The sequence below is a fragment of the Alteribacter keqinensis genome (genome assembly GCF_003710255.1).
Classification (GTDB): domain Bacteria; phylum Bacillota; class Bacilli; order Bacillales; family Salisediminibacteriaceae; genus Alteribacter; species Alteribacter keqinensis.
Genome location: NZ_RHIB01000002.1, coordinates 1 through 57,671, shown reverse-complemented (window position 1 = coordinate 57,671; position 57,671 = coordinate 1). Strand labels below are relative to the sequence as shown.

Genomic DNA, 57,671 nt, shown 5'->3' with positions numbered 1-57,671 from the left:
GCAGGCGCTTCATGACTACAAAGCAGGTCTCGGGCATTTTACAGAGCAGATGCCTGATATTGCACGAAAATACAATGCCTTTACAGAAGCGTGCTTTGAAGCAGGGGAGCTGACCCAGAAGGAAAAGCAGTTGATTGCCCTTGGTATTGCTCTTTATTCGCAGGATGAATACTGCATTATTTATCATACAAAAGGGTGTCTTGATCAAGGTTGCTCACAGCAGGAAATTCTTGAGGCGGTAGCTGTCACCGGAGCCTTTGGCGGTGGCGGAGCGATGAGTCAGGCAGTGACTCTTGTGGAGCAGTGTATGACTGAGCTGGATATACAGCCCCATTAATTTTATGGAAAGCACCTGGAGGAATCGGGTGCTTTTCGGTGAAAAATGGGGTTATTTTAGAAGATCATGTGATCAGTGCTCACTGAATAGAATTTTCAGTCAATTTGGTCCTGGATCCATGCTCAGGGAAATTGGAGTAACTCAACCCACGTGGTAAAATGACACTATGTTAAAAAGATCACATAAAAACAAGTTTACATTATATCCATAAAAGGTACATGTATCTTGTCAGATCTTTTGACCAAAAAATTTGAAAGGGTTGATTTATTATCCATCAGATTCAATTGAATCACACAAGCGAGATGGAAAAAGGAATGCAGCAGTCACACGGAATGAGCTATGCGGAGTACAGTAACAATCTGGATAACCGCATGAAAGTGGAAAGAGCAAGAGATCTGGACCATCAGGCTAGCATAAAGCTGGTGTCTGATCATCAACGACAATTGCACACCTAGAGATAGGGTGATCATAAATATCCATGAACCTGCCTTGAAGATCAGTATGTCCCCGCATACTGGTCTTTTCTTAATGAAACGCTGAAAGGGCAATGAAAGGAAATACACTTGAGTTTAAGAGAGCTTTACAGTCCACGCCAATGCTTAACAACGCTAATAATTAAAAGGAGAATGAAGACATGGAGAAAAAACAAAGGACCACACGGGAGAAGAAAGTGTTCTGGTATTCGTTGATCACGATTTTTATTGCCGTTGTCATTGCAAATACGTTTTTTCAATATGAATACAGCTTATCTGCCATGCTCATGAGAGCCTTAATTATGGGGATGATCGGAGTCGCTATTTTTGGTTTCTGGAGCACCGTATTGAAGGATAAAGAAATGGACCAAGAATGATGTTCATTCTCAATTAGTCAGGATTTAGTGAGAATTAACCATCGAAAGTCCCCAGACTGTTTCTATAATGCGAAAACGTTGATATATCGAGCCTGGCAGAGTTTGAATGAACTTTCATATCCTCGGAATAATACATAGAGTTGGAAATGGGTTTGAAGAATGGTTACAAAATATGTTTGAATAGGTAACAGGGTGTCGTTTTCCCTTGAACTCACCTTTCATATGATATAATATTGTAATGAGAATAAAGTGAGAATGGGTAACGTGCATCATTCTTATTAAGCAAGCCAAATTGTTCGCGGCTTCTGTGCCGTGAAAAAAATAAATGGAGGTTAGAACAAATGACAGCACCAAATTTAAAAGTTGAAGATCTTCATGTTTCCATTGAAGAAAAAGAAATTCTTAAAGGCTTCGGAATCGAAGTGAACGGCGGCGAAATCCATGCCATCATGGGACCAAACGGTACTGGTAAATCAACGCTTGCATCTGCTTTAATGGGACATCCTAAATATGAAGTAACAAGCGGTAAAGCAACATTCAACGGCGAAGACCTGCTTGACATGGAAGTAGATGAGCGTGCTCGTGCCGGCTTGTTCCTTGCTATGCAATACCCTTCAGAAATCAGCGGCGTGACAAACGCAGACTTCATCCGTTCCGCTATTAATGCGAAACGTGAAGAAGGCGACGAAATCTCTCTAATGAAGTTCATCCGTAAAATGGATGACAAAATGAATACACTTGATATGGACCAGGCTTTTCAGCACCGTTACCTGAACGAAGGTTTCTCCGGCGGTGAGAAAAAGCGTAACGAAATTCTTCAGTTATTGATGCTTGAGCCTAAGATTGCGATCCTTGACGAGATTGACTCAGGTCTTGATATCGATGCCCTTAAAGTTGTAGCCGAAGGGATTAACGATATGCGCAATGAAGACTTTGGCTGCTTAATCATCACTCACTATCAGCGTCTTCTTAACTACATTACGCCTGACAAAGTACACGTAATGATGCAGGGACGCATTGTAAAATCCGGTGGCCCTGAGCTTGCTGAGCGCCTTGAAGCTGAAGGTTATGACTGGATTAAAGAAGAACTTGGTATCGAAGACGAGACAGTAGGCGAATAATAAGAGCGGTTTTTTAAGGAGGAGGAAACAAAATGTCAGTGGATACAAAGCTACCATTTGATCAGGAATACGTGACGAACTTCTCTAAAGACCGCCAAGAGCCGGAATGGCTGACTAACTTGCGTGTATCGTCTTTAGAGCGAGCAGAGGCAATCGACCTGCCAAAACCTGATAAAACAAACATTACGAAGTGGAATTTCTCATCATTTGAGCATGAGAAAGCAGCTTCTGCAGATACAAACTACGACGCCCTTTCTGAAAAGGTTAGAGAACTTGTAGGTAAAGAAGAAAATGCCAACACAATTCTCGTACAGGAAAACGGTGGAACGGTTTTTGCCCGTACCCAGGATGATCTTGAAAAGCAGGGTGTTATCTTTACCGATATCCACACTGCAGTTCAGGAGCACAGTGATCTTGTAGAGAAGTACTTCATGAGTGAAGCTGTAACAGCGGATGAAAACCGTCTGACTGCTCTTCACGCTGCTCTTCTTAACGGCGGAACATTCATTTATGTTCCGAAAAACGTAGAAGTAAAAGTCCCTCTTCAGGCGATTTACGTGCAAAAGGGGGCTGCAGGTCTCTTTAATCACGTACTGATCGTAGCTGAAGCCAACAGCTCTGTTACGTACATTGAAAACTACGCTTCCGAAAACTCTTCAGAAACAGTAGCAAACATCGTGGCAGAGGTTTATGCTGCGGACGGCGCTACAGTGAACTTCGGTGCTGTTGATAACTTCGGTGAAGAGGTAACAACGTACGTTAACCGCCGTGCCCAGGTAACCGGCCGTGACGCTAAAGTATACTGGTCCCTTGGACAAATGAACGATGGGAACACAGTTTCCGACAACACAACATTCCTCGTTGGTGAAGGTTCTTATGCAGATACGAAGACCGTTTCCATCGGCCGCGGAAAGCAGTCCCAGAACTTCACAACATTGATCAAGCACTATGGTAAAAATTCCGATGGTCAGATTCTTAAGCACGCAGTAATGAAAGATTCTGCAAGCTCGATCTTCAATGGAATTTCCAAGATCGAAAAAGGTGCGACGAAATCAAACGGAGAACAGACTGAGCGTGTTCTTATGCTTAGTGATAAAGCACGTGGTGACGCAAACCCGATCCTTCTTATCGATGAGGATGACGTAACAGCAGGCCACGCAGCTTCTGTAGGTAAGATCGATCCTCTGCAGATGTTCTATCTGATGAGCCGCGGAATTTCCCGTAAGGAAGCAGAGCGCTTAATCATCCACGGTTTCCTTGGACCGGTTGTTAATGAGATTCCAATTGAATCTGTAAAAGAACAGCTGATCGAGGTAATCGAAAGGAAAGTATACTAATGAACGTTTTAGACGTCCGTAAACAGTTCCCGATTCTCGACCAGGAAGTCAATGGTCAGCCACTCGTTTACCTTGACAGTGCCGCTACTTCACAAAAGCCTGTTCAGGTAATAGAAAAGCTTGATGACTACTACCGCCGTTATAATTCCAACGTACACCGCGGTGTACACACACTTGGAACGTTAGCGACGGACGGATACGAAGGAGCACGTGATAAAGTACGTAACTTTATCGGTGCTTCCTCAACTGAAGAGATTGTGTTCACACGGGGAACAACGACAGCGATTAACCTCGTTGCATCAAGTTACGGACGTGCCAACGTCGGTCCCGATGATGAAATTGTCATTACACCGATGGAGCACCACAGTAACATAATCCCGTGGCAGCAGCTTGCCAAGGCGACAGGGGCTACGCTTAAGTATCTTGAACTTAATGACGACGGTACCATAGCGATGGATAAGCTCGGGAACACGATTACCGACCGGACGAAAATCGTTGCGGTTATGCAGGTCTCAAACGTGCTTGGTGCGATTAATCCTGTTAAGAAAATTGCCCAGGCTGCCCACAAGCACGGCGCCGTTATGCTTGTGGACGGAGCCCAGAGCACGCCTCATATGAAAGTGGATGTGCAGGATCTTGACTGTGATTTCTTTGCATTTTCCGCTCATAAAATGTGCGGACCGACCGGAATCGGTGTTCTTTACGGAAAGAAAGCTCTTTTGGAGAACATGGAACCGGTGGAATTCGGCGGTGAAATGATCGACTTCGTCGGTCTTCAGGAGTCAACGTGGAAAGAGCTTCCCTGGAAGTTTGAAGGAGGCACACCGATTATTGCCGGAGCAATTGGCTTAGGTGCAGCGATCGACTTTCTGGAAGACATCGGACTTGAAAATATAGAGAAGCATGAACACGATCTCGCCCAGTATGCATTGGGCCGCCTTGAGGAGATGGACGGGGTGACGGTTTACGGACCGAAGCACCGTGCAGGACTTGTAACATTTAACTGTGATGATGTTCACCCTCACGATGTAGCCACTGTCCTTGACGCGGACGGCATTGCCGTCCGTGCCGGTCACCACTGCGCCCAGCCTCTTATGAAATGGCTTGATGTTACTGCAACGGCTCGTGCCAGCTTTTATTTATATAACACGAAAGACGATGTTGACGTGTTTATTAAAGGATTAACAAAAACAAAGGAGTACTTCGGAAATGTCTTTGGGTAATCAGCTAGATACGTTGTATCGACAAGTGATCATGGATCATTATAAAAACCCGAGAAACCGAGGCGAATTGGACGGAGATTCTCTTACCGTAAACATGAACAACCCGACTTGCGGTGACCGTATCCAGCTTCAGATGAAAGTGGAAGACGGTAAAATCTCCGATGCAAAATTCACCGGTGAAGGGTGCTCCATCAGTCTGTCTTCCGCATCAATGATGACGCAGGCAGTTAAAGGTCTTCCTGTCGAGGACGCCTTAAAGTTATCTGAAATCTTTTCTGACATCATGCTCGGTAAAGATGCAGATTACGGTGATTTCGACCTTGGTGACATTGAAGCACTGCAGGGGGTTGCCAAGTTCCCTGCGAGAATCAAGTGTGCAACACTCGCGTGGAAGGCGATGGAAAAAGGAATTAAAGAAGACGGTCAGGTGTGATCCGGCATCTCCCATTAAGCACAATAGGTGGAGAAGATACGCATTATCGTGTAAAATAGAGGGAACATCTCCTAAAGTCTAAAGAAAGCTTCCCTTTATGACTGAAGGAAACAGTGTCGGATGAAGGAAGCGCGGTTTGGTTTTACCAGAATCACAAGGGAGGTTTTTCACATGGCAAAGAAAATGCCAGAAATCAGTGAATATCAATACGGTTTTTCCGATAAGGACGTATCGATTTTTCGGTCTAAACGCGGACTGACAAAAGAAATCGTCGAGGAAATTTCCCGTATGAAAGAAGAGCCACAATGGATGCTCGATTTCCGTTTGAAATCACTGGAGCAGTTTTATAAAATGCCAATGCCTCAGTGGGGCGGCGACTTGAGCGAATTGAACTTCGATGAAATTACGTACTACGTAAAGCCGTCTGAGAAGTCTGAGCGCTCCTGGGATGAAGTACCGGAAGAAATCAAGAACACATTTGATAAACTCGGTATTCCTGAAGCAGAGCAAAAGTATCTTGCTGGGGTATCTGCCCAGTATGAATCTGAAGTTGTTTACCACAACATGAAAGAAGAGCTTACTGAGCAGGGAATCGTGTTTAAAGACACCGATACAGCGCTAAAAGAGAACGAAGATATTTTCCGTGAGCATTTCGGAAAAACGATTCCTCCATCTGATAACAAATTCGCGGCATTAAACTCTGCGGTATGGTCCGGTGGATCGTTCATCTATGTACCAAAAGGAATTAAAACGGATACACCGCTTCAGGCATACTTCCGTATTAACTCTGAAAACATGGGTCAGTTTGAGCGTACGCTTATCATTGCCGATGAAGACAGCTCTGTACACTATGTAGAAGGTTGTACAGCTCCTGTTTACACAACCAACTCTCTACACAGTGCGGTTGTTGAGATCATCGTTAAGAAAAACGCTTACTGCCGTTACACGACAATCCAGAACTGGGCGCCAAACGTCTTCAACCTCGTTACAAAACGTGCCGTTGCTGAAGAAGGTGCCAACATGGAATGGGTTGACGGTAACATTGGTTCCAAGCTGACGATGAAATACCCTGCAGTCGTGATGAAAGGCCGCGGTGCCCGTGGTAACATCCTTTCCATTGCTATCGCAGGTAAAGGTCAGCACCAGGATGCCGGTGCGAAAGTACACCATTTAGCACCTGACTGCTCATCTACGATCGTTTCCAAGTCCATCTCCAAGCAGGGTGGTAAGGTAACGTACCGTGGAATCTGTCACTTCGGACGAAAATCTGAAGGATCTAAATCCAAAATCGAGTGTGACACGCTTATCATGGATAACGAGTCCACTTCCGATACGATCCCATACAATGAAATCTTAAACAACGACATTACTTTGGAGCACGAAGCAACAGTTTCCAAAGTGTCTGAAGAGCAGTTGTTCTACTTGATGAGCCGTGGTGTTTCCGAGCAGGAAGCAACAGAAATGATCGTAATGGGCTTCATCGAGCCATTCACAAAAGAACTTCCAATGGAATATGCCGTAGAAATGAACCGCCTGATCAAGTTCGAGATGGAAGGTTCTATCGGGTAATCCGCTTGAATATAGAAAGAGCCTGGAGATTTTGGTCTCCAGGTTCTTTTTTAGCGGGAAATGGGTGGGGGATGCGGGGCAGGCAGGACTAACCTGTTTAAAGGGTGTGCTAACCTGTTTAAAGCGGCTGATAACGTGTTTAAACCGAGCAAGAACCTGTTTAAACCGAGCAAGAACCTGTTTAACCGCCACCTCCCTAGTAATAATAAGGATAAGCATACGCATAGTACGGATAACCGAAAGGCTGAGGATAATAATAGCTTGGACCCGCCAATGAGCTGCCTAATGCTCCTCCTAACAAACCGCCCAAGAATGGTGCGCCGAATCCGATTGCACCATAGCCGCCCCAGCCTGGCCGCGGCCGGCCGCCCCAGCCACCGCCACCCCATCCGCCCGGTCTAGGACGACGGGTATCATATCCTCCATGAATTATTCGTGTTTCTGAAGTATAAAAAGGTTGTTGCTCCAATATGTTCATTCTCCCCTCAATTTCATAACTCTCGTTTTCAAAGTGACGCAAACAGGGTATTCACACATCAGCATATGTACTAAAATAAAAATGCGTATAGTTAACAGCCTACTGAAAAGATAAAACACAAGAAGAGGCTGGGTAAAGAAAGAGGTGTATGGAATACATGATCAAAATAGGCCTTACCGGTTGGGGAGATCATGACTCTTTATATGGAGGTATAACAAAAAGCTCGGAAAAGCTCAGTGTCTATGCAGGTCACTTCCCAACTGTGGAAATTGATTCTACCTTTTACGCTGTCCAGCCACTAAGAAACATGGAGAAGTGGGCTTATGATACACCGGATTCGTTTTCGTTTGTTGTAAAGGCTTACCAGGGGATGACAGGTCACCAGCGTGGGGACGGCAATCCCTTTTCCACACGCGAGGAAATGTTCGATGCTTTTTTAACTTCTCTTGATCCTCTTCAAAAGAGCGGGAAATTAGCAATGGTACTTTGTCAGTTTCCACCGTGGTTTGAATGTAAAAAAGAGAATGTCCAGTACTTACGCTATTGTAAGGAATACTTAAATGACGTACCCTGCGCTCTTGAGTTTCGCCATCAATCCTGGTTTGCACCGGAATTCAAAGAACAAACTCTTTCTTTTATGGAAAAAGAAAAGTGGATTCACAGCATTTGTGATGAACCTCAGGCAGGGGCAAGGTCGATTCCTTTCGTTCTGGATACTGCAGGGAATGATGATGTTCTCTTTCGGTTTCATGGGCGTAATGTAGCAGGGTGGAATAAACCGGCCAATGGACAAGAGTGGCGGGACGTCCGCTATTTATATGAATACAACCAACAGGAACTGGAGGATCTCGCAGGTAAAGTTAAGAAAGCATATCAGTCTGCAAAGAATGTTTATGTTCTTTTTAATAACAATTCCGGCGGCCATGCGGCAGGAAATGCAAAGACAATGATTGATATACTTGGCCTTGATTACAAGGGCCTAGCACCTCGACAACTTGACCTTTTTGATTGATAATAGAAGGTATACATCAAGCGCTGCAGGCTGGCAGCAGAAAGTGAAGATATACGATTATGGAATGGATTCTTTTATTATTTTTAGGCTTGGTCGCTGCGATCCTGGGAAGTATTATGGGTCTTGGCGGAGGGATTATTATTGTCCCGGCTCTTATGGTTTTGAGCGGCTATACAACGATTCTGGAAGGGATTACTCCACAGGTGGCTGTCGGAACGTCTCTTCTTGTGATGATATTTACAGGACTTTCCTCCACACTTGCTTATGTAAAACAGAAAAAAGTAGATATTAAGAGCGGACTCATCTTTTTTATCGGAAGCGGACCGGGGGCACTTTTCGGTGTCTGGTTAAATAAAGATATCAATGTGAACATGTTCCTTATCTTTTTTGGGGTCTTTATTATCCTCGTATCGTTTATTCTAATGGTCAGAAAATATGTGAAGCCGATCCAGCTTGCGAAAAAGGGCGGCGTGCGCAGAACGTACCAAAATGATCTCGGTGATACGGTTGAATACGGGTATCATCCTGCGTTAGGCATTGCTATCGCCTTTGTTGTGGGGATGTGTTCCGGTCTCTTTGGAATTGGCGGAGGATCATTAATGGTTCCGGCCATGATCCTGCTATTTGCATTTCCGGCTCACATGGCTGTAGCTACTTCGATGTTCCTCGTCTTTTTATCTGCGATTGTAAGTTCCATTTCGCACATTTCATTAGGAAACGTAGATTGGCTGTATGCAGCAGCCTTAATTCCCGGTGCATGGGCAGGCGGTATGATCGGAGCTGCGATTAACCGTCGTCTGGCAAGTGATACGGTTGTCAATTTACTGCGTATTATGTTGGTTATTATCGGTATCCGCCTTATTTATCAAGGTATAACAGGGGCGTGACGCATAGGTGGTGAACATCTTGAAGAAAAAAACACTTAGGATTCTACATACAAATGACTTACACAGCCAGCTGAGTCAGTGGCCTGCTGTTGTTTCAAAAATCAATGAACTGAGAGATGAAGCTGAGGAGGAGGGTGAAGAAGTACTGCTTTTCGACATCGGTGATCATGCCGACCGGGTTCATCCGATAACGGAGGGGCTAGAAGGGAAAGGGAATGTGGAACTCCTCAACCGTCTCCGTTATGACGCAGTCACCATTGGCAATAATGAAGGAATGACTTTTTCAAAAAAACAGCTGGATGCTCTTTATGCCGATGCAGGATTTGATGTGCTCGTTGCAAACCTGAAAGATGCAAACGGGCAAAAGCCCGGATGGGCAAAATCCCATCGGATCTTTACAACAAAGCAGGGTGTCACGGTTGGTGTTTTCGGTGTGACGGTTGCCTACAAACTGTTCTACAGTGCTCTTGGATGGTCGATTGAAGATCCGTTTGAGGCAATTGAAGAAGAAGTCAATTTGCTGAAGGACCAGGTAGATGTGCTGGTTTGTCTTTCCCATCTGGGATTGCACGATGATGAGCGGATGGCAAAGCAGTATCCGGAGATTGACCTGATTCTCGGGTCCCACACCCACCACCTTCTTTTGGACGGAGAAAAAATTAATGAGACCTGGATTCATCAGTGCGGACGTTCCGGCTCTCACTTTGGGGACATTACGATCTCATTTGATGAAACGAGTCATTCGGTTTCCCTGGTAGATATCCACACAGTTGAAGTGGATCACGCACATGGAGGCAGAGATAAGGATACAGAAGATGCTCTTACTGAGCTTCAAAAGCGTGCAGATGATGTTTTAGGTGAAGTTGTTACGACACTGCCGGAAGACTGGGAACTGAGCTGGGAAAAGGAAACACCTCTGTCCAAGCTCCTTGTAACCGGGCTCAGACGCTGGTGCGAGGCGGATGTAGCGATGATGAATGCCGGGATTCTTCTTGAAGGACTGAAGAAGGGACCCGTCACAAAGGGGACCCTTCACAGTATTTGTCCACACCCGATTAATCCGGCGAAAGTGAAGCTCTCGGGTGAGAGACTCCTTGAGTTCATCCGGGAGGCCCATAAAGAGGAGAAGATTTATAAAAAAGTCAAAGGATTTGGTTTCCGCGGAAAGATTCTTGGTATGATGGTGTATGATGGGATTGACGTTTTGGAATCACCGGAGGGACCCCTGCAGCCGAAAGACATCCGTATCCTTGGAAAACCTCTTGACCGGTCAGCTAATTACAATGTAGCAACGGTAGATATGTTTACCTTCGGATACCTGTACCCTTCCATAAGCACAGTAAATGAGAAAACCTATTATATGCCGGAGTTCCTCAGGGACGTACTGGCATGGAGCCTTAGGAACATACACCTCGATTAAAGGCCCGGAGCCATTGAACAAGCACTTTTTTCTTTTTCACTCATAAGCTGTTACTAGCCTGTGACTTGTTTGAGTCAGAAGGAATAGCCGGAAGTGGAAGAGGTGAGTGACGTGATTGATGTGCAACCGATGTTTATAGATGGTAAGCCTTTTACTGCAATTACTGTGAAGTTACCGAAAACGAACTTCATGGCTGTTACTAATGACGTTGGCTACATTATGTGCGGTGCTTTGGACGTGGCACTGTTGAACGAAAAGCTTGCAGCACGAAAGATTGTAGCGGGAAGAGCAGTAGGTGTAAGAACGATCGATGACCTGCTGAACGCGCCCCTTGAATCTGTTACTTATGAAGCGGAGTATCTAGGCATTCATGCAGGCATGTCAGGAAAAGAGGCATTGCTTCGCATGGTGGAGAAAGTATAATAAAGGATTAATGTGAATCCTTTTCTTTTAGTAACCGAAGGATGTTGAAGGTGTCCCTCCAGGTTGTCTTATCGTTTGGGACACCTTTTAAAGCAAGGGCTAAGCCGCTGGAAAGCCGGTATGTAAAGGTTTCGTTTGCCGGGATAGCAGCGGATAAAGCTATTGCTGACCTATTGAGACATCATAAATCAGAGCGTATTTCTCAGCAAAGGCAGGTCAATTATGCGTCTACGATCAGTTTACTCTATAAAACAAAATGATCGTCTTGCAAAGGCGATTTACAATGAAAATGGACAAGTCCTCGTGCAGGCAGGCATACCACTGTCCAATGCCATGATCAGCCGGTTAAAGGCAAAGGGGATTACGTTTGCCTACGTTGATGATGACGTTACAAGTGATATATACTTTGAAGAAGTCATTACCGAGCAGACGAGGCATTCGTCCATTAATACGATTAAGAAATCCTTTCAGGCCGTTACAGCTCCTGAAGTTTTGAAAAAATCTTTTGAGGTCGACAAAGTCAGCCGTTCGTTTGGCGGCATTGTCTCAAACATTCTGCATGATGTGAGGAAGCATAAAGAAGCGATTTCCCTTTTATCGAGTGCGTATTGCTATGATTCCTATATTTTTCACCATTCATTGAATGTCACTGTCTATGCTCTTGCCCTGGGGGAACGACTCGGGCTTAATGAGGGTCAGCTTAAGGATCTCGGACTTGGCTCTCTACTCCACGATATCGGGAAGATGGCCGTACCTACCGAAGTGTTACATAAAAAGAATGCCCTCACGGATGAAGAGTTTGCGGTCATCAAAGAGCATACAACAGCAGGCTATGAAATGCTGAGAAAAACCCATACAATTCCTTTGTTATCAGCCCACTGTGCATACCAGCATCACGAGCGCCTGAATGGTTCGGGATATCCGCGGGGAATCGGTGGAGATGAGATTCATCTTTACGGAAAAATCATCGGAATCGCCGACGTATTTGATGCCGTTACCTCTAACCGTATATACAGAAAAGCGAGGCTTCCACACGAAGGTCTTGAGCTTCTTTATGCGGGAGCGGACAACCTGTTTGATAAAAAAATGGTTGAGGTTTTTGCAAAAACTGTGGCTATCTACCCGGTCGGTCTTGAAGTGATGTTGAATGACGGCAGGCAAGGTGTTGTATCCAAGCAGAATAAAAACATGAATGCCAGGCCGGTCATCCGAATTTTACAAGAGGCAGGAAGGGTTATTTCCCCTTATGAGGTGGATCTGACGAAAGAATTAAACATTACAATTGTGAAGTGTGAAGCCAGGCTTTCTAAAGAAGAAGCATCGTAGAATGTACTGAAAAAGTTCGGTCTTTAACTTTTCCAGTGCATTCTGAGCAATGTGCGGAACGGTTGCATTTTTAAAAGCCTGTTATGAATGGGTTTCTCGTAACAGGCGCGCAACCGAGTGGAGCCATTGCCACTGAAATAATAGGCACTGAAAAAGTTGGTTTGTACTTTTTCAGGGGCCTCAATTAAGAATAGGAGGCTGCGGATATGAAACAATATCTTGACTTATGTGAACATGTGCTGGAAAACGGCACAAAGAAAGATGACCGTACAGGAACGGGAACAGTGAGCACGTTCGGATACCAGATGCGTTTTAATCTCGCTGAAGGGTTCCCGCTTCTTACTACGAAGAAACTTTCATTGAGGGCAATCATTCATGAACTGCTCTGGTTTATTAAAGGTGACACAAACATCGCCTATCTTAAAGAAAATAATGTACGGATCTGGAATGAATGGGCTGATGAAAATGGCGACCTTGGCCCGGTTTACGGAAAACAGTGGCGCAGCTGGCCGACACCTGAAGGGGAGTCGATTGACCAGTTGAGAAACGTCATCGAAGAAATTAAGAAGAACCCTGATTCAAGACGGCTTGTTGTCAACGCGTGGAATGTAGGTGATCTGGATAAAATGGCCTTGAGCCCATGCCACTGCCTGTTTCAGTTCTATGTAGCGGACGGTAAACTGTCCTGTCAGCTGTACCAGCGAAGTGCGGACCTGTTTCTCGGGGTGCCTTTCAACATTGCATCTTACGCCCTCCTTACAATGATGATTGCTCAGGAATGCGGCCTGGAGTATGGGGAGTTTGTTCATACCTTCGGAGATGTACACATATACAGCAATCATATCGAGCAGGTGAAATTGCAGATGAGCCGTGAACCGAGAAGCCTTCCGAAGATGAAACTGAACCCGGACATTACGAAGATCGAGGACTTTACGTTTGATGACTTTGAATTAGTGGAATACGACCCTCACCCACACATTAAAGGAGAGGTGAGTGTATGATTTCATTGATTGCTGCGATGGACGAGAACAATGTGATCGGTCATGAGAATAAACTGCCCTGGAGTCTTCCAAACGATCTGGCTCACTTTAAAAGAATTACATCGGGTCACACCGTCGTTATGGGCAGAAACACGTTTGTTTCCATCGGAAGACCGCTGCCGGACCGACGAAACATCGTCGTTACAAGCAACCCTGACTTTTACCATGACGGGATTGAAGTGGTGGACAGCCTCGCTGTTGTTGACGACCTGGCTCAAAAAGAAGAGGTCATGGTCCTGGGCGGTCAGAAGGTATTCGAACAGCTCATGGATAAAGCGGACCGTCTTTATGTGACGCGCATTCACCATACGTTCCAAGGCGATACGTATTTCCCGCCATTTTCAGAACAGAACTGGGATATCACTGAGAAGCTTGAAGGAAAAATGGACAGTGAGAACAAATACGCCCATACATTTTTCGTTTATGACCGGAAGAGATAATAGTATCCCCCCCCCGTCCATTTGTGTGACGGGGGGATTTTTGTGTCGGAGGGCGGCAGGGAGGGAATGTCGTTTCCGGGCATCCTCTTTCGATCGCTGGAAGTTCTGCATAAATACTGCTGAAGTCTGTCTATATCCGGCGGAAGCTCTGTATAAAAGTGGACATGTATAAATGAGGGGAAGTTCTTCATAAAAATGCAAAAGGTATTTAAATGGAGAGCGGATTAGTGGAGGCGGTTTTGCTGTGCGGAAGAAAGCGGTGTGTGTCGAATGGCCGATATATTTCTGTTAGAGGTCGATAAATCAGAATTAGTGGCCGATACACCTATAAAAAAACCAGCAGCCTTGAAAAGAGAATCCGATTCTCCTCAGGTCCGGTTTTCTTAAATGTCGAAATATGATGAATTCTCTTTAAATGTACATAAGTTCTCCATAAAACTCCGGAAAGTCTGCATAAACCGTGAAAAGTTCTCCATAAATCATCCCGAACCTAAATCACTCCTCCTCCTATTCCTATAAAGCTGTCCAGCTGCCAAACAAAGAAATGTCATGAAGTGGTTTGACGAAATTGGCTTTAAATTAAATTGATTGCGCATACATTCCCTTTTACTATAAAAGTATAAGAAAACGAAATCCTTAATCAAAGAGGAGGAATCATAAATGGCTGAAGAAAAGAAAAAAAGTTCAGTTAAGGCCAGAGTACAGAAGTTTGGCAGTTTCCTTAGCGGAATGATCATGCCAAACATCGGGGCATTTATTGCATGGGGATTAATCACAGCTTTGTTTATTCCGACAGGGTGGCTGCCAAATGAGACGTTTGAGCAGCTTGTAGGACCGATGATTACTTACCTGCTGCCATTATTGATCGCGTATACAGGTGGTAAGATCATTTATGATGTTCGTGGTGGTGTGGTCGGTGCCATTGCTACAATGGGGGTTATCATAGGCGCGGACATTCCAATGTTCCTGGGCGCTATGATCATGGGACCACTTGCAGGTTTTATTATTAAGAAAATTGACAATGTGTTCTTACCAAAAGTAAGACAAGGCTTTGAAATGCTTTACAATAACTTCTCGGCAGGGATACTCGGTGCGCTTCTTGCCATGCTCGGAGTCATCGGGATCGGACCGGTCATTGTAGCCTTTACAACGGTTCTGGCAGGCGGAGTACAAGTGATTGTCAATGCTGGACTGCTGCCTTTGGTCAGTATCTTTATTGAGCCGGGGAAGGTACTTTTCTTAAATAATGCTATTAACCACGGCATTTTATCTCCTCTTGGAGCCGAGCAGGCGCTTCAGGAAGGAAAGTCAATCTTATTCATGCTTGAAACCAACCCGGGACCGGGACTGGGTATACTGTTAGCTTATATGGTATTCGGTAAAGGAATGGCAAGACAGTCAGCTTCAGGAGCGAGTGTCATTCACTTCTTCGGGGGCATTCACGAAATTTACTTCCCTTATATCTTAATGAAACCATTGCTGATTCTGGCGGCAATCGGCGGGGGAATGAGCGGTATTTTCGTCTTCACACTCTTTAATGCAGGTCTTTCATCTTCACCTTCACCAGGAAGTATCATTGCTTATACGCTGTTAACACCTCAAGGTAATTTCCTTGGTGTTTATGCAGGGGTTATTGTGGCAACGGTCGTTTCATTCCTGATTGCTTCTGTGATCCTGAAGCGCGGGGCACCTGACGATGAAGGAGATCTTCAAGGTGCTGCGGCGAAAATGCAGGATATGAAAGGGAAGAAAAGCGCTGCTGTTGGAAGTCAGGCAGACAGTGAGAAAGAAGAAAAAGAAACTGTAGAACATTCGAAAGCAGATGCTGAGGTAAATAAAGTCGTATTTGCCTGTGATGCGGGCATGGGTTCCAGTGCCATGGGAGCATCCATTCTGAGAAATAAATTCAAGAAAGAGTCAATTGATATTGAGGTTACAAACACTTCAATCAGTAATCTGCCGGCTGATGCGGATATTGTCATTACTCATAAAGATCTGACTGAGCGGGCAAAGGACAAATTGCCGGATGCGGACCACATTTCCGTTGACAACTTTCTCGGCTCACCGAAATACGACGAGCTGGTAAAGCGGTTAAAATAATGTGAAAAAGAACTGCGGGAGACGATAACATGTATATCTCTGCTCGTGAACGAAAAATCATTGAACAATTGCTGAGGGCCAAACAGGACATTACCATTAAGGAAATTGCGAAATCCATTCAGGTCAGCGACCGGACCGTCCACCGCGACTTGAAGGGCGTAGAGGATATCTTAGATTCCTTTGGTGTGACTCTGGTTAAGCAATCCGGCAGGGGGCTTGAGCTTCAAGCTTCTCAGCCCCGGCTGGATGAGTTACACGAGTATATCTCCCAGCTGAACCATGAAGAGTATACACCTGAAGAACGGAAAGTACTGCTGATCAGCAAACTTCTTCATTTACGTGAACCTGTAAAACTGTTTACTCTTGCAACCGAATTGAATGTCACCGCTGCCACGATCAGTACTGATCTGTCGAGAGCTGATGACTGGCTTGGGGACTTTCAGCTGAGTGTTGTAAGAAAAAGAGGATCAGGAATTGACTTGTCCGGTACAGAAACGAATAAGCGAAGGGCTATGAGCCGGCTTTTGGTAGAGTTTGTGAATGAAGAAGACTTCTATTCCTTAATACACCGTCAGCCTGATGAAGAGGGCAGCATGAATACAGTTTCAGCCCGCCTTCTGCATCTGGTGGATAAGGACATGCTCTCGGCTGTGGAAGAAGCCGTCCAGGATGTAAGGGGAGACCTTCCATATGAGATTGCCGACTCTGCTTATATCGGATTAGTCATCCACCTTACTTTATCCATCGAACGAATTAAGCTGGGTGAAGAAATCACCATGAAGCAGGGCGGACTGGAAGAGATGATGGAGACGGCAGAATGGAAGCTTGCTGGAGAGCTTGCCCGGCGCCTGGAAGGGAAACTCGCTATTCAGATCCCGCAAGCTGAAACCGGCTATATTACCATGCACCTCAGGGGAGCGAAGCTCAGTGCTGAACAGTATGTGCAGCTCGATCAGGCGAACATGGACACTGTCCTTTATGCTAAGAAACTCATTCGTTATGTTGATAAAAAAATAGCAGGGGACCTTGAAAAAGATTCTTCCCTTCTTCAGGGGCTTGTTACACACCTGTATCCTGCTCTCTACCGAATCAAGGAAGGGATGAAGATTCATAACCCTATGACCGGACAAATTAAAGAAGAATACCCAGTACTTTTTCAAACACTTGAAGAAGGTGTAAAGGCCGTTTTTCCCGGTCTTGATATTCCCGATGAAGAAGTGGCCTATCTAGTGATGCATTTTGGATCGGTGATGAATCAGAGGCGGCGTAATACAGGTTATACGGCACTTGTGATTTGTTCGAGCGGCGTCGGGTCTGCAAAAATGCTTGCCTCGAGAATTCAAAAGGAAATTTCGTTAATCGATCGTGTGCAGACCATTTCTGTTCAGGAAATGATGGATATGAACCTTGATGACTATGATCTGGTTCTTTCTACGATTAAATTGACCAGCGTGAACCGGGATTATTTTGTTGTGAGTCCGTTTTTGCCCCAAAGTGAAAGCGTGGCTATTCATCAACACCTTCAGCAGTTAAAACCGAAAGCGAAGGAAACAAAACAAGAATCCAATGCCGGTTTACACATTGATCATTTTGAAGGCTATTCAAAATCGGTAAATGCCATCGTCAGTCTGCTCAATCAGTTTGAAGTGTACCGTTTTGACTCAGCTGACATCCCGGGGCTTTTGGACAGCCTCTGCACGGAAATGGAAAAGGAAAAGAAGATTGAGTCTGCCGAGGAGGTGTCCAAGGCACTGATTGAGCGGGAAAAGCTGGGGGGACTTGGCATACCCAATACGGGAATGGCTCTTTTCCACGCCCGGACCCAGGCGGTAAAACAGCCTGTTTTTACAATCGCACGGATCAGCGGAGCTCTTATGACAAAGGGGATGGACGGCGGGGAACAGGAAATAACAACGGTTCTATGTATGGTCACAGGAGAAGATTCGAGCCAAGAAGAGCTGCAGGTTCTAAGTTCGATCAGCGCTGCGATTGTGCATGATGAGAAAAGTCTTCATGTATTCGAATACGGGGAAAAAGACGATGTTCTTCATCAATTATCAAAAGTATTTAACGATTATTTAAAATCTTTATGAGGAGTGTTTTATATGAGTATTTTAACGAAAGAAAATATTGTACTTGGAGCGGAACCGGCAACGAAGGAAGAAGCCATTGAACAAACAGGCAGTATTTTGGTTGAAAAAGGGTATGTGTCTCCGGGTTATATTGAAAAGATGAAAGAAAGAGAAGCTCTGACGTCAACCTATATGGGGAATTTTGTAGCGATTCCTCATGGAACAGAAGATTCCAAGAAAGAAGTAAAGCACTCTGGGATTTCCATCGTACAAGTGCCGGGCGGGGTGGATTTTGACGGAAACGAAGTGAAAGTATTGATTGGTATTGCCGGAAAAGATAATGAGCATCTGGAAATCCTTTCGCAAATCGCCATCGTCTGTTCTGAAGAAGAAAACATTGAAAAAATGGTATCCGCATCGTCTCCGGAAGAACTGCTCAGTCTTTTTGAGGAGGTCGTATAGATGAAAGCCGTCCACTTTGGTGCGGGAAACATCGGGAGAGGCTTTATCGGCCAGCTGCTATACGATGCGGGAGCAGCGATTACATTTGTAGATGTGAATGATGAGGTTATTAACGCCATGAACAGTGAAAGGCATTATGACATTGTTTACGCCCAGGAGGAAGAACTGCGTTATTCCGTGCATGGTGTAAAAGGCCTGAACAGCCGTACTGAAACAGATAAAGTTGTCTCAGAAATTGCAGAAGCGGATATCGTGACAACGGCTGTGGGGCCGAACGTTCTTAAGTTCCTTGCTCCTGTAATAAAAGAAGGACTGGTAAAAAGAAGCGGTAAAGCTGTAGATGTGATCGCCTGCGAGAACATGGTAGGGGGCAGTGAACAACTGAAACAGTATGTGCTGGATCAAGCAGATGATGAGGAACGCAGGATTGTTGAAGAGTCGGCCGGCTTTCCAAATGCTGCAGTAGACCGGATTGTTCCCGAACAAGTCGTTGGAAACGGGTTGGATGTAACAGTTGAGCCATTCTATGAATGGATTGTTGAAACAGAAGGAATGAAGAATCCGGACGTAAGGATTCCAGGTATCCTATATGTGGAAGCTCTTTCCCCTTATATTGAGCGTAAGCTTTTCACCGTCAACACGGGGCACGCAGCGGCAGCGTATCTCGGCTCTTTGGAAGGGTACAAAACAATTGCTGAGGCGATGGCAGATGAAGGTGTATTTACGTCTGTAAGTGGAGCGCTGGAGGAAACGGGGAAGTTGCTTACAGCAAAGTATGACACCTTTTCTAAAGATGAGCAAAAAGCCTATATCGAGAAGGTACTGGCACGCTTTGTAAATCCCAAACTGGTGGATGACGTGAAGCGGGTAGGGCGCACCCCTCTACGGAAACTGGGACGTAAGGAAAGGTTGATCTCTCCCGCAGAGCAGTTAATGAAGCGAAATGGGCAGCCTGCTTTTCTCGTTGATGTGATTGTGGCGGCTCTCTCTTTCCGGAACGAAGACGATCCGGAAGCGGTGAAACTCGCTGAGGAGATACAGGAAAAAGGTGTGGGTTATGTTTTGAGACACTATTCACAGCTGGAAGAAAACTCACCTTTATACGAATCGATTTCTGAGAAATACAATGAGGCAGAAAAATAAAGGAAAAACGAAGGCTGCCAGCCTTCGTTTTTTTGCCGGCATGGTTATATTTCATTGAAGAATGTTATGGGCGTAAAGAGTTTCATGGTGCTCGCCTAACCTCGCTGAAAAAGTGGAGGTATTTTAATAGGAATTTTAAAATTAAAACCGAAACCTTCTTTTTCTCTGAATTGTGCGGGGTCTGTCCCCCGACAATTTTGCATAGGTATGTAAGAGAGGAAGGGGTGCTTGGCTGATGAAGCGGAGGTTTCGGGCGTTCAAGCCGGTCAAATCAAGGAGACGGAAAGGACCTTTGCCTTTTCGTTATGTATTTTTAATTTCATTTTTAATTTTTTCTCTGATGACTGCCCAGGGTCTTGTGATTGTTGAAAAGGGTATTCGTCCGACGCTTATATCCATTGCAAAGACTGAGACACAGAGGATCGGGACACTTGCTATCAATGATGCGATTTCCAAACAGATTCTTGAGAATACGAACCTGGAAGAGGTCATTGAAACAGAGATGGGTCCTGATGGCAGTATTACGTATATGAACTTCAACCCGGTTATATTTAATAAAGTTTTGCAGCAGACAACCCAGCGCGTACAATCGTATTTAAATGATATTGAACACGGCAGGGTGAGGGATGTGGGTCTTCCCACAGATGTGAACGTGGAAAGAGAGGGAGCAACGTTTTCCGAGGATGGCATCATTCACATGATTCCACTCGGTCAGGCTACTAACAATGCTCTGCTGGCACACCTTGGTCCAAGGGTGCCTGTCCGTTTATCCGCCATCGGTGACGTGAAATCCCAGCTGAGGTGGGAAGCGGTACCTCTGGGGATCAATAACACATGGATCAGTATCAGCGTTGAAATAGAGGCGGATGTGAAAATCGTAATCCCGTTTGCAACGGATACGGCTGCTGTAACCACTTCGATTGCGGTGGCCAATGTGTATATCCCTGGAGAAGTGCCTGAGTTTTACGGAACGGGTGTAACCCCTGTGCTTTCCAGGGACTTGGAAACCGGAGAGGTGAATGTATCTGAGACTGAAACCATTTCAACGCAGGAAAATTTGCCAGGTGATTAATGGTTGCATTCCCTTACACCCTCTGATACAATCATTTACGGTTTGACAATTGAATCGGTTATGGTACCTCATCACGATGTGTGTGAGGTAGAGGCGCGAAGTCAAAGAGTATGTATCATGAGATTCGGACATCTGTGAGTGATACAAAAAGGGGACTTTGCCGAAGCGGGTATGCGTGTCCAGCGCTGCCTGGCTGGGGGTGCATTTAAAAAATGCATCACTGTCACTCGGGAAACCGCAGTGGAGAACTACTGACTCTTTCTTGTTGGGGATCATGTGTTAGCTTACAAAGGCAGCATTGGAATCCAATGATGTCTTTTTTTTTGTGAGAAAAGACAGTGTTCCTTGAATTGAACGGCCTCATCTCACAGCAGTATTGTCAAGCTTTTTGCGCGCTCTTGAAGGTTATTTCAGGAACGGGTCGAATATCATACATTATTTTAATTAGGGGGAATTATTATGGATCACGGAGCATTATCATTACTGCCTCCGATACTGGCACTTATTATGGTTATCCTTACCCGCCGTGTTCTTCTTTCACTGGGGATCGGAATTATTGTCGGTGCGCTCATGGTCAATCAGAATGAAGAGCTCTTCGTCAACGAAGCGCTGTCTCAGGTTATCTCTATAGTGACAGGTATCTTTTATGTACCGGGTGAAGGAGTAAACACCTGGGAGTTTTATATTCTGCTGTTCCTTGTTATTTTAGGAATAATTGCTTCACTTATTACAATGACAGGAGGAAGCAGAGCCTTTGGTGAGTGGGCACTGAGCCGTGTGAAAACACGAATCGGCGCACAGATTGTCACTGCCTTCCTTGGGATTATTATTTTTATTGATGACTACTTCAACAGCCTGACTGTAGGTAACGTGAGCCGTCCGCTGACTGACCGTCACCGGATTTCACGGGCGAAGCTTGCCTATGTCGTCGATTCAACAGCAGCATCCATGTGTGTGCTCATTCCGCTTTCAAGCTGGGGAGCCTACATTATTACGATTATCGGTAACGATGTACTAATGGAGCATGGAGTCACTGAATTTGGTGCTCTTCAGGCGTTTATTATGATGGCACCGATGAACTTTTACGCTGTATTTGCCATTCTTATGGTCTTTGCGGTTGCTTGGTTCCGTCTGGATTTCGGTCCGATGCGTACACATGAGCTTCGTGCGCTTACGACAGGCGAGCTTGTGGATAAAGAAAAAGGAGCTGTTCCCGGGGACAGTGAAGATGCTCAGCCGGTTGTTTCAGGTCGTGTAGGCGACTTGGTATGGCCGATCGTCACGTTAATTGCAGCCACAGTTCTATTCATGATCGTAACAGGCGTTCAAGGTACTGAAGGGGAAGCGGGCCTTCTTGCTACGTTTGAAAATACAGATGTAGCGGCTTCACTTCTTTATGGCGGTCTCATCAGTATGTCAGTAACCATCGCCATTGCCTTTATGCGCAAAGTGCCGGTTAAAGATTTCGGCGTAGGCTTATGGGCTGGAGTTAAGTCGATGCTTCCGGCCATTTACATTTTGATCTTTGCCTGGACAATCATCGAAATTATCGGCGAACTCGGCACAGGTGCATACCTAGCTGAAGTGGTAAATGACAACATGAACCTTGCTTATCTGCCGGTTGTATTGTTCCTCATTGCAGGATTTATGGCATTTACAACTGGGACAAGCTGGGGAACATTCGGAATCATGCTGCCGATAGCAGGAGAAATTGCAGCTCAGACGGATGTTACGCTGCTTCTGCCGGTATTGGCCGCCGTCCTTGCAGGAGCAATCTTCGGAGATCACTGTTCTCCAATTTCAGATACGACAATTTTGTCTTCTACAGGTGCGGGAAGCCATCACATCGATCACGTGCTTACGCAACTGCCGTATGCGGTTCTCGTTGCAGTGATTGCGTCTGCAGGTTTCCTTGTAATCGGCTTTACAGGAAGCTTCCTTGCAGCCATTGCCGCGTCGCTTGTGATATTTGCACTGTCAATCTTTATTCTGAAAACAGTTATAAAGCCGGTTGATGCTTAAAATTAAATCTGAGGGTGATTCATAAGGTGAAAAAAATCACCTTATGATCACCCTCTTTTTTATTTTCGCTTAATAATGAATCTATTTTATGAAGATGCTTCTTTAGAGCTATCTTAAGAGATTTTTCTTGCCAGATACCGGATAAAATTGGTATATTCAGATTACATTAATTTTCTGAAAATACCTTTACAAATACTACTGGGCTACTTATAATAAGACAATGTAACCACGTCGAAATTTGTCAAAAAAAGCGAATGACCTGATTATGTTTGCTTCTTTTTTTAGGTAATAGCAGTCAGAAAATATTGATAATTTCCGGGGTGGAAAATTCCGTAGAAAGAGAGAGGGGTTTTATTATGAGTAATGGCCGTGAAAGGTTTTCCAAGCTTGGATTTATCCTCGCTGCCGTAGGTTCGGCTGTAGGACTCGGAAATGTGTGGCGTTTTTCGTACGTAGCGGGAGACAGTGGAGGAGCTGCTTTTTTACTTATTTATATCTTATGTATTTTCCTCGTTGGTCTGCCGGTATTGCTTGCTGAATTTTCGATTGGCCGGAAAGGGCAGCAGGACGTAGTAGGATCTTTTAACGCAATTTCCCCTCAAAAACCATGGGCAATCGGTGGATTTCTGGGCGTTGCGTCTGCATTCTTGATTTTGTCATTTTACGGTGTTATCGCCGGATGGGTCGTATACTTCCTCTACAGCTATGTAACCGGTGCTACGGGGAATGTAGGTACAGGTGAATATGGGGACTTCTTCGGTGCCTTTATCGGTGGAGCTGCAGGGCCTGTTTTCTGGCAAGTACTCTTCATGATATTTGTTGTGGCTATTGTTTTCAGTGGTGTAAAAAAAGGTATCGAACTTTCAAACAAAATTTTCATGCCTTTACTGGCTGTAATTCTGATTTTCCTTGCAGGCTACAGCCTGACGCTTGACGGTGCAGGAGAAGGTCTGACATTCCTGTTCACACCGGACTGGAGTGCATTTGCCCAGCCGGGTGTGTATGCAGCTGCCATCGGACAAGCTTTCTTTACCCTGTCCCTGGGTATGGGAGCTATGATTACGTATGCAAGTTATCTGCCTAAAGATACAAACCTGCCAAGTGCAGCAGGAACAGTTGTCACGTTTGATACATTGTTTGCCATTGTGGCAGGTCTTGTGATCTTCCCAGCAGTGTTTACGTTTGGTCTTGAGCCGGGAGCCGGCCCTGGGCTGATCTTCATCACCCTTCCAGAAGTATTTAACCAAATGGGCGGTGCTGGAACGCTGTTCGGCATTCTGTTCTTCTTCCTTGTAGCCATTGCGGCATTATCTTCTGCAATCTCATTGCTTGAAGTAAGTGTTGCATATGCGATGCGCAAGTTTAACTGGACGAGACGCTTCTCTGCAGTAGTGGTCGGGGCGGTTGTGACCCTGTTTGGTATTCCTTCTGCTTTGAGTCAGGGAGGTCCGCTATCAGAATTTACGATTTTCGGACTGCCGTTCCTTGATGCAGTTGATACACTGACAGATAAGTACTTTCTGCCTCTGGGCGGTCTTGTGATTGCACTGTTTGTGGGGTGGGGCTGGAATAAAGTCGATGCCCTTAAGGAAACAGGTCTTACAAATTCAGCATTAGGAACGGCCTGGATCTGGTTCCTGCGAATTGTAGCACCATTGGGAATTGCCGTGATTCTTCTTCTCAACATTCTTGGATAAAAAAAGACAAAAAGGCTTCTCCGGAAATGGAATTCCGGAGAGGCCTTTTTATTTGATTTTCAGGACCATACAAAAGGCTCCTGTCAACCCTTCCCCGCAAATTGTGCGGGGACAGACCCCCGAACTTTTCTTGAACTTTTATTTGCGGCGGGACTGGCGTTCGATTTTTTCCCATGCCCGGAGTGAGGGATAGGGGTCGAATGACCATTCGAAGTAGCCGTTGTCTTTGTACATTCCGTAGTGGAGGTGGGGCGGGAACTTCCCTTGGGTCCCGGGTTTTCCGTAACCTGAGCTTCCTACGTAGCCCACAACTGTCCCCGGTTCAACGATTGTCCCACGTTCCACTCCTTTTTCAAATCCGGTCAGGTGGGCGTAGTAGTGGTAGACGTTATTTGTGTCACGTATCCCGATTCGCCAGCCACCAAACTTATTCCATCCTTTAAGTTCCACAATTCCGTATGTGGTAGACCTGACGGGGGTGCCGTATCCAGCAAAAAGATCGGTTCCCTCATGAATTCTGCGTCCGCCCCAGCCGCGGGAATGTCCCCACGTTCCTCTGTAACTGTAGTTATAATTGAGCGGCAGAGGAAACACTCTCTTACGGAGATCAAGCGTATTGAAGGTACGGTACACTTCCGCATGTCCGTTGATGAGCTCTATGGCTTTATCGCGCTGATAATAATCCCATAATCCAATTCGCATGTTCTCCTCATCAGTGCCGAAAGCAGCAAGCCTCTGGGCAAAAGTGAAGAGGACATCCTCATCGTTCGTCTGTTCGGCGAGGCCGTCTCCGTTACCATCAAGGCCAATTCCATTGAAAAGCGAAATTGAAACAGGGTTTGAATCGTCAGGATCGGGGTTTTCCATACCGGCCCACCTTTCAGCCGGAATTAAGATACCTACATATCCCTCTTCATCAGCCAAGTCCCGACGTGCCCTTCTGAGCCCGCGTTCATAGCTGTCCACACCTGCTATGTAGTACCAGGGAACACCGGTAAGTGTTTCAGTTTTTTTATAAAGTGCCATCCGCTCTGCAAAGATTTCTTCAGATGAACGTTCTTGAAGAACCGACGCATAGCTTTCTACAGGGATGAAAAGGGCTAGAAATAGAAAAACACACAGCCAGCAAGCGACACGTTTCATATAAGGCATCTCCTTTCAGCATGAGTAAAAAATACTCATATAAATCACCTGTCTATAGTGTTGGAAAAAATGAAGGAAAACCCTCCCGACAAATCCTTCCAATAAGCGGACCCCTTTGAGATTTCTGAGTTTTCATGTTAAAGTTACTAATGATTCTATCGTTCATTGGCATACTGAAACAGACGTGTTTACTGTCAGAAAAAGAGCTGGCTCTCTTTTTTTGGAAACAAGGAAATTTGATCAGGAGAGTGAACCTTATGGCGAAAAAAGAAGAATACATTCGTAAGCCCGACTGGCTGAAAATAAAACTTAATACAAACGAGTCCTATACAGGACTGAAAAAGATGATGCGTGAAAAGAAATTACATACTGTCTGTGAAGAAGCGCGTTGTCCGAATATTCACGAGTGCTGGGCTGAACGAAAAACAGCAACATTTATGATTCTGGGAGATGTATGTACCCGTGCATGCCGTTTCTGTGCAGTTAAGACAGGTCTGCCCACAGAGCTTGATCTGCAGGAACCGGAACGTGTAGCGGAGTCGGTTCACCTGATGGGTCTTAAACACGCTGTCATTACAGCGGTTGCCCGGGACGATCTGAAAGACGGCGGTGCCGAAGTGTTTGCAGAAACCGTTCGTGCTATTCGACGCAAAAGTCCGTTTACAACGGTGGAAGTGCTCCCTTCAGATATGATGGGACGCTATGAGAACCTTGAGACTCTCATGGATGCAAAACCAGATATCCTCAACCACAACATTGAGACGGTTCGCAGCCTGACTCCACGTGTCCGTGCCCGTGCTACATACGACCGCTCTCTTGAATTTCTGGCACGCGCCAAGGAAATGCAGCCAAAAATCCCAACAAAATCAAGCATTATGATCGGACTTGGGGAAACAAAAGAAGAAATTATCGAAACGATGGATGACCTGCGTGCTGCCAATGTTGACATCATGACAATCGGCCAGTATCTGCAGCCAACCAAGAAACACCTTAAAATCAAAAAGTACTGGACTCCGGAAGAGTTCAACGAGCTTAAAGAAATTGCACTCTCCAAAGGCTTCAAGCACTGTGAATCAGGCCCGCTGGTACGTTCTTCCTACCACGCTGATGAGCAGGTAAACGCAGCACAAAGCTAATGATTAAAGATGACCTCCACTACAGGGGGTCATTTTTTCATTTAAACCAAGCCTGTAAAAAAAAGAAAAGACCCCTGTTCAACGAAGGGGCCTCGTGCCATTAATTCATATAATCGTCATTGTCATCATGCATTTCGTCACTGCTGATCGGCTCACCCTGGGGATAATCTTTAAACTGATCTGCTGTCTGCTCCAGAGTGTTGTTATATTCCTCAGAGTCAGGATACAGACTGCCGAAGCGCTCAATTTCATCCATCATGTCCATATCATCAGACACGTACACCTCGTAGTAAGAAGGAACAACGGATAATGCTGTTTTTCTTACCTGGTCCGCCACTTCATTGCGGTCCATGTCTTCGTGGCCGCTGTTACGGCTGTAAACCATAAAGATTTTATCGTCTGTCACGAGCGTGCCGCATTCATCAACGGAAGGAATAACGGCTGCCATCTCACTGATACTGTTTGCAAGAAGCTCCCTGTCATAAACGGCATAACCCGGATACTTCTTCTGCTTGGCTGTCTCTTTTGATTCACGGACAAACCCGTATTTATTGTATTCATCATGGTCGGCACTCTGACGGTTAATGACGTTATAGCCATCAGTCGTGTTACCTGTGCTGAGTGAATTCCACTGGGCATTGCCGCCGTCCTGTCGCGCAGTATCATTCATTTGCCCGCAGGCTGTAAGTGCCAAAGTACACACAAGGGATGCTGTGAGTAATCGTTTCATTTTTTCCACCTCCTGACTATAGGTTCTCCATTTCGGGATACCTTAGGAGCGGTAATTTGTACCGGTTTTAAGAGGTGGAGAACCGTAAAAGGTGGTAGATTAATCGTAAAATTTGGCAGATATGTATGCGAAGAAAGGACAGTCCATTGGAGGTGGACAAATCCGCCATTTAACAGAGGACAGAAGGTAAATATGGTAGATAAAACTGAAAAAATAGTTGATATGTCCGTGAGGGGAGGACAATCCACACGAGATGAACTGAGATATGTGGGATTTGGATTAAATACGCAAACTGATGAAGACCTGCAAGAATACCGGGGATCTGCCAGCGTATGTGGAAACTCGATGAACAACCGGCCAAACTCGATGAACAAACAGCTGAAGGCGATGAATAACTAGGCAGATGAATTTCCAAAACACCATGCAACCCGCTGAACGAGACTCCCGCGGCTTACACCTCATAAAACTTTAGGAAAACATTGAATTTTTTAGTGAGATAAGGCAAGATAAAGAGAGTAGAGAGAGGTGTTTGCCATGATTCGTATACAGGGAAATGAATACGAGCTGATCGAGAACATAAAAGACGGCTGGGTTGAAGAAGATTTCAAAGCGCGGTACAGCGATGTGCTGAATAAGTATGACTACATCGTCGGCGACTGGGGATATAATCAATTAAGGCTGAAAGGCTTTTTTGAAGATCAGAACCGAAAATCTCCTTTTGAATCCAAAATCAGTTCTTTGCCGGAATACTTATATGAATACTGCAACTTTGGCTGCCCTTACTTTGTGATAAAGAAAGTAAAGGAAAAAGAGAAGAAAAAGTCGTCTTAATCCAAAAAATAAATTGCACTGTGAACCCATATAGTACAACACCGGGCTCTCCAATCTCACAAGCCAGATAAATAAAGGGTGTTCCTGCAGTGCCCTGCAGGAACACTTTTTTTCTTTGTGAAAACTACTGCCGTCCGCCGCCATTGTAGCGTTTGTCATCGTGGGTCGGATGGGAGCCGGGATCTTTTCGGTCCAGACCTTCGTGAAGGTTTTTGTATTCATAGTTAAAGGCGCTGTAAGAGCGCTGTCCTTCATGCCATGGACTGCTTTTTCCCAATGGGCGCTCAATGGGAGAGCCGTAGGGGCCTTCCGGGGTAATTTCCGGAAGAACAAAGTTTTTGTTTTTTTCCACAACAATAAAGTCTGTATACTTGCGTTCATCTTTATCGGGCAAGAAAAAACACCTCCTGCACATAGTATGTGTAAAGGAGGTGCTCACTATGAACGTTAAACAACTTCAAAGAGGAATTCACGGAGCTCTTTTGCTTCTTCTTCGCTCAGGTTATAAGCGTGTTCGATGTAGCCTGGCTCGTCCAGGTCATCACTGCCGATAATAGCGAAGCGATTGGAGAGCATATTCATAACGAGTTTTTTTCCGTAGTAGCGGTTCGTTGTTGTAATAGCCAGGTCAAACCGTTGCTCTTCGCCCATAAAGCTGACAAAGCGGGTCTTTGTTTCTTCTTGGTCATTGTACAGATAAAAACGCTCAGACATGGGACTCACCCTTCCTTATCGTCTTACTCCTGCTCTTGCAAATGAGGCTTCTGGTTAAGACGGTGATGAGCTTTAATATATCGTACTGTGCCTGTTTTTGCACGCATAACAATCGAGTCTGTTTCAACGAGGTCGCCGCCGAGGAAACGGACACCTTCAAGCAGTTCACCGGTGGACACCCCCGTTGCTGCAAAAATAGCGTCGTCACCTTTTACAAGGTCGTTGAGCTGCAATATGCGGGACGTATCTTCGACGCCCATTTTTTTACAGCGTGCTTCTTCTTCATCGTTCATCGGTACAAGACGGGCCTGCATGTCGCCCCCTAGGGACTTGATTGCTGCGGCGGAAATGACACCTTCAGGAGCACCGCCTGTTCCAACAAACAAGTCAATACCCGTTCGAGGCATGGCAACTGCGATAGATGCGCCTACGTCTCCATCCCCAAAGAGGTTAACCCGGGCACCTTTTGCACGGATGCGTTCGATGAGTTCAGCGTGCCGTTCCCGTTCCTGAATGATCACCGTTACGTCTCGGACACGTTTGTTGTTCATTTTTGCAATAATATCAATCGTTTTTTCAATTGGATCATCAAGGCGTACGAGGCCGGCTGCTTCCGGACCTACAACGAGTTTCTCCATATACATGTCAGGAGCGTGAAGAAGGGTACCACGGTCTGCGATGGCGATGACGGCCATGGCATTCGGGTGTCCTTTCGCTACGATGCTTGTTCCTTCCAGCGGATCCACGGCGATGTCAACTTCCGGACCATTACCTGAACCCAGTTCTTCACCGATATAAAGCATTGGTGCTTCGTCCAGTTCACCTTCACCGATGACAACCGTTCCCTGCATGTTAACGGAGTCGAACATTGAGCGCATAGCAGTGGTTGCTGCGTCGTCCGCTTCTATTTTTCGGCCGCGACCCATCCATTGGGAAGAGGCCAGAGCTGCTGCTTCGGTTACACGTACAATTTCTAATGCTAATTCTCGATCCACGTTGATTCCTCCAGTTGTAAAATAACGATATAATAAAAGAATAGTTTTCCATGATTAATCCTTCATCATAATAACAAACATTTCACACTAAATAAATCGATTTTACGATATTTGATGAAAGATTTATCTGGAAAAAGGCCAATGTGTTATACTAATTCGAGATTAAAGAAGACAGGTGATGATTATGTATTTTGTTGACCGTGAACTAATTGAAAAACGATTGAACTACTTAGAGACGCTGCTCACTGAGCTGGCAGGTCAGTATGATAATGAATCGGATATGCCTTTCATTCTTGAACGCGCCGGTCATATGATTATTGAAACGATGATGGACGTGGGCAACCAGATGATCGACGGCTTCATTATGAGAGATCCCGGAAGCTTTGAGGACATTGTGGATATTCTACTCGATGAACGGGTGATTACGAAAGAAGAAGAGGAAGGAATTAAAGCGCTGCTTCCATGGCGGAAAACCCTGCTTCAGGAGTACACGGATATTGACCACGGCAAATTAAAAGAGGATTACAAAAAGCAAATGCCGGTTCTTCTTCGTTTTCCAGGGCGGGTACGTATGTATTTAGAAAATGAACTGGGGCCGGTATCGGCATTTTTACCTAACAAAACAGACTGACTTAGACATACTGGAGGCAGAACATAGATGAAAGCATACAAAGGATACTTAATTGATCTTGACGGAACAATGTACAGAGGCAAGGAGGAAATTTCGGAAGCAGTAACGTTTGTTAACCAGCTGGTGGAAAAAAAGATTCCTTATTTATTTGTCACGAACAATTCTGCAAGAACTCCCGAACAAGTATCAGACAAGCTCGTGAGCATGGGGATTCCTTCAACACCGGATCACGTGTTCACGACAAGTATGGCAACAGCCAACTATGTTTCGGAAAAAAAGCCCGGTGCAACCGTTTTTACCATAGGGGAAGAGGGAATTAAGCAGGCACTGAAAGAAAAAGGGATGAAGCCTGGTGATGAAACCGCCGATGTGGTGGTAGTGGGAATTGACCGTGCCATTTCATATGAGAAATTAAGCACAGCCTGTCTTGCTGTCCGAAACGGAGCGACATTTATTTCTACAAATGGTGACGTGGCTATTCCGACAGAACGGGGACTTCTCCCGGGGAATGGCTCTCTTACATCTGTTGTGACTGTATCTACCGGAGTGAAACCAACCTTTATCGGCAAACCGGAATCGATTATAGTGAATCAGGCTCTTGAGGTTCTTGGGACAGCAAAAGAAGAAACAGTGATGGTCGGAGATAATTATCATACAGATATTCTTGCAGGAATTCGTGCAGGTTTGGACACCATTATTGTTCATACAGGGGTCACATCGAAAGAACAGCTCACTGACTACGATGAACAGCCGACTCATTCCATAGGCGGCCTGGATGAGTGGCGGTTCGAATAGGCACTTAAAACATAAAAATTGTGTATCATGAGTCCTAAAGCAGATTGGCTCCGACCAAAACGAAAAAAACACTTGTCAATGCAGGGGTTTCAAAATAGGCTTTAAAGAGTGGTTATGGCGGATTGGCAATGGATCCACACGCTGCTCGCCCGGCAGGAGGAAACCCATTCCTGCCGGGCTCTTTAAAGAGGGCATCGGCTCCACACATTGCTTCGAGGTTGACTCAAAAGGTAAAAAACCACCTTTTGGATCAACCTTCTTATTCCACCGATTCGGCTCCGTGAGCCAGTCTGCTGGAAGCAGCTGCTGCGATCGCTCCAACAATATCATCGAGGAACGTATGACAGCCGTTTGATTTGTCGTTGAGGAATTTTAAAATGCCAGGTTTTTCTTTATCGATGTAACCGTAATTAGTAAAGCCGATGGAGCCGTATACATTTACGATGGAAAGGGCGACGATTTCATCAACCCCGTATAAGCCCTCGTCCCGGTCAATGATACCTTGGATCGGCTCCTCAAGCAGGCCCTTCTCTGCCAATTTATCAAGCTGGATGCCTGTTAATATAGCGTTTTGTACTTCCCTTTTTGCGAGGACCCGGTTAATGTTGTGTTTACAAATATCCATAGTCAGGTCGGGATAATATCTCACCTGAAGAAAATAGACGAGGTCAGCTATGTCGTCAATTTTAACTCCTCGGTCGGAAAGCCAGCCGCGTGCTGTTTTTTCGACAATGTCCATTTCTTTTTCTTTACTCATTGCACTCATCACCTTCTGTTATCCTTTGGGTATTTATATGAATTTGATGCTTATTTGGTGTTCTTCAATACAGTGTTGTCGATATGAGTAAATCTTAGACACTCAGCCAGGCTTTTATCACGTGACAACCTGTTTTTTCATAAGCTGGGTTTAGAGTAGCTGTGAAATTGGGAGGAAGCAGGATGCTTGAACGTTCACTGTTTGATCACTATCGACTATATCCGGAAAACATACTACAGGCCTACCAGGTTACGATTATCGAAGCAAACGGGGAAAGGTATATGCTTACCCCGGTTCATTCGGAACAGAGCCAGGTTCAGCAGCAGGCAGAGATGGCTAACTGGCTGTTGTCCCAGGGTGAGGACGGCATTCCCGAACTTGTGCCTACTGATACGGGTAAAGCAACGTTGGACCTTGATGGGACTGTGATGGCTCTTTACCGCCTGCCTTCAGAAGCCAAGATGATGAGAAGTTATGATCCTGTAGGAAAAAGGCTGGCTACTTTTCATCAGCGAGGTCAGTTCTATGCTCATCAAGGGAAAAGAAAAGCGCCGTCTGGAGCCCAGAGCTGGAAGGGCCGCTGGGAAAAAAGACTCGATCAGATGGAATCGTGGTATGTGCACATAAGAAATGAACAAATCAAAACCCCGTTTGATGAGGATTTTCTTCTCACGTATCCGTACTATATGGGATTAAGTGAGAATGCCATTCAGCTGTTAAATGACATTGCGATTGATGATGGGGCGGCATCTATGGAGCAGGGAAATACGATTTGCCACAGGCGTTTCCAGGATTCAACCTGGCTGACTGTAGATGAACGGTTCCCGTCTGCTGTAAAAGTACCGGGCCAGCTTGTGTATGATCACTTTTCAAGAGACTTATCGGAGTGGCTCCGTGATGATTTCAAACAATCTTCCGGTAACGAAAGAAACAGGCCGCTGCAGTTTCCGGAGATGCTTACAACCTATGATCAGGAGAGGCCATTGACGGTGGTGGATCGTAAACTTGTAGCTGCCAGGCTTCTTTTTCCCCTTCATTACTTTGATACTGTAGAAGAATATTACCAAAGTGTAGACGAACGGAAAAAAGGAGAGCTTGCCAGTGAATTTCGTACTGCAATTTACGATTCCGGCAGTTACGAGAAAAATGTAAACAACGTTCTTCACTATATGATTGATGAACGAACCCGTATGCGTCTGCCAGGATGGCTGGGGTAAAAAGAGATGGCTTGGAAGGGAATATTGAAACCTTGCAGGTCATCTTTTTTATTGGGGCGGCTTAACTCTTTCTAAAAGTGTTTTCGTTTAAAGCCGGGTCAATTATAATGTAGAGAGGAGGCGATTGCAGTGAGGAGTAAACCTTATATCTTTATTACCCGTACCCTGCCGGAAAAGACAATTGAGCCGCTGCTGGAAATGGCAAACGTAGTGATGTGGGAAAAAGACGATGAACCCGTCCCCCGGGCACGTCTTGAAGAAGAAGCTGAAAAAGCGGATGGTCTGCTGACAATGGTGAGTGACTCCATTGACCGGGATCTTCTGGAATCTGCTTCAAAGCTCCGGGTGGTTTCGAACATGGCCGTAGGTTTCGACAACATCGATATTGAGGCAGCTGATGAGCTGGGCATACTCGTTTGCAACACGCCGGACATCCTTACAGATACTACAGCAGACTTAACATTTGCACTGTTATTAAGTGCGGCAAGACGTCTGCCCGAAGCAGCTGCATACCTGGCCGAAGGAAACTGGAAAGAGTGGGCTCCCATGCTTTTGGCAGGAACAGACGTTCACCATAAAACAATCGGCATTGTAGGGATGGGGCGGATCGGCTCGGCAGTGGCAAAACGTGCGGCCGGCTTTGATATGAACATTCTTTATCACAACCGATCGAGAAACCGTGAAGCTGAAAACATAACGGGGGCACGGTATGCAGGCTTTGAAGAGCTTGTAAAAGAAGCGGATTTTGTTGTTTGTCTTGCTCCCCTGACTAAAGAAACCAAACAGATGTTTACATACAGCGTGTTTAAACAAATGAAGAACACTGCGTTCTTTATTAATGCTTCAAGAGGCGGACTTGTGGACGAAAGAGGACTTGTTCATGCATTACAGGAGAGACTGATCGCAGGTGCAGGGCTCGATGTATTTGCAGAAGAGCCGGTTAAGCCGGACCATCCATTGCTTTCTTTTCCAAATGTAGTTGCACTTCCGCATATCGGCAGTGCTTCTGTGGAAACAAGACATGCCATGGGTGAGCTTGCGAGCCGGAACATCGCTCACATTTTGAAAGGATACCGGCCAAAAGCACTTGTAAACAAGAAAACTGTATAACTGCAAAAAAAAATCCCTCTGCTTATGCAGAGGGATTCAAATTAAAATACTTGTTCAAGTTCTGTTACACCAGGTACTTCTTCAAGCAATGCACGCTCGATACCTGCTTTAAGAGTGATTGTTGAACTTGGGCATGAACCGCAAGCTCCCATCAAACGTACTTTTACAACACCGTCTTCGTCGATGTCTACAAGCTCAACGTCTCCGCCATCACGCAGCAGGAACGGACGCAGTTTATCTAATACTTCCTGTACTTGTTGTTCCATAGTTGTTTCAGTTGCCATTGAATAAACACTCCTTTCTTTATCTTTCATTATAATATCCATACGCTAAAAAATCCATGAACGTGCTTAAATCTTTCTTTTTCATTCACCCATTTTTCTGTAAATGGGATTCCCCATGAGTATAACATATATCTATGATAAAATAAGGGTGTAAACGTTTTTATCCTCGACTTTTCAGGGAGGTTCTTTTATGACACCGATTAAAATCACTATATACGGCGCAGAAGTTAAGTGTGCCAGCTGTATTCATTTACCGACCGCTTTTGAAACAAAAGAGTGGCTCGAAGCAGCAATTACCCGTAAGTTTCCAGAACAGAAATTCAGGTTCGTCTACTGTGATATCGATTCGCCGGTCGGGGAAGAGCAGGCTTCATTTGCAGAGCGAATTCTGGATGATGAATTCTTTTATCCTCTTGTTGTGTTGAACGGTGAAGTGGTGGCTGAAGGAAATCCGAAGCTTTCAAGTATTTATGAAAAAATTAAGCAGCATCAGTCTGCTGCTGAAAATACGTCTCAAGCCTCAGGGTGATGGAAGAAGCATGTGCCGGGAGGTTTTTTTCCATGGTTTTTGTGTTCCGGGGAGATCCCATAATTGCAATACGCTCAGTATCGAGCGGTCCTTGGAAAGTGCCATGAGTGTAAATTGGCATCTACCTTTAACAGAGACAAATAAAAAGCCTCCGCTGTTGGAGGCTTTTTTTAGTGAGGAAATGTCTCTTCCTGACAATCGTTATATTGTTTTTACGATCCTGAGTGATATTTATACATCCAAAGTACACCGGATTTGAGTACTCGCGGTACACGGCCTGTTAATGATTTTTCTCCCATTAAACCGAAACCGTGTTTTTTTCCAAGTGAGCCGAGAACGCCTTTCAGCTTAATACGCGGCAATTCCTTCGGCCACTCTTCGCCGTTCCACTTCTTTTGAAGAAGCATGGCAATTTGCTCGGCTTGAGCTTCCGCAAGCTGAGCTGATGGTGCCTGTTTTAACCGTGCAGAGTCACCGACAACAAAAGCGTTTTCATATCCCGGGATTAAGTGGTGCTCGGTTACGTTTACACGGCCCTGGTTATCTTTATCCACATCAAGCTCTCTCACAAGCTTGTTGGCCTGAATTCCTGCAGTCCAGATAATGGCATCAGTCGAGATAGCTTCATCATGGTTATACAAAACATTCTCTTCTACTTTTGTAATGTTGGCTTTATTAATGATTTCAACGTCGTTTTTGATGAGCCAGTCCGTTACATAATTATAGAGTTTCGCCGGGAACATGGAGAGAATGTTTTCCCCGCGGTCAAAGAGCTTGATTTTAAGGTCAGGGCGGCTTTCACGAAGTTCACTGGCAAGCTCAACCCCGCTCAGGCCCCCACCGACAATGGCGACTGTTCCTCCATTATGGATGGCTTGAATAACCTGGTTGGTTTTTCTGGAGCGTCTCATTGTCTGAATACTGAGGGTATACTTATCTGCTCCTGGAACACCGTGATACTTATCTTCACAGCCAAGACCAATCACAAGGTCATCGTATGAAAGTTCCTCGCGGCTTGCCAGTTCAACCTTATTGTCGTCAAGGTGAATACCTGTAACGGTTTCATATTTAAGTTCAAGGCGGACATCGTTTGGAAAGGCTACACGAAGGTGCTTATCGGCAACAGTACCGGCAGCCAGTGCGTAAAACTCCGTCTTCAGACTATGATAAGCCTCTTTTTCCACTAACGTAATGTTTACATCCTTTAAGTCTTTCTGTGCAAGCAGCCGTTGAATGACCCGTAAACCGCCATACCCGCCGCCTAAAATAAGTAAATCTCTCACACGATCAGCCTCCTCTTGGATGTGCGTATCTCCCTATATACAAGGGGCAGACCCCTTGATTATAAACACGTTGAAATATATGTAAACGTTTTACTACGTTTAAAGTTTATCAACTTTTTGTCGAAATAACAATATTTTTACGAATTTTTTACACGATCATAAGCGTGAATGTTGACACGGTATATGTGAGACGATAGGATTATGGTTGACCATCGAAGAGGTGATGCAGGAATGAAACCAATAATCGAGTTTTGCGTTAGTAACTTGGCAAGCGGAACGCAGGAAGTTCGCGAACGTCTTGAAAAAGATCCGAACCTCGATGTGATTGAATATGGATGTCTTAGCTTTTGCGGTCAGTGTGCCAGAAAGCGTTTTGCCCTTGTAAATGGAGACGTAGTGACTGGTGACACGAACGACGAGCTTTACGATAATATTTATAAACATCTGGAAGAAAATCCAATGTTTTAATGAAGAGAGGGTGTCTCATAAGGCGGATCGATGCCTTGGTGAGGCACTTTTTTTATTTGCCTCTGTTAAACACAGGTATCATGGCGCTTCAGTCAACGTTTTTTAATAAAGCTTCAATGGTATTAGAGAAGCTGTTTTCCTCATCTATACATGCTAAAATCAACGCAAGGGAGTGAGACTGCATATGAAAGTGATTCCTTTTAGTCATACATGGCCTTATGATAAGCAAATGGGCGACATTTACCTTTCTGAATGCCCGTTCTGCGGAGAAGAGAATGTTCTTACAAATATGAAAAACCGCGATCTGGAAAGAGCGAAAGAGCATGTAAAGCAAAGGCTCAACATGCCATGCTGTTTAAAAACGATGATCATCCTTGAAGCAGACGACGACTATTTCTGGACGTCTGAACCATTAAGGTAATATAAAGAAGTATGGAGTGATGAACATGAAAGTGCCTTTCACAAAAATGCATGGACTTGGAAATAATTACATTTATATCAACGAGTTTGAGGTAACACTCCAAGAGGAGCAGCTGCCTTCCCTGGCAGTCGAAGTGGCTGATCAGTTTCAGGGAATCGGTTCTGACGGAATGATCCTGATTGGGCCGTCTGAAACCTCTGATGTCAGGATGAGGGTTTTTAATAATGACGGATCAGAAGCAAAAAACTGCGGAAACGGTCTTCGGTGTGTAGCCAGATTTTCCTTTGAGAGAGGACTTGTGAACAGTACGGAAATGACAATTGAAACGAAAAGTGGAAATGTTACGGCCGAAGTTCAATTGGCCGATGAGAAAGTTAAAGCAGTGACTGTCAATATGGGGCAGCCTGTTATGGAACGGAAGGCCATCCCAATGATCGGGGAAAATGCAGAAATAGTAGTAGCGGAACCTTTTGAGGCAGGAGGGGAAGAACTTTCCCTTACAGCAATCTCCATGGGTAATCCCCACGCGGTGTTTTTTGTTGATGATATTAACCAGGCCCCATTGACAACACTCGGACCGGTAATCGAAAAAGATATACGTTTTCCAGACTGGGTGAACGTTGAATTCGTTGAAATCGTATCTTCCAATGAGATGCACTTCCGTGTTTGGGAGCGCGGCTCGGGAATTACCCAGGCTTGCGGTACAGGCGCCTGTGCGGCAGCTGTAGCTTCTGTATTAAACGGGTATTCAAAGCGTGACGAGGAAATTACGGTTCACCTTGCTGGAGGGGACTTAACCATCCGCTGGGACCTTGAAGGGGAAGTTTGGATGACAGGCCCCGCAGAAGTAATTTGTGACGGAGTTTACATTCCGAGACAAGTCCGGTCTTAAGCGTGTTAAAGCAGGGTACTCTATCAGAGACTGCTGTGGGCGTGGGGGCACCGCCGCAGAAAGCGAAGGGCATGCAGGCTTCATCTTCAATTTCTGCGATTAGCAACAATTGATTTACACAAAAACAGAAAACGTAATATTTCAAAGAAAAACCCTGATGCATAAACGCATCAGGGTTTTGTGTATCTTAATATTCTTTAATGACGTTATAGAATGTATCACGCTCGACTGGTTTCTTGTCTGCCCCTTTAATGAGATGGATCAGTTCTTTTCGCGTCAGGCCTTGTGATGTTAAAGCGCCCGCAGCGTGAGAAATACGTTCTTCGATAAGTGTACCGTGAATGTCCGATGATCCGAATGAAAGAGCCATTTGAGTCAGCTGAGGACCGATGTTGATCCAGTAAGCTTTAATATGATCAAAGTTATCAAGCATGAGACGGCTGATGGCAATCGTACGCAGGTCATCATAAGCAGATGTACGGCGTGTAAGATTTGCGTTCACACTTCTTGGCTGCATCGCTAATGGAATAAACACCATAAAGCCGTTCGTTTTATCCTGAAGCTGACGAAGACGGTCCATGTGAATCAAACGCTCTTCTTTTGTTTCAATAGAACCGTAAAGCATCGTGGCATGTGTTTTAAGACCAAGCTCATGAGCAAGCTCGTGAGCTTCCAGCCACTCATCAGTTGATGCTTTTTCAGGGCTCATTTTCGCACGGTAACGCTCTGTCAGGATTTCAGCGCCACCGCCGGGAAGAGTGTCAAGACCGGCTTTAACAAGTTCCTGAAGCACTTCTTTCATACTGAGACCGGAGATACGAGAGAAGAACTCAATTTCTGCTCCTGTATAAGCCTTGACCGTACATTGTGGGTAGTGCTTTTTCAATGTGCGGATCGTGTCAAGGTAGTAATCAAACGGCACCTGATGATTGTGTCCGCCTACGATATGAAATTCACGGATGTTGTCATTCCAGCGGTCTTCCACATATTTAAGCAGTTCTTCTTCGTGCATGGTGTAGGCCCCTTCTTCACCGGGCTTACGCTTAAATCCGCAAAACGCACAGCTGGCTTCACAGACGTTTGTAGGATTGATGTACATGTTTTCGATAAAGTAGACGTTCTTGCCGTTTTTACGCTCGTTTACCATATTGGCTAACTGCGCTACTCCAAGAAAGTCTTCTGTTTCGTAAAGTTTAAGGCCGTCTTCAATTGTAAGTCTCTCACCATTTACTACTTTGTCCTGAATCTTTTTTAACTCTTGATCCATTAACAAAATTGACATGGAATTTCCCCCATTCTGTTATATGACCATCGATCGTTTTGCGACCGGTTAACGGTATATGCTGCAGCACCTGAAAACAGTGTTTTGTCAAAACTCTCCGTCTATCTTATCATCAATTTTACAATCATGTAAAACAGTAATGACCAAATACACTTGTGTGACCTGGAAGTGAATAACTTTCTAAAGATTGAGCGACTTACTGTTCCGTTTTCAGGTGAGTGGTGTAAAATAGGGGGTAAGTATGCAAGCATGTATATAAAAGGAGGGGATGGTTGTGATTGAAGAAACGGATCAGGGACGTGAACGAAAGTTAACTGAACTTATGCGGGAGATTGAGAAGCTGCGAATAGAAATGGTGAGAGCAGCTGAAGCCCATGGCCGTGACCATCCTACTGTTTTGGAATATAGTAAAGAGATTGACCGTTATCATAATCTGCTCATGCAGTTCAGAGAAGAGCTGGGCAGGACCTGAAATTTTTAAGAAACCAATCAGCTTTACGGTACCGGCTTTAGACGATATAATGGAAAGATATGAAAGGAGGGGCAAAAATGCTGAATATTACCGAAGCAGCAGCAACCCAGATCAAAGAGATGATGAAAGCAGAAGAGAATCATAACAGCTTCCTTCGCGTCGGGGTTAAAGGCGGCGGATGCAGCGGTTTGTCCTATGGAATGGGCTTTGATACAGAAGTGAATGCCGACGACGAAACGTTCGAGTTACACGGCATAAAAGTGGTCATGGACAAAGAGAGCATCCCGGTTATGGATGGTGTTAAAATTGATTACAAGCAGAACATGATGGGCGGAGGATTTACATTAGACAATCCCAATGCCATTGCCTCATGCGGCTGTGGTGCCTCATTCAGAACAGCTACCAATAAAGGAACACCTGAAGATTGCTAAACATACAAACCAACTCCAGCAGGGGTTGGTTTTCATTTGGACTCAATGAGGAGGTGGGTTGAGAACAAGCGGCAGAGGACTTTATTGACTTTCTATGAAGATTTGCCGGGTTAAGATATGAAGGGTTTGTGTTTGTTGTGAATTCATTCCCAATCCGCTTCCGTGGGCGGAGCGAAACTTAAAAGAAGTCAAGACAAATGCCGGTTCCCCGTTGACAGGAACCGGCATATCCTATAAGTAAAGACTCTGCTACCTTATGTGAATTTATGAACAAACCTGATCTGTCTGCCTTCGAGGATAGACAATAAAACCCTTATTGCGGGAACATGCTGGAACTGTGTCCTGGGAAAACCCTCGCTTTTGGGTCAATCGAAGCTTTTGCATTGTTGACGGCAATTGGTGCTTCGCCAAATCCGCAGGCAATCAGCTTCACTTTACCATCATAGGTAGCCACGTCACCCGCAGCATAAATACCCTTAATGTTTGTTTCCATTTTAGAGTTAACAACAATGGAGTTTTTTTCAATTTCCAGACCCCACTCTTTAATCGGACCGAGGGCGGAGACAAAGCCGTAGTTGACAATGACTGCGTCCACTTCTACGGTTTCAACTTCATCACTGTCTTTCATCTTGATGTCGACAGCCGTTATCTTTTCACCGTCACCATGAAGTTTTTCAACGGTATACGGGGTACGGACATTGATTTTATCCGAGTCCATCAGCTGATTCACACTGTGTTCATGGGCACGGAATTTGTTTCGGCGGTGAACGATCGTCACTTTTTCGGCAATATCTTCAAGCATGAGTGTCCAGTCTACAGCAGAATCACCGCCCCCTGCTAATAAGACGCGGTCACCGGCAAACTTATTTAAATCATTAACGAAATAATGAAGGTTCTTTCCTTCATACTGTTCGGCACCATCAATTTCAAGCTTTCGGGGCTTAAATGCACCTACCCCGGCTGTAATGACGATTGTTTTGGAATAGTGCACTTCCTTATCTGTAGTCAGGATAAAAATGTCGTCTTCCCCTTTTTCGACCTTCTCTACAGCTTGTTCCAAAGCGACCGTCTGCTCGAACTGTCCGGCCTGTTCAACAAGGCTGTCTACAAGCTCCTGAGCACGTACTTTAGGAAAGCCGGCTATATCATATATGAACTTTTCCGGATACAAGGCGGATAACTGCCCGCCTAATTGAGGCATTGCTTCAATAATTTTCACTTTGGCCTGGCGCATGCCACCGTAAAAAGCAGTGAAAATCCCAACGGGCCCTCCACCAATAATGGTAATATCGTAAATCTCTCTTTCTTTTGACAAAACTGACACCTCCAGAAAAAAATTTACACATCTACTCTATTCAGTATAAACGTAACAGGGATAGAAGAAAAGGAAATACGCAAGGAACATACGTTCAAATCAGAATATTATAATAACTCAATGTAAACAGGGTTTACTGGTTAAAAAAAGAAAGTAAACGGAAACATATATATGAGATTCTATGGAAATATTATTATTAGATGAAAATGTTCGGAAAAAGTTCACAAAACGGTTGAAATGTAAACAGGAAATGAATATGATTGTAGATGGAGTTTACAGCAACAAAAACAACCACGTTTCATTGAACTTATTTTTCTTGTTTTTTTGTACCCTATTACGTGAATTACATCACAAACTTATAACTCTCCTTTTCATATATCCATTTGCGTGGATGAAATATAAATGCTTTATTCAATGTGAAACCGGGAAAATGGAGAGTAATTTAGAAATGGAGTGAGAACTGTGAAGAGAAAACCAAGAATTGTCATTTTAGGTGCGGGATACGCTGGAATTATGACAGCTTCACGTCTAACTAAAGCCGGGATGCATCAGGAAGCGGAAATTACACTGGTAAACAAGCATAATTACCACTATCAGACTACATGGCTGCACGAGCCTGCAGCAGGTACACTGCACCATGATAAAACACGTATGAAAATTGACAGTGTTATCGATACAAACAAAGTAAACTTCATTAAAGACGCAGTAAAAGAAGTCAAGCGTGAAGAGAAAAAAGTAATCCTTGAAAATGGAGAGCTAGAGTACGACTACCTCGTTGTCGGACTTGGTTCTGAGCCTGAAACCTTCGGAATTCCTGGTGTACATGAACACGCCTTTGCGATCCGAAGTGTAAACTCCGTAAGATTAATTCGGGAGCACATTGAATATAAATTCGCGAGCTATAACAACGATGATGTAAAGCACGACGAGTACCTTACTTTTGTAGTAGCAGGTGCCGGTTTCACGGGTATCGAGTTCGTTGGGGAACTGTCTGAGCGTGTTCCTGAACTATGTGAAGAGTATGATATTGATCGTGAAAAAGTGAAGATTATTTCTGTTGAAGCAGCGCCAACAGCATTGCCGGGATTTGATGAAGAGCTTGTAGAGTACGCTATGAACCTTCTTGAAAGCCGCGGTGTTGAATTTAAAATCAACACACCAATCAAAGAAGTAACAGAAAACGGCGTCCTCCTTGCTGATGGTGAAGAGATTAAATCCCACACAGTAGTATGGACAACAGGGGTGCGCGGAAACGCAATCGTTGAAGACAGCGGATTTGAAGCGATGCGCGGTCGAGTTAAGGTGGAAAAAGACCTTCGTGCTCCTCATCATGATGATGTCTTTATCATCGGGGACTGTGCTCTTATCATTAATGAAGAGATTAACCGTCCATACCCGCCGACTGCACAAATTGCGATTCAGCAGGCTTACACTTGTGCCAACAACCTGAAGCACCTTATTACAGGTAAAGGTGAAATGGATGAGTTCAAACCGGAAATTAAAGGTACAGTTGCGTCCCTTGGAGGAAAAGAAGCAATCGGTCTCGTGGGATCCCGTAAAGTATACGGATCTTCAGCATCAGCTGTGAAAAAAATGATCGACAACCGCTACCTGTTCCTTCTTGGCGGGATGCCTCTTGTTCTTAAAAAAGGAAAACTTAATATTCTTTAGTAAAAATTGCATTACTAAAATGTTCAGGGGCTTCCCTGAACATTTTTTTGCTTTGATTGAGAGAGAAAAAAGGAGAGAAACCCTTATGTTTGCGCTTACATGGGCTAAAACGATTGAATTTGGCACTTTGCTTTAGTAAAGAAACTTGTTATATTATCAGAAAGTTCAGATATATTTGAGATAAACAACAAAGGGGGAGAGTAACCATGGCATTTCCAAAGCATCGTCTAAAGCCTGGTGAGTGTGGATATTGTACAGGAAAAGGGTATTTCCAATTGCTGCTTGGTGGTTCAGAAACATGCGACCGTTGTCACGGTACCGGAAGACAATACCAGAAGCGATAAGTTTTCCTCCTCACTGCTTAGAAAAAGGCAATTATACTTGTTATTGTGCTCTGTCCGTTCGTTAACGGACAGGGCTTTTATTTTATTTACTTTGTTAAGCGTGTATGTGGATGATGCCTCCATGCCCTTCGATTTCAGGGTGACGGGGTGACCCTCCTTGCATATGAAGCACCACTGCTTCTGCTTCTTCCTCTGCCAGTTATGCTTCGCAGGTTTCAGCTCGAAGCCAATTCATGAGGTGAAGGCTCATTGCACTCGCAGGAGTGTGGCACACTTCCTGTAATAAACATTTATAAAAACAACGATAATTTTTATCACAGTCTAAGATTTAAGAGAATATGACAAATAAGCACCGTTCTTCCCCTGTGCATCTTGTTCAAAGAAAATTCATTTGACTCTTGAGACGGTATAGCAGTAAACTAAAGTTTGGTTGTACCGCGTGTTTTTGCGGATTTGTATGGGGGTGAAACGACCGATGATTAGTATACCGCAACTCATAATTTCAATTGTCCTTTTCCTGGTACTGTTTTTTGGAATCGGATTTATATTAAATATGCTGCTTCGTTCCACCTGGGTGATGGCAGTGATCTACCCGATCGTCGTTATTTTCATTATAGACAGTGTTGGATTTTTCACCTATTTCACATCTCCGGGGATGGCCTTTTCAGAGCTTGGCCAGTCGTTTGTTAATCTTAAACTTGCGGACATTATCGTTTTGTCGGCAGGGATGGCAGGAGCAATTCTTTCCGGGATTACGATCCGTATGCTGCGTGAACGTGGATATCAAATGTTTTAATGAGTAAACCCTCCTTATATGAAGGAGGGTTTTTCTTTTGGGGGCGGGTCACTTCCGTCAATGAGGAAGCTGAAGCCGTTAATACGGTGTTCCAACCGGTTAATCAAACGTGTTTCACCCCTCCCTGTACTTTATTCGATTGTAAAATTATGTGTAATCTTGTTCGGCCCAAGCGTCTCCGACAAGATTCGTGTTAATATTATGAACGTTCGCTTTAGTTTGGATGTTTAAAAAACGATTCATTATCAGTGGAAAATTTCGTATAATCATGTTTAGTTGCCATTTTTACATTATTTTAAACCAGAATGAAAGGGAGATTTAAATGGGGAAGAACAATAAAAACGGACTTCTCATGAGGTCTCTGGATGGTATTGAGCGTACAGGTAACAAGCTTCCGCACCCTGTCACGCTTTTTGCAATCTTTGCCCTTATGGTCATCCTGGCGTCAGGGTTATTCTCTGCCCTTGGTACGTCTGTTCAACACCCGGATCCCGAGGAAGGCATTATTGAAGTCAACAGTTTGATGAATGCTGAGGGGATCCGTTATATCTTTGAAAGTGCCGTTGATAACTTCGTCGGCTTCGCACCACTTGGAACTGTGCTTGTTACAATGCTTGGTATTGGTATTGCTGAACGTTCCGGACTAATTTCCGCAGCGCTTCGCGGACTTGTCATGAGCGTTCCGAACCAGCTGATTACAGCCGCACTCGTTTTTGGCGGTATTATGTCCAGTATGGCAGCTGATGCCGGTTATGTGGTCCTCACACCACTTGGGGCAGTCCTTTTTGCGGGGCTCGGAAGACACCCTCTTGCCGGACTTGCCGCAGCCTTTGCAGGTGTTTCGGCAGGCTTCAGTGCGAACCTGCTTCCGACTTCACTTGATCCGCTGCTCGGTAATTTAACGATTGCTGCAGCTGAAATTGTGGACCCGGCTTACGCAGAGGGCATGAACATTGCCATGAACTATTACTTCATGATCGTGAGTGTAATCGTGCTTACGATTGTTGGTACACTGATTACTGAAAAGATCGTAGAGCCGCGTCTTGGTAAATATGAAGGCGGAATCGGTGATGAGCCGGACAAGCTTAATGCGACTGAAAGAAAAGGTCTTAAAGCAGCAGGTCTTTCCTTTATTGTTACTATGGGAGCCATCGCGTTGCTTGTTGTCCCTGAATGGGCACCTTTACGTGACCCGGACAGCGATTTAATTGTCTCACTGGCCCCTTTCCTTGAATCTCTCGTTCCTGTAATCCTGCTTATGTTCTTTATACCGGGTTACGTTTACGGACGTGTAACAAATGAGATTAAGTCAGACAAAGATGTAGCCAATCAAATGTCCGATACGATGGCTGCCATGGGAATGTACGTGGTACTAGCTTTCGTTGCCGGTCAGTTTGTGGCTTACTTCGCAGAAACCAACCTCGGACTTGTTATGAGTGTGAAAGGTGCGGAGTTGCTTCAGGGTCTCGGCCTTGAGGATGCGGGCATACTGCTTTTAATTGCTTTCATCATTGTGGCAGGTTTCATTAACCTGTTTATCGGAAGTGCGTCGGCAAAATGGGCTCTTATGGCTCCGGTTTTCGTACCGCTTATGATGATGATGGGAATTTCACCGGAAGCGACTCAGCTCGCCTACCGAATTGCCGATTCCACAACAAACGTCATTTCACCACTGATGCCGTACTTCGCCATCGTTATCGCCTTTGCGCAGAAGTATGATAAAAAGGTGGGAATTGGAACCCTTATTGCAACTATGCTTCCATATTCGATTGCTTTTACAATAATGTGGATTGTCATGTTTATCGTATGGATTTTAACCGGTATGCCGCTTGGACCAAATGCTCCGGTAATGTACCCTTAAATATAAAGAAAATGGAATCTGCTCCGGCTGGGGCAGGTTCTTTTTGTTTTTTGCTCGTCTGGTTATGGCACGGGACACTCTACGGCCAATCTGCTGTGCAGTTATTAACTGCCATCATTTCACTGCATATTCTTTCACTCAAATGGACATCCTGTTAGGTGAGAGGAGTGAAAAAGATGCTTACTGCTGTAAGAAGAGCAGGAAAGGGTCTGTTAATTACAACCTTACTTATCGGTGCGCTGATGGCCACTTTTATAAACCTTACGAATGTAAAGCCGGACGATATCAGCCGCTGGCTTGAACAACGCCAGGAAAACCGGATTGATGAAGTTGAAGTAAATGGTGCGGTAAATAGAACTGTCTACAATCGTTCAAGAGAGTTGCCTTCTATACAGGCTGTGAAGACGTGGAACCTTTACGAGACAAACGGAGGACCACCTGCAGAAACATTGGAAAACTCCCGGGATTGGACACAGTATCCTTCTCACTCTGTCGTTGCTACCGGTTATACAGCCGGAGTGGAGTCTACAGGAAAGACAGAGGAACACCCCCAATATGGCATTACTTACAGCGGGGTCAAAGTAAAGCGGGATCTTTATTCTACAATCGCAGCTGACCCGAGTGTATTTCCTATAGGAACCATTCTCTATATTCCTGGTTATGGATTCGGAGTTGTTGCTGATACCGGTTCTGCTATAAAAGGAAACAAAATTGACTTATACTACGAAACAGTCGACGACGTCTATTCTCAATGGGGCAAACAAACCATTAATGTTTACGTTGTTGAAAAAGGTGACGGGCGTCTGAGTGAGCAGGATCTGATTAATTTAAATGAAGACGAAGCTGTTCAGGTATTTCGTGACGTAAATTAAAAAAGCGATCCCAACAGGTAAATCAATACCTGGAGGATCGCTTTTTTTTGTTTTCATTAAAGGAGGTGCAAAGGAAATTAAAAAACCAGGGCATGAAGAATGAAGGTCAGGACAATTCCGAGAACACCTCCGAAGAATACTTCAATAGGCTGATGACCGAGAAGTTCCTTGAGTTCTTTTTGCTTCTCTTTTTCTTCCTTTGTCGGCCATGCTTTCATTTCCTCCATTATTTTATTAAAATCCGTTACAAGCTGATTTACGACAGTAGCCTGTTCGCCCGCATGCCAGCGGACGCCGGTTGCATCAAACATCACGATAATTCCAAATATCGCTGCGATGGCAAAGAATGGAGAACCAAGACCTTCCTGCAGGGCGATTGCTGTAGCAAGAGCCGTAACAGCACCTGAGTGGGAACTCGGCATTCCCCCGGTACTTGTTAAAAGTGTCCAGTCAAACCTTCTGGATGCAATATATTGCAGGGGTACTTTTATAAATTGCGCTAAAAGGATCGCGCTCAAAGCGGCCCAAAGAGGAAAGTTCGTGAGTAATTCAGTCAATTGGATTATTCCTTTCTTCATTGAAGTTTGTCATTCAGGGTATACCCTTTCACGCTTATTTAAAAAGTCATTCAGTTATTATTTTTAACCATAATTATATCACAACTCATTAAAAGGCAGTGAATAGATCTTTTGTTATAAATAAAAGCTCTTTTCGAAAACATTGTTGTTTTGTCAATATTAATTATGGAGCGAAAGGGGGCGACTCCGGCGGGGATAGCATCAGCTACGAGCATTACAGCATGAATTAGCTGCGAGTTGCTTCGACGCATGTGCATCGAAGACTAAGCTAGTAGAGGAAGAAGCAGAAGGCAACTTCAGGAGGCTGAAGCGATGCCCGAGGAAAGCGTCCGCCTGAAGCGGAATTTACTTGGTAAAAACAATCCAGACGAAAACAGCTTAAATAAAAGGAATTTCACATTCCTTAAAGAAGTCTTACAGTCATAGTCGGTTAAAAATAATTACTGAAGGAGTTGCTATAAAAATGAAAATTTCCTGGAATGAAAAATGGGACAGAGGATCGGACGAGACTGTTGTTTACGGCATGTTCAGTGATCAAAGAGAAGACTTGGGCAGTATGGATGAATCATTGGCTCAGGTGCTGCAAAGTGTGCAGGAAAAGCATCCAGCCTGGAGTGATGCAGGCAGCATTCATATTTTGATGGCAAGAGCAGGAGATGTAGTTATAGCAGGTTTGGGAAAAAAAGAGAACTGGTCTGTGAAAAAAGCAGAACGGACCGGCGCTTCACTCTACCGCTTTTTAGCAAAGGAAAAAGTAAATTCAAGTTTGCTGCTGATTGATTCTTTCGGAGGCGGTGTGGACTGTTACGCGCAATTTGCTGCAGGCCTGGAGCTGGGCTCATACGAAGTTGATACATATAAACAAAATCATAAAAGAAAGGCAGAGCTGCACGTAAAGGTGTTTTCAGAATCCCGGAAGAGTATTGAAACAGCAGTACAAAGCGGTCTTGTTCAGGGAAAGGCCACAAACGAAGCGAGGCGGCTCGTTAACACCCCGGCTAATTTTATGACGCCGTCCATTCTTGCAGAAGAGGCCCTGAGGCTTGGGAGTGAGTACGATGTGGAGGTTGATGTCTACGGTAAAGAGGAAATCGAGTCTATGGAAATGGGGGCACTGCTGGCTGTTGCTAAAGGTTCGGATGAGCCTCCGCGGTTTATAACGATGAAGTATCGGGGAAATCCTGACTCACAGGAATGGGATGCAGCTCTTGTAGGCAAAGGGCTCACCTATGATTCCGGAGGGTATTCCCTAAAAACCCGTGATGGGATGAAGACAATGAAGATGGATATGGGAGGTGCCGCCACGGTTCTGGGAGCGATGCGGATTATTATGGAAGAGAAGCCGTCAGTAAACGTGATGGCAGTCATTCCTTCTACCGAAAACCTGATTAACGGTCAGGCGTTAAAACCAGGCGATGTCATCACGTCAATGAGCGGAAAAACAATCGAAGTGTTAAATACAGATGCAGAAGGACGTTTAATTCTGGCTGATGCAGTAACCTATGCCAGACAGGCAGGTGCCAAAGCGATCATTGATGTAGCCACTCTCACAGGGGCGGCAGTAGTGGCACTGGGAAGTGTGATGACAGCTGCAATAACGAATGATGTGGACCTTATGAGCGAGGTACATGATGCGAGTGAGCGGGCGGGCGAGCGTGTCTGGTCCCTGCCGAATGATGAGGACTATAAGGATATGGTGAAAAAATCGGATGTGGCAGACCTTAATAATTCTCCGGGTCGGCAGGCGGGTACAATTACAGCAGGCTTGTTTATTGGAGAATTTGCTGAAGACACACCTTGGGTTCATCTTGATATTGCAGGTACCGCATGGCAGGAGGGCAGAACTGCTGTGGGACCACGCGGCGGGACAGGAACGATGGTAAGGACAATAGCTGAGACGGTTATGAATATTGGAAAAAGGTAATTAAAGCAAAGGTATTGACGCTCGGTTCGATGGTCTCTGTCGGGCCGGGTTTCTTTTTTGTGAATTAAGTATGCAGCGGTTATTCATTAGCGACAATCCAATATCATGAACTTCTTCTTATCCTGAAATCCCGTTTTATGATGGCTTGTGAAGCTTCAATAGAAAAAAGTGGTTAAAAAGGAGTGTAAAAAGGGAATAGGCATATCGTCCTTTAGTATTAAGGAATATTCCGGCGATGTGGCTTGTATATCTTCATTGTGTTCATGCCAGTATCCCGCTTGGGCTGATTTTCCTGAAAATGGCGTAATATGAGAATTTACAGTCTTTGTGCAAAAAGTCCTGCTTCGTTATGATGTTAAGTACTGGCTGTAGCTTTGGCTTTTGTTCAGTTTTTTACATAATGCTCTTTCATGCTCACTGCAAACTGCATCTTATTGAATACCAAGTAAATTTATCAGAAAACTGAATATTGAAAGGAGGTACAGTAGTGACCATTTTAAAAAAAGCAGATGCCATGCTCCATTGGGTTGAGAAGTTTATTCTGAGCTGGTCAATTATTGTGATTGCAATTATGACTGTCGGAAATGTGATCAGTCGTGAACTCACCGGATCAAGCTGGGCTTTCTCCCAGGAAATCAGCAGACTTGCGGTAATCATGGCTACGTTTATGGGAATCAGTTATGCTGCCAGGAAAGGGAGACACATTACGATGTCGGCTTTCTTTGATTTATCTCCAAAGATCGTGAAAAAGGCACTATCCATATTGAATCCTCTGGTTTCAGCTATCGTCCTCTTTGTTATTGCGTACTTTGCCTATGAGTATATGATGTCCACCTATGCTTCGGGTCGTACAACAGCCGCACTTCAAATTCCAATCTGGATTATGGTTATGTTTGTTCCGCTGGGTCTGGTTCTCGGGGGCATTCAATTTCTTAGAAACATGTGGGTCAACATTGTGAATGAGGAAGTGTATCTGGCGCAGGACAAAAAAGATTATGACGAACAATAAAATGTGAATAGAGAAAGGAAAACGGACATGGTTTGGACTTTACTTGCCATTATGGTAATTTTACTTCTTCTGGGCTTTCCAATGATGATTCCTTTGATTGTAGCTCCTCTCGTCGTCATGCTTATCTATTTTGACAACCTGGATCCAATGATGATGGCGGGCCAGCTTGTAGAGGGGGTATCAGCTTATGTGCTTCTGGCTGTTCCTTTGTTTATTTTTGCAGCAGACATAATGTCTACAGGTAAGACTTCACGCCGGCTGCTTGACTTTGTAGGCTCATTTGTCGGGCATCTCCGAGGTGGGTATGCGATTACAACTGCAGCTGCCTGTACGTTGTTCGGCTCCATTTCCGGTTCCACACAGGCGACGGTTGTTGCCATTGGGAAACCCATGCGGGAGAGGCTGCTGAAAGTAGGGTATAAAGATTCCAGTGCTATCGCGCTTATTATTAATGCGAGTGATGTAGCTCTTCTTATCCCGCCGAGTATCGGGATGATTATTTATGCTCTTGTTACAGGGACGTCTACCGGTGACCTGTTTATTGCGGGAATTGGCCCGGGGCTGCTGATTTTTATTTGCTTTGCTATCTATGCTTACATACATGCGCGGATTTTCAATATACCTCTCGTGGAGAAAGCTCCCTGGAACGTTCGTTTCAGCCTTACCGGAAAAGCTCTTCTTCCTCTTGGCTTTCCTTTTATTATCGTAGGCGGTATTTACACAGGTTACTTTACCCCTACGGAGGCAGCCGGAGTGGCGGTACTCTATGCCCTGCTCCTGGAAGTTGTTATCTACCGTTCCGTTAAAGTGACGGACATTCCTGGAATCGCCTTATCTACAGGGCTTGTAACATCTGCTGTATTCGTGCTCGTTGCCGGCGGACAGGCCTTCTCCTGGGTAATATCCTATGCGCAAATTCCACAGATGCTCACAGAAGCAGTCATGGGAACTGACCCATCGGCCCTTTATGTATTAATGATCATTGCACTTTTCTTCTTTATAGGATGTATGTTCGTAGACCCGATTGTTGTCATCCTGATTTTAACACCAATCTTCTGGCGCCCGGCAATGGAGGCTGGAATTGACCCTGTTCATCTGGGGGTTGTCATTACCTATCAGGCAGCTCTGGGGTCGGCAACACCGCCGTTTGGAGTTGATATCTTCACAGCGAGTGCGGTTTTTAATAAATCCTACCTTGATGTCATAAAAGGGACACCGCCGTATATTATCATTTTGCTCTTTATAGGAATTCTGGTGATTTTATTTGAAGAAATTTCGCTCTTCTTTCTTTACTTGTTGTAAGGGTGAATTTCACATAAAAAAACAATGGGGGTAATTTTACATGTCAATGAAAAGAGGTTTACTTGCGAGTGGTGTGTTATCACTCGGGTTTGTACTGGCTGCCTGCGGTTCTGATGAAGACGCTGGTACAGATAATGGTGCAGCAGACGGGGATGGAGATGAAACATACGAACTGCGGTTTGCCACAGAAGAGTACGAAGGACAGCTGCAATATGAGTATGCACGCGAATTTGCTGAGCTTCTGGAAGAAAAAACAGATGGCCGGATCACAACGAGCGTATATGAGTTCGGCGGTCTTGGAAGTGAAGTTGACCAGTTTGAAATGATTCAGAACGGAGGCGTTGAATTTGCCATTGTGTCACCGGGTTTCACAGGAACTACCGTTCGTGAAGGGCAGCTCTTCGCCTTGCAGTTTCTGTTCTCCGATGATGAAGACGTAAACTACCAGGTGTTAAATGAAAGTGAAGCGTTAAATGAGGATCTGGCAGCGAAATACGAAGAACGTAATGTAAAACCACTCGCCTTCTGGTCTGAAGGCGGCATGCAGTGGACAGGAAACCGAGAGCTTCGTGAACCATCTGACTTTGAAGGATTCAGAATGCGAACGCAGGAATCTTCTTTGATCCTCCGCTCCTATGAAGCATATGGTGCCGATCCTACACCTTTGAGCTGGGCAGAGCTTTATTCCAGTCTGCAGTTAGGTAACGTTGACGGTCAGGAAAATCCGATCTTCTTTATTGAGGATGCGAATTTCCATGAAGTACAAGATCACATGACGATTTCTGATCACAACATTTACGTGGCTATGACTACGGTAAATGCGGATTTTTATAATGACCTTCCGGATGATCTCCGTCAGGCGGTAGATGAAACAGTCGATGAAATGCGTCCGGCCGCACAGGAAATGCAGCTTGAAATGAATGAAGAATTGTTAACGGCTATCGAAGAAGATGATGCCAATCCAACTGAAATTTATACACTTTCTGAAGAAGAAAGAAACGCATTCAGAGAGCTGGCCATTCCAATGCAGGACTATTTCCGTGACGATGTAGGAGAAGATGGAGCGGCAATTCTGGATAAGCTCCTTGAAGAAATTGAAGAAGCTGAAGGCAATTAATCACATAATAATGAACCCGGAGCAGCGATACATGCTCCGGGTTTTCGTATGCATACTGCCCTTATGGAAAATGTTAATCTTTAATTGACAGAAGTGTGGTCCGGTGTTAAAGTAATTGATGTTTTCATACATTATCGTTTTAGCGAGATAAAGAAATAAAGCATTAAAGGGGATTTTGCAAATGAATGCGGTAGTAATTGCTGTTCTGGTTATGATTTTACTTAGTTTAATGCGGATTCATGTCGTTGTTGCATTGATTGGAGGTGCAATGGTGGGGGGGCTTGTTGCCGGGTTCTCTGTTATGGAGACAGTTGATATCTTTACATCAGGCCTTGGTACCAACGCCACTGTGGCGTTAAGTTATGCTATGCTCGGTGCCTTTGCTGTAGCGATTAATTATACCGGCCTTCCTAACCTTCTTATTAAATGGGCAATCCGGATCGTAGGGAAAGACGGAGAAACAAAAAGAAAAACATATTCAAAAGTTCTGTTGTTGTTTATCATTGTGATTATTTCGTGTATGTCCCAAAACGTTGTAATGGTCCACATTGCTTTTATTCCATTATTGATTCCTCCGCTTTTAAAGGTATTTAACGAATTGACAATGGACCGTCGTGCAGCTGCAACAGCTCTGACATTCGGTTTGAAAGCACCTTACATTCTCATCCCTGCGGGGTATGGATTAATCTTTCATGAGATCGTGTTTGAGAACATGAGAGACAGTGGAATGGACGTTGAGATGTCGATGATACCCCAAGCGTTGATTTTACCTGTTCTGGGGATGGTTATCGGTCTGTTTACAGCTATTTTTATCACGTACCGAAAACCACGAGAGTACGAAAACCGGGAAATCAGACGCACTGATGATGATGTAAAAGAAACAAGCTATTCTGCCGGATCGGTTGTGATCGGACTTGCAGCAATTGTGACCACGCTCGTTACGCAGGTCCTTACAGAATCAATGATCTTCAGTGCCCTTTTAGGATTAGGTGTATTGTATATTTACTTTGCTGTTCTTCATTTTGCCGGCAGGTTATCACTGAATGAATCTGAGAATCTGATGACAGACGGAATGAAAATGCTTGCGTTCATCGGATTTGTGATGATTACCGCAGGAGGCTTTGCTGAAGTAATCCGCGAAACCGGCCATGTGGATGCACTCGTTGATACTGTCGCAGGATGGGTAGGAGACAGTAAAAGTCTCGCTGCGTTACTAATGCTTGTTGTCGGTCTGTTTATTACAATGGGGATCGGTTCTTCATTTGCTACAATCCCGATTATTGCTGCCATTTTCGTTCCTTTGGCAGCAGCAGTTGGATTGAGCCCGATGGCAACAATTGCTCTTATTGGTACAGCTGGGGCATTAGGGGATGCGGGATCCCCTGCATCCGACAGTACGCTCGGTCCGACGGCAGGGTTAAACGCAGATGGACAGCACCATCATATTTGGGATACCTGTGTACCAACGTTCCTTCACTTTAATATCCCTCTTATCCTTTTCGGATGGCTGGCAGCGGTTATTCTGTAAAAGTTTATACTATTAACCTAAGGTACTGTGGAGTTGACTTCTTCACAGTACCTTTTTTAATTCTAATTAATTGGAAGAAAATGAATAGATTTGAAACTTTTGCGGTGCACGATTCGTCTATATTTGTAGAAGAGTGAAACTTGAGGGGGGATAGGTTGCGAGAAGAGACAAGAAACAGGATCGCTGCAGCGGTCATATTAATTGTTATTGCATGTCTGCCCTTTGTAACGGAATTGCCAAAGTCGGAGGGGATTGATGAGGATGAGGTTCATTACCATTATGTAAAAACGGTAACAGAAGCCCAAAGTTTATTCGAAGCTCATGAAAGAATGGACGGGAAGTATTACAATGAGAGGTTTCCACAGAAGGATGCGGTTTTTACATATATGGAGGATACATTTACTTCAGCAGGAATCGAGCTCGCTTTATCAACGATCTTTACAGAAGCAGATAACGGACTGGTCTACAAAGAGCCCTTTCAGCACTATCTCAGAGAAGGCTATTACAGGACAAGTGAATCTTCAGATCAAAATTATTACGATGCTGTAAAAAACACTATCTTAAACCCGGGACTCTCTGTTATCTCACTTGATGATTTCGAGTTTAGGAGGGATGGAGGCAATGTTATTCTGGAAACAAAACATGCAAGTGTCCTCTATTACAACAGCGAAAAAGATTCCGGAGGTCACTTCGAGAGGTACGGATATCCCCCTGAAGATAAACTGACTGTCAGGTTTACATTTAAGGAGGGAGAAGATGGTAACCTGAAAGTGCAAGACTACTCTGTAAAAAGCGGCAGATCGTAACCTCATTTTCAACTTGATTTGTCTTATTGAAAATGGCATTAAAAGATATAAAAACGGCCAATGAAAAAGAGCATCCGTCAGCGGGATGCTCTTTTGTCTTTCTCTATATTAATTATGGGAGAAACCTGACTCAGGATACTGCTCTTTCTGGCTGTACGGGACGCCGGCGGTTAACGGCGCTGGCAATCTGCGGGCAAATCGATGCTGCAAAGCCTGTTAAAATAAAGTCTTTAATAAAGAATGGGCCCATGCTGGCGTAAGTAGCTAAATAGGTTACATCTCCCAGCCCCAGTACATAGACCATATGCAAGTATAGATATGTCACGCCGAATACATAGTTTACAGCAAGTCCGGCGAAGCAAGCAGCCATGTAAGAAGAAAGTGAACCTTTTGATTTTTCGACGATCTTTCCGGTAACATAAGCCATTAGAATAAATGAAAGGATAAATCCGAAGGTAGGTGAAACAAACGTTTGCGGGCCTCCTGAAAATTGAGCAAAAACCGGAGCTCCGATTAAGCCGAGTACAGTGTAGCCAATTATGGAGAAGGATCCTAACCGACTGCCGAGCAATGCCCCTGCAAGAATAGCAACTACTGGCTGGAAAGTCATCGGGACCGTTCCGATTGTTATGAATGCAGTAGCATTTGCACCGATTGCCATCAATGCAATAAACATGGCAGCTTTTGTGATATCAGAAGCTGCAAATCGAGACTTGGATGAGTGAGTGTTCATTATGTACACCTCGTTAATATGTTATTGTTCACCGATGTGTTATATCGGTTAACAATAGAATATCTTTTGTTTGTGTGGAATGTCAACGGGAAAATGAAAATGGTTAACGTAAACATTCTTTGGATAAACATTCATATAATCTACAAGAAATGTGAAGGAATAGCTGTCTCCGTTATGATAAAGTTAACGGGAATATAATGAACAAGGCAGGGGATAGAATGAATCGTACGCGTACGTTATTGAGATTTGCTGCACTTTTTGCGCTTGTTGGTACATTTATAGGATCGCACATGGCCGGTGCAGGAAGTTATGCGTTAAGACCGATGCACGCCCACATTCTGGTGGTAGGGTGGCTGTCGCTGTTTGCCTTTGCGGTTTTTTATCGTCTCTTCCCAATACCGAAAGACTCAAAGCTTGCCAAGGTCCAGGTATGGTCAGCTATCATTGGCAGCATTACACTGCCGACAGGGATGTACTGGGAACAAGTAATTACCGGTGGCCCGCTCGCAACATTTGCACTCATTTATTACATTGTTGGTGGCAGTATTTTGCTCATTAGTTTTGTGTTGTTCTTTGTAATGACGTTTACCTTTTCCAGCTATATAGATGAAAAAAAGATCGATTAACGGGTCGTTCGAAGACACAGGTGGATTTATGCCTGTGTCTTTTCTGTTGAGTCAGTCGTTTATGATTGAATTTGGTATGCTGCTTCAAAAGACTTCCGATGCAATTATGTAGATACAGAATAGAGACCCTGATGGTTTAATTCCTGCTACATTGGATATAAAGGATAGGCAGGGGCATTTCAAGGATATAAATAGATATGCAGAAGTGAAGAATGAAAATATATCCTTGACCGGCCTGAGATAAAACTCTATAATAAATCAGGCCCCCGGTAAAAGGGACAGGAAACAGCACACGATGACAAAAAATAAAAAACTTTTTCACAAAAAGTTATTGCACTGCTTACGTTATCGTGATATATTATTACTTGTCGCCGCGAGAGACGCGGACGGCAAAACAAAAGACAGTGACCTTTGAAAACTAAACAAAAAGCCAAGCGAAACGTGGGATAATGATAAATTATCCCGTCAATGAATGAATTAAATGATGTCAGAGACATCAAACTTTCTATGGAGAGTTTGATCCTGGCTCAGGACGAACGCTGGCGGCGTGCCTAATACATGCAAGTCGAGCGGACTGATGGGGAGCTTGCTCCCCTGACGTCAG

General features: G+C 44.7%; 59 protein-coding genes, 1 rRNA gene and 1 riboswitch (1 of these 61 running past the window's edge). Of the genes, 47 read left to right on the top strand and 13 right to left on the bottom strand.

Annotation, left to right across the window (positions count from 1 at the left end):
- The 8 genes from EBO34_RS11925 to sufB form a co-directional block, all read left to right on the top strand.
- Positions 1 to 337: the 3' portion of a carboxymuconolactone decarboxylase family protein gene (locus tag EBO34_RS11925; RefSeq protein WP_122898826.1), read on the top strand. 38 nt of this gene lie to the left of the window's left edge; only the last 337 of its 375 coding nucleotides appear in the window; its start codon lies off the left edge, out of view; it ends in the stop codon at positions 335 to 337.
- A gap of 302 nt (positions 338 to 639) precedes the next feature.
- Complete coding sequence (locus EBO34_RS21265; RefSeq protein WP_488154028.1) at positions 640 to 792, top strand: YuzK family famiily protein; 153 nt, start codon at positions 640 to 642, stop codon at positions 790 to 792.
- 179 nt (positions 793 to 971) lie between these two features.
- A complete protein-coding gene (locus EBO34_RS11920; protein ID WP_122898824.1) occupies positions 972 to 1,187 on the top strand; it encodes a hypothetical protein in 216 nt (71 codons plus the stop codon).
- A 341-nt stretch (positions 1,188 to 1,528) separates the two neighbouring features.
- Positions 1,529 to 2,308 (top strand): Fe-S cluster assembly ATPase SufC, encoded by a 780-nt coding sequence (gene sufC, locus EBO34_RS11915; RefSeq protein ID WP_122898822.1) that lies wholly within the window; start codon positions 1,529 to 1,531, stop codon positions 2,306 to 2,308.
- Between the two features lie 32 nt (positions 2,309 to 2,340).
- On the top strand, positions 2,341 to 3,645 hold the full coding sequence (gene sufD / locus EBO34_RS11910; RefSeq protein WP_122898820.1) for a Fe-S cluster assembly protein SufD: 1,305 nt from the start codon (positions 2,341 to 2,343) through the stop codon (positions 3,643 to 3,645).
- On the top strand, positions 3,645 to 4,868 hold the full coding sequence (locus EBO34_RS11905; protein ID WP_122898818.1) for a cysteine desulfurase: 1,224 nt from the start codon (positions 3,645 to 3,647) through the stop codon (positions 4,866 to 4,868). Before sufD ends, EBO34_RS11905 begins: the two co-directional genes overlap by 1 nt.
- On the top strand, positions 4,855 to 5,301 hold the full coding sequence (gene sufU, locus EBO34_RS11900; protein WP_122898816.1) for a Fe-S cluster assembly sulfur transfer protein SufU: 447 nt from the start codon (positions 4,855 to 4,857) through the stop codon (positions 5,299 to 5,301). Before EBO34_RS11905 ends, sufU begins: the two co-directional genes overlap by 14 nt.
- A gap of 171 nt (positions 5,302 to 5,472) precedes the next feature.
- Positions 5,473 to 6,870, top strand: coding sequence for a Fe-S cluster assembly protein SufB (sufB, locus tag EBO34_RS11895; protein ID WP_122898814.1), 1,398 nt, complete (start codon positions 5,473 to 5,475; stop codon positions 6,868 to 6,870).
- Positions 6,871 to 7,066: 196 nt separating this feature from the next.
- Here sufB and EBO34_RS21260 read toward each other — a convergent pair whose 3' ends face one another.
- Positions 7,067 to 7,348: a hypothetical protein gene (locus EBO34_RS21260; RefSeq protein WP_488154027.1), complete on the bottom strand. Its 282-nt coding sequence runs from the start codon at positions 7,346 to 7,348 to the stop codon at positions 7,067 to 7,069.
- Positions 7,349 to 7,505: 157 nt separating this feature from the next.
- On the opposite strand from EBO34_RS21260, the gene EBO34_RS11885 reads away from it, so the two are divergent.
- The 14 genes from EBO34_RS11885 to EBO34_RS11820 all read left to right on the top strand — a co-directional run bounded on the left by EBO34_RS11885 (position 7,506) and on the right by EBO34_RS11820 (position 24,464).
- Positions 7,506 to 8,360: a DUF72 domain-containing protein gene (locus EBO34_RS11885; protein WP_122898811.1), complete on the top strand. Its 855-nt coding sequence runs from the start codon at positions 7,506 to 7,508 to the stop codon at positions 8,358 to 8,360.
- 59 nt (positions 8,361 to 8,419) lie between these two features.
- Positions 8,420 to 9,247, top strand: coding sequence for a sulfite exporter TauE/SafE family protein (locus tag EBO34_RS11880; RefSeq protein WP_122898809.1), 828 nt, complete (start codon positions 8,420 to 8,422; stop codon positions 9,245 to 9,247).
- 19 nt (positions 9,248 to 9,266) lie between these two features.
- Positions 9,267 to 10,667, top strand: a complete 1,401-nt coding sequence (locus EBO34_RS11875) for a bifunctional metallophosphatase/5'-nucleotidase (protein ID WP_122898807.1) — start codon at positions 9,267 to 9,269, stop codon at positions 10,665 to 10,667.
- 129 nt (positions 10,668 to 10,796) lie between these two features.
- Positions 10,797 to 11,090 (top strand): YunC family protein, encoded by a 294-nt coding sequence (locus tag EBO34_RS11870; RefSeq protein ID WP_429699519.1) that lies wholly within the window; start codon positions 10,797 to 10,799, stop codon positions 11,088 to 11,090.
- A gap of 222 nt (positions 11,091 to 11,312) precedes the next feature.
- On the top strand, positions 11,313 to 12,416 hold the full coding sequence (locus tag EBO34_RS11865; RefSeq protein WP_122898805.1) for an HD-GYP domain-containing protein: 1,104 nt from the start codon (positions 11,313 to 11,315) through the stop codon (positions 12,414 to 12,416).
- Between the two features lie 206 nt (positions 12,417 to 12,622).
- The gene (locus EBO34_RS11860; RefSeq protein ID WP_122898803.1) at positions 12,623 to 13,417 is read left to right on the top strand and encodes a thymidylate synthase; all 795 of its coding nucleotides are present in this window, start codon (positions 12,623 to 12,625) and stop codon (positions 13,415 to 13,417) included.
- Positions 13,414 to 13,896 carry a dihydrofolate reductase gene (locus tag EBO34_RS11855; RefSeq protein ID WP_122898800.1) on the top strand — a complete coding sequence of 161 codons (483 nt, stop codon included), beginning with the start codon at positions 13,414 to 13,416 and terminating at the stop codon, positions 13,894 to 13,896. Before EBO34_RS11860 ends, EBO34_RS11855 begins: the two co-directional genes overlap by 4 nt.
- 660 nt (positions 13,897 to 14,556) lie before the next feature.
- Positions 14,557 to 15,996, top strand: coding sequence for a PTS mannitol transporter subunit IIBC (locus EBO34_RS11850; RefSeq protein WP_122898798.1), 1,440 nt, complete (start codon positions 14,557 to 14,559; stop codon positions 15,994 to 15,996).
- A 29-nt stretch (positions 15,997 to 16,025) separates the two neighbouring features.
- Complete coding sequence (locus EBO34_RS11845) at positions 16,026 to 18,089, top strand: BglG family transcription antiterminator (RefSeq protein ID WP_122898796.1); 2,064 nt, start codon at positions 16,026 to 16,028, stop codon at positions 18,087 to 18,089.
- A gap of 12 nt (positions 18,090 to 18,101) precedes the next feature.
- The gene (locus EBO34_RS11840; RefSeq protein ID WP_122898794.1) at positions 18,102 to 18,530 is read left to right on the top strand and encodes a PTS mannitol transporter subunit IIA; all 429 of its coding nucleotides are present in this window, start codon (positions 18,102 to 18,104) and stop codon (positions 18,528 to 18,530) included.
- Positions 18,531 to 19,673: a mannitol-1-phosphate 5-dehydrogenase gene (locus EBO34_RS11835; RefSeq protein ID WP_122898792.1), complete on the top strand. Its 1,143-nt coding sequence runs from the start codon at positions 18,531 to 18,533 to the stop codon at positions 19,671 to 19,673.
- Positions 19,674 to 19,908: 235 nt separating this feature from the next.
- Positions 19,909 to 20,745, top strand: coding sequence for a sporulation protein YunB (gene yunB, locus EBO34_RS11830; RefSeq protein WP_122898790.1), 837 nt, complete (start codon positions 19,909 to 19,911; stop codon positions 20,743 to 20,745).
- Positions 20,746 to 20,825: 80 nt separating this feature from the next.
- Positions 20,826 to 21,004, top strand: a riboswitch (Lysine riboswitch).
- Positions 21,005 to 21,204: 200 nt separating this feature from the next.
- Positions 21,205 to 22,767: a Na+/H+ antiporter NhaC family protein gene (locus EBO34_RS11825; RefSeq protein ID WP_122898788.1), complete on the top strand. Its 1,563-nt coding sequence runs from the start codon at positions 21,205 to 21,207 to the stop codon at positions 22,765 to 22,767.
- Positions 22,768 to 23,123: 356 nt separating this feature from the next.
- Positions 23,124 to 24,464 (top strand): sodium-dependent transporter, encoded by a 1,341-nt coding sequence (locus tag EBO34_RS11820; RefSeq protein ID WP_122898786.1) that lies wholly within the window; start codon positions 23,124 to 23,126, stop codon positions 24,462 to 24,464.
- Positions 24,465 to 24,602: 138 nt separating this feature from the next.
- Here EBO34_RS11820 and EBO34_RS11815 read toward each other — a convergent pair whose 3' ends face one another.
- Positions 24,603 to 25,607 (bottom strand): M23 family metallopeptidase, encoded by a 1,005-nt coding sequence (locus EBO34_RS11815; RefSeq protein WP_122898784.1) that lies wholly within the window; start codon positions 25,605 to 25,607, stop codon positions 24,603 to 24,605.
- Positions 25,608 to 25,864: 257 nt separating this feature from the next.
- Here EBO34_RS11815 and lipA point away from each other — a divergent pair, with 257 nt between their 5' ends.
- Positions 25,865 to 26,743 (top strand): lipoyl synthase, encoded by an 879-nt coding sequence (gene lipA, locus EBO34_RS11810; RefSeq protein ID WP_026688470.1) that lies wholly within the window; start codon positions 25,865 to 25,867, stop codon positions 26,741 to 26,743.
- A 100-nt stretch (positions 26,744 to 26,843) separates the two neighbouring features.
- On the opposite strand, the gene EBO34_RS11805 is transcribed toward lipA, so the two are convergent.
- Positions 26,844 to 27,473, bottom strand: coding sequence for a YhcN/YlaJ family sporulation lipoprotein (locus EBO34_RS11805; RefSeq protein WP_122898782.1), 630 nt, complete (start codon positions 27,471 to 27,473; stop codon positions 26,844 to 26,846).
- A gap of 534 nt (positions 27,474 to 28,007) precedes the next feature.
- Between EBO34_RS11805 and EBO34_RS11795 the strand changes: the two genes are divergently transcribed.
- On the top strand, positions 28,008 to 28,304 hold the full coding sequence (locus EBO34_RS11795) for a YutD family protein (protein WP_122898778.1): 297 nt from the start codon (positions 28,008 to 28,010) through the stop codon (positions 28,302 to 28,304).
- Between the two features lie 124 nt (positions 28,305 to 28,428).
- Here EBO34_RS11795 and EBO34_RS11790 read toward each other — a convergent pair whose 3' ends face one another.
- From EBO34_RS11790 to glpX, 3 genes are read right to left on the bottom strand one after another with little or no spacing between them, the layout of a single operon-like run.
- Complete coding sequence (locus EBO34_RS11790) at positions 28,429 to 28,698, bottom strand: hypothetical protein (protein WP_122898776.1); 270 nt, start codon at positions 28,696 to 28,698, stop codon at positions 28,429 to 28,431.
- A gap of 53 nt (positions 28,699 to 28,751) precedes the next feature.
- Entirely contained in the window at positions 28,752 to 29,018 is a 267-nt protein-coding gene (locus EBO34_RS11785; protein WP_122898774.1) for a DUF3055 domain-containing protein, read from the bottom strand.
- Positions 29,019 to 29,041: 23 nt separating this feature from the next.
- The gene (gene glpX, locus EBO34_RS11780; protein ID WP_122898772.1) at positions 29,042 to 30,013 is read right to left on the bottom strand and encodes a class II fructose-bisphosphatase; all 972 of its coding nucleotides are present in this window, start codon (positions 30,011 to 30,013) and stop codon (positions 29,042 to 29,044) included.
- 178 nt (positions 30,014 to 30,191) lie between these two features.
- Here glpX and EBO34_RS11775 point away from each other — a divergent pair, with 178 nt between their 5' ends.
- Both EBO34_RS11775 and EBO34_RS11770 read left to right on the top strand, forming a co-directional pair.
- On the top strand, positions 30,192 to 30,644 hold the full coding sequence (locus tag EBO34_RS11775) for a DUF86 domain-containing protein (RefSeq protein WP_346725802.1): 453 nt from the start codon (positions 30,192 to 30,194) through the stop codon (positions 30,642 to 30,644).
- Between the two features lie 27 nt (positions 30,645 to 30,671).
- Entirely contained in the window at positions 30,672 to 31,439 is a 768-nt protein-coding gene (locus tag EBO34_RS11770; RefSeq protein WP_122898768.1) for a TIGR01457 family HAD-type hydrolase, read from the top strand.
- Positions 31,440 to 31,698: 259 nt separating this feature from the next.
- Here the strand turns inward: EBO34_RS11770 and EBO34_RS11765 are convergent, their stop codons facing one another.
- Positions 31,699 to 32,196, bottom strand: coding sequence for a phosphatidylglycerophosphatase A family protein (locus tag EBO34_RS11765; RefSeq protein WP_122898766.1), 498 nt, complete (start codon positions 32,194 to 32,196; stop codon positions 31,699 to 31,701).
- A 182-nt stretch (positions 32,197 to 32,378) separates the two neighbouring features.
- Here EBO34_RS11765 and yutH point away from each other — a divergent pair, with 182 nt between their 5' ends.
- Both yutH and EBO34_RS11755 read left to right on the top strand, forming a co-directional pair.
- On the top strand, positions 32,379 to 33,413 hold the full coding sequence (yutH, locus tag EBO34_RS11760; RefSeq protein WP_122898764.1) for a spore coat putative kinase YutH: 1,035 nt from the start codon (positions 32,379 to 32,381) through the stop codon (positions 33,411 to 33,413).
- Between the two features lie 129 nt (positions 33,414 to 33,542).
- The gene (locus EBO34_RS11755; protein WP_122898762.1) at positions 33,543 to 34,523 is read left to right on the top strand and encodes a 2-hydroxyacid dehydrogenase; all 981 of its coding nucleotides are present in this window, start codon (positions 33,543 to 33,545) and stop codon (positions 34,521 to 34,523) included.
- 41 nt (positions 34,524 to 34,564) lie between these two features.
- On the opposite strand, the gene EBO34_RS11750 is transcribed toward EBO34_RS11755, so the two are convergent.
- The gene (locus EBO34_RS11750) at positions 34,565 to 34,849 is read right to left on the bottom strand and encodes a NifU family protein (protein WP_236784928.1); all 285 of its coding nucleotides are present in this window, start codon (positions 34,847 to 34,849) and stop codon (positions 34,565 to 34,567) included.
- Between the two features lie 148 nt (positions 34,850 to 34,997).
- Between EBO34_RS11750 and EBO34_RS11745 the strand changes: the two genes are divergently transcribed.
- Positions 34,998 to 35,336 (top strand): YuzD family protein, encoded by a 339-nt coding sequence (locus EBO34_RS11745; protein ID WP_122898758.1) that lies wholly within the window; start codon positions 34,998 to 35,000, stop codon positions 35,334 to 35,336.
- Positions 35,337 to 35,548: 212 nt separating this feature from the next.
- Here EBO34_RS11745 and EBO34_RS11740 read toward each other — a convergent pair whose 3' ends face one another.
- A complete protein-coding gene (locus EBO34_RS11740) occupies positions 35,549 to 36,619 on the bottom strand; it encodes an NAD(P)/FAD-dependent oxidoreductase (protein ID WP_122898756.1) in 1,071 nt (356 codons plus the stop codon).
- A gap of 231 nt (positions 36,620 to 36,850) precedes the next feature.
- Here EBO34_RS11740 and EBO34_RS11735 point away from each other — a divergent pair, with 231 nt between their 5' ends.
- The 3 genes from EBO34_RS11735 (at position 36,851) to dapF (ending at position 38,400) form a co-directional block, all read left to right on the top strand.
- Positions 36,851 to 37,087 carry a YuzB family protein gene (locus EBO34_RS11735; protein WP_122898754.1) on the top strand — a complete coding sequence of 79 codons (237 nt, stop codon included), beginning with the start codon at positions 36,851 to 36,853 and terminating at the stop codon, positions 37,085 to 37,087.
- Between the two features lie 184 nt (positions 37,088 to 37,271).
- Positions 37,272 to 37,508 carry a hypothetical protein gene (locus EBO34_RS11730; RefSeq protein ID WP_122898752.1) on the top strand — a complete coding sequence of 79 codons (237 nt, stop codon included), beginning with the start codon at positions 37,272 to 37,274 and terminating at the stop codon, positions 37,506 to 37,508.
- Positions 37,509 to 37,533: 25 nt separating this feature from the next.
- On the top strand, positions 37,534 to 38,400 hold the full coding sequence (dapF, locus tag EBO34_RS11725; protein ID WP_249414079.1) for a diaminopimelate epimerase: 867 nt from the start codon (positions 37,534 to 37,536) through the stop codon (positions 38,398 to 38,400).
- Between the two features lie 187 nt (positions 38,401 to 38,587).
- Here dapF and mqnE read toward each other — a convergent pair whose 3' ends face one another.
- Entirely contained in the window at positions 38,588 to 39,682 is a 1,095-nt protein-coding gene (mqnE, locus tag EBO34_RS11720; RefSeq protein ID WP_122898748.1) for an aminofutalosine synthase MqnE, read from the bottom strand.
- A gap of 274 nt (positions 39,683 to 39,956) precedes the next feature.
- Here mqnE and EBO34_RS11710 point away from each other — a divergent pair, with 274 nt between their 5' ends.
- Positions 39,957 to 40,154, top strand: a complete 198-nt coding sequence (locus EBO34_RS11710) for an aspartyl-phosphate phosphatase Spo0E family protein (protein ID WP_249414078.1) — start codon at positions 39,957 to 39,959, stop codon at positions 40,152 to 40,154.
- 77 nt (positions 40,155 to 40,231) lie between these two features.
- Positions 40,232 to 40,585, top strand: coding sequence for a HesB/IscA family protein (locus EBO34_RS11705; RefSeq protein WP_122898745.1), 354 nt, complete (start codon positions 40,232 to 40,234; stop codon positions 40,583 to 40,585).
- Between the two features lie 313 nt (positions 40,586 to 40,898).
- Here the strand turns inward: EBO34_RS11705 and EBO34_RS11700 are convergent, their stop codons facing one another.
- Complete coding sequence (locus EBO34_RS11700; RefSeq protein WP_122898742.1) at positions 40,899 to 41,900, bottom strand: NAD(P)/FAD-dependent oxidoreductase; 1,002 nt, start codon at positions 41,898 to 41,900, stop codon at positions 40,899 to 40,901.
- A gap of 462 nt (positions 41,901 to 42,362) precedes the next feature.
- Here EBO34_RS11700 and EBO34_RS11690 point away from each other — a divergent pair, with 462 nt between their 5' ends.
- The 5 genes from EBO34_RS11690 (at position 42,363) to EBO34_RS11675 (ending at position 47,444) form a co-directional block, all read left to right on the top strand.
- Positions 42,363 to 43,571 carry an NAD(P)/FAD-dependent oxidoreductase gene (locus EBO34_RS11690; protein ID WP_122898739.1) on the top strand — a complete coding sequence of 403 codons (1,209 nt, stop codon included), beginning with the start codon at positions 42,363 to 42,365 and terminating at the stop codon, positions 43,569 to 43,571.
- A 206-nt stretch (positions 43,572 to 43,777) separates the two neighbouring features.
- A complete protein-coding gene (locus EBO34_RS20715) occupies positions 43,778 to 43,915 on the top strand; it encodes a YuiA family protein (RefSeq protein ID WP_183163846.1) in 138 nt (45 codons plus the stop codon).
- Positions 43,916 to 44,390: 475 nt separating this feature from the next.
- On the top strand, positions 44,391 to 44,711 hold the full coding sequence (locus EBO34_RS11685; RefSeq protein WP_122898737.1) for a YuiB family protein: 321 nt from the start codon (positions 44,391 to 44,393) through the stop codon (positions 44,709 to 44,711).
- 322 nt (positions 44,712 to 45,033) lie between these two features.
- Positions 45,034 to 46,572, top strand: coding sequence for an AbgT family transporter (locus EBO34_RS11680; RefSeq protein ID WP_122898735.1), 1,539 nt, complete (start codon positions 45,034 to 45,036; stop codon positions 46,570 to 46,572).
- Between the two features lie 167 nt (positions 46,573 to 46,739).
- On the top strand, positions 46,740 to 47,444 hold the full coding sequence (locus EBO34_RS11675) for a 3D domain-containing protein (RefSeq protein ID WP_122898733.1): 705 nt from the start codon (positions 46,740 to 46,742) through the stop codon (positions 47,442 to 47,444).
- A gap of 77 nt (positions 47,445 to 47,521) precedes the next feature.
- Here EBO34_RS11675 and EBO34_RS11670 read toward each other — a convergent pair whose 3' ends face one another.
- The gene (locus EBO34_RS11670) at positions 47,522 to 48,001 is read right to left on the bottom strand and encodes a divergent PAP2 family protein (RefSeq protein ID WP_249414077.1); all 480 of its coding nucleotides are present in this window, start codon (positions 47,999 to 48,001) and stop codon (positions 47,522 to 47,524) included.
- A 484-nt stretch (positions 48,002 to 48,485) separates the two neighbouring features.
- Here EBO34_RS11670 and EBO34_RS11665 point away from each other — a divergent pair, with 484 nt between their 5' ends.
- From EBO34_RS11665 to EBO34_RS11640, 6 genes are all read left to right on the top strand, one after another.
- Positions 48,486 to 49,946: a leucyl aminopeptidase gene (locus EBO34_RS11665; protein WP_122898729.1), complete on the top strand. Its 1,461-nt coding sequence runs from the start codon at positions 48,486 to 48,488 to the stop codon at positions 49,944 to 49,946.
- Between the two features lie 487 nt (positions 49,947 to 50,433).
- Positions 50,434 to 50,955, top strand: a complete 522-nt coding sequence (locus tag EBO34_RS11660) for a TRAP transporter small permease (RefSeq protein ID WP_249414076.1) — start codon at positions 50,434 to 50,436, stop codon at positions 50,953 to 50,955.
- A gap of 27 nt (positions 50,956 to 50,982) precedes the next feature.
- Positions 50,983 to 52,257: a TRAP transporter large permease gene (locus EBO34_RS11655; protein WP_122898727.1), complete on the top strand. Its 1,275-nt coding sequence runs from the start codon at positions 50,983 to 50,985 to the stop codon at positions 52,255 to 52,257.
- Positions 52,258 to 52,297: 40 nt separating this feature from the next.
- On the top strand, positions 52,298 to 53,374 hold the full coding sequence (dctP, locus tag EBO34_RS11650; protein ID WP_122898725.1) for a TRAP transporter substrate-binding protein DctP: 1,077 nt from the start codon (positions 52,298 to 52,300) through the stop codon (positions 53,372 to 53,374).
- Between the two features lie 181 nt (positions 53,375 to 53,555).
- Entirely contained in the window at positions 53,556 to 54,902 is a 1,347-nt protein-coding gene (locus EBO34_RS11645; protein WP_122898723.1) for a Na+/H+ antiporter family protein, read from the top strand.
- A gap of 155 nt (positions 54,903 to 55,057) precedes the next feature.
- Complete coding sequence (locus tag EBO34_RS11640; protein WP_122898721.1) at positions 55,058 to 55,708, top strand: hypothetical protein; 651 nt, start codon at positions 55,058 to 55,060, stop codon at positions 55,706 to 55,708.
- Between the two features lie 130 nt (positions 55,709 to 55,838).
- Here EBO34_RS11640 and EBO34_RS11635 read toward each other — a convergent pair whose 3' ends face one another.
- Complete coding sequence (locus EBO34_RS11635; protein ID WP_122898719.1) at positions 55,839 to 56,441, bottom strand: biotin transporter BioY; 603 nt, start codon at positions 56,439 to 56,441, stop codon at positions 55,839 to 55,841.
- Between the two features lie 218 nt (positions 56,442 to 56,659).
- Here EBO34_RS11635 and EBO34_RS11630 point away from each other — a divergent pair, with 218 nt between their 5' ends.
- Positions 56,660 to 57,067, top strand: coding sequence for a hypothetical protein (locus EBO34_RS11630; RefSeq protein WP_122898717.1), 408 nt, complete (start codon positions 56,660 to 56,662; stop codon positions 57,065 to 57,067).
- Between the two features lie 504 nt (positions 57,068 to 57,571).
- Positions 57,572 to 57,671: ribosomal RNA gene (locus EBO34_RS11625) — 16S ribosomal RNA — on the top strand; the annotation flags it as partial.

Coding starts and splice junctions, on each gene's coding strand:
- EBO34_RS21265 (WP_488154028.1), top strand. CDS start 640: ATGGAAAAAGGAATGCAGCAGTCACACGGAATGAGCTATGCGGAGTAC.
- EBO34_RS11920 (WP_122898824.1), top strand. CDS start 972: ATGGAGAAAAAACAAAGGACCACACGGGAGAAGAAAGTGTTCTGGTAT.
- sufC (WP_122898822.1), top strand. CDS start 1,529: ATGACAGCACCAAATTTAAAAGTTGAAGATCTTCATGTTTCCATTGAA.
- sufD (WP_122898820.1), top strand. CDS start 2,341: ATGTCAGTGGATACAAAGCTACCATTTGATCAGGAATACGTGACGAAC.
- EBO34_RS11905 (WP_122898818.1), top strand. CDS start 3,645: ATGAACGTTTTAGACGTCCGTAAACAGTTCCCGATTCTCGACCAGGAA.
- sufU (WP_122898816.1), top strand. CDS start 4,855: ATGTCTTTGGGTAATCAGCTAGATACGTTGTATCGACAAGTGATCATG.
- sufB (WP_122898814.1), top strand. CDS start 5,473: ATGGCAAAGAAAATGCCAGAAATCAGTGAATATCAATACGGTTTTTCC.
- EBO34_RS21260 (WP_488154027.1), bottom strand. CDS start 7,348: ATGAACATATTGGAGCAACAACCTTTTTATACTTCAGAAACACGAATA.
- EBO34_RS11885 (WP_122898811.1), top strand. CDS start 7,506: ATGATCAAAATAGGCCTTACCGGTTGGGGAGATCATGACTCTTTATAT.
- EBO34_RS11880 (WP_122898809.1), top strand. CDS start 8,420: ATGGAATGGATTCTTTTATTATTTTTAGGCTTGGTCGCTGCGATCCTG.
- EBO34_RS11870 (WP_429699519.1), top strand. CDS start 10,797: ATGTTTATAGATGGTAAGCCTTTTACTGCAATTACTGTGAAGTTACCG.
- EBO34_RS11865 (WP_122898805.1), top strand. CDS start 11,313: ATGCGTCTACGATCAGTTTACTCTATAAAACAAAATGATCGTCTTGCA.
- EBO34_RS11860 (WP_122898803.1), top strand. CDS start 12,623: ATGAAACAATATCTTGACTTATGTGAACATGTGCTGGAAAACGGCACA.
- EBO34_RS11855 (WP_122898800.1), top strand. CDS start 13,414: ATGATTTCATTGATTGCTGCGATGGACGAGAACAATGTGATCGGTCAT.
- EBO34_RS11850 (WP_122898798.1), top strand. CDS start 14,557: ATGGCTGAAGAAAAGAAAAAAAGTTCAGTTAAGGCCAGAGTACAGAAG.
- EBO34_RS11845 (WP_122898796.1), top strand. CDS start 16,026: ATGTATATCTCTGCTCGTGAACGAAAAATCATTGAACAATTGCTGAGG.
- EBO34_RS11840 (WP_122898794.1), top strand. CDS start 18,102: ATGAGTATTTTAACGAAAGAAAATATTGTACTTGGAGCGGAACCGGCA.
- EBO34_RS11835 (WP_122898792.1), top strand. CDS start 18,531: ATGAAAGCCGTCCACTTTGGTGCGGGAAACATCGGGAGAGGCTTTATC.
- yunB (WP_122898790.1), top strand. CDS start 19,909: ATGAAGCGGAGGTTTCGGGCGTTCAAGCCGGTCAAATCAAGGAGACGG.
- EBO34_RS11825 (WP_122898788.1), top strand. CDS start 21,205: ATGGATCACGGAGCATTATCATTACTGCCTCCGATACTGGCACTTATT.
- EBO34_RS11820 (WP_122898786.1), top strand. CDS start 23,124: ATGAGTAATGGCCGTGAAAGGTTTTCCAAGCTTGGATTTATCCTCGCT.
- EBO34_RS11815 (WP_122898784.1), bottom strand. CDS start 25,607: ATGAAACGTGTCGCTTGCTGGCTGTGTGTTTTTCTATTTCTAGCCCTT.
- lipA (WP_026688470.1), top strand. CDS start 25,865: ATGGCGAAAAAAGAAGAATACATTCGTAAGCCCGACTGGCTGAAAATA.
- EBO34_RS11805 (WP_122898782.1), bottom strand. CDS start 27,473: ATGAAACGATTACTCACAGCATCCCTTGTGTGTACTTTGGCACTTACA.
- EBO34_RS11795 (WP_122898778.1), top strand. CDS start 28,008: ATGATTCGTATACAGGGAAATGAATACGAGCTGATCGAGAACATAAAA.
- EBO34_RS11785 (WP_122898774.1), bottom strand. CDS start 29,018: ATGTCTGAGCGTTTTTATCTGTACAATGACCAAGAAGAAACAAAGACC.
- EBO34_RS11775 (WP_346725802.1), top strand. CDS start 30,192: ATGATTATGTATTTTGTTGACCGTGAACTAATTGAAAAACGATTGAAC.
- EBO34_RS11770 (WP_122898768.1), top strand. CDS start 30,672: ATGAAAGCATACAAAGGATACTTAATTGATCTTGACGGAACAATGTAC.
- EBO34_RS11765 (WP_122898766.1), bottom strand. CDS start 32,196: ATGAGTAAAGAAAAAGAAATGGACATTGTCGAAAAAACAGCACGCGGC.
- yutH (WP_122898764.1), top strand. CDS start 32,379: ATGCTTGAACGTTCACTGTTTGATCACTATCGACTATATCCGGAAAAC.
- EBO34_RS11750 (WP_236784928.1), bottom strand. CDS start 34,849: ATGGATATTATAATGAAAGATAAAGAAAGGAGTGTTTATTCAATGGCA.
- EBO34_RS11745 (WP_122898758.1), top strand. CDS start 34,998: ATGACACCGATTAAAATCACTATATACGGCGCAGAAGTTAAGTGTGCC.
- EBO34_RS11735 (WP_122898754.1), top strand. CDS start 36,851: ATGAAACCAATAATCGAGTTTTGCGTTAGTAACTTGGCAAGCGGAACG.
- EBO34_RS11730 (WP_122898752.1), top strand. CDS start 37,272: ATGAAAGTGATTCCTTTTAGTCATACATGGCCTTATGATAAGCAAATG.
- dapF (WP_249414079.1), top strand. CDS start 37,534: ATGAAAGTGCCTTTCACAAAAATGCATGGACTTGGAAATAATTACATT.
- mqnE (WP_122898748.1), bottom strand. CDS start 39,682: ATGTCAATTTTGTTAATGGATCAAGAGTTAAAAAAGATTCAGGACAAA.
- EBO34_RS11705 (WP_122898745.1), top strand. CDS start 40,232: ATGCTGAATATTACCGAAGCAGCAGCAACCCAGATCAAAGAGATGATG.
- EBO34_RS20715 (WP_183163846.1), top strand. CDS start 43,778: ATGGCATTTCCAAAGCATCGTCTAAAGCCTGGTGAGTGTGGATATTGT.
- EBO34_RS11685 (WP_122898737.1), top strand. CDS start 44,391: ATGATTAGTATACCGCAACTCATAATTTCAATTGTCCTTTTCCTGGTA.
- EBO34_RS11680 (WP_122898735.1), top strand. CDS start 45,034: ATGGGGAAGAACAATAAAAACGGACTTCTCATGAGGTCTCTGGATGGT.
- EBO34_RS11665 (WP_122898729.1), top strand. CDS start 48,486: ATGAAAATTTCCTGGAATGAAAAATGGGACAGAGGATCGGACGAGACT.
- EBO34_RS11655 (WP_122898727.1), top strand. CDS start 50,983: ATGGTTTGGACTTTACTTGCCATTATGGTAATTTTACTTCTTCTGGGC.
- dctP (WP_122898725.1), top strand. CDS start 52,298: ATGTCAATGAAAAGAGGTTTACTTGCGAGTGGTGTGTTATCACTCGGG.
- EBO34_RS11645 (WP_122898723.1), top strand. CDS start 53,556: ATGAATGCGGTAGTAATTGCTGTTCTGGTTATGATTTTACTTAGTTTA.
- EBO34_RS11635 (WP_122898719.1), bottom strand. CDS start 56,441: ATGAACACTCACTCATCCAAGTCTCGATTTGCAGCTTCTGATATCACA.
- EBO34_RS11630 (WP_122898717.1), top strand. CDS start 56,660: ATGAATCGTACGCGTACGTTATTGAGATTTGCTGCACTTTTTGCGCTT.